Origin of the sequence: Cupriavidus sp. 2KB_3 (assembly GCF_052115685.1) — a bacterium.
GTDB classification, from domain to species: Bacteria; Pseudomonadota; Gammaproteobacteria; order Burkholderiales; family Burkholderiaceae; genus Cupriavidus; species Cupriavidus campinensis.
Window position 1 is genome coordinate 226,469 of sequence record NZ_JBFRHD010000002.1, and the last position, 54,627, is coordinate 281,095.

Annotated in this window: 56 protein-coding genes (1 of these 56 running past the window's edge); 15 read left to right on the forward strand and 41 right to left on the reverse strand. The window is 68.2% G+C overall.

Annotated elements, in window-relative coordinates; genetic code table 11:
- The first annotated feature begins 45 nt into the window (after window positions 1-45).
- From AB4120_RS02830 to AB4120_RS02845, 4 genes are all read left to right on the forward strand, one after another.
- On the forward strand, window positions 46-657 hold the full coding sequence (locus tag AB4120_RS02830) for a sigma-70 family RNA polymerase sigma factor (RefSeq protein WP_149137605.1): 612 nt from the start codon (window positions 46-48) through the stop codon (window positions 655-657).
- A 36-nt stretch (window positions 658-693) separates the two neighbouring features.
- The gene (locus AB4120_RS02835) at window positions 694-909 is read left to right on the forward strand and encodes a zf-HC2 domain-containing protein (RefSeq protein ID WP_149136901.1); all 216 of its coding nucleotides are present in this window, start codon (window positions 694-696) and stop codon (window positions 907-909) included.
- The gene (locus tag AB4120_RS02840; protein ID WP_149136902.1) at window positions 906-1,121 is read left to right on the forward strand and encodes a cysteine-rich CWC family protein; all 216 of its coding nucleotides are present in this window, start codon (window positions 906-908) and stop codon (window positions 1,119-1,121) included. The genes AB4120_RS02835 and AB4120_RS02840 overlap by 4 nt, the downstream gene beginning before the upstream one ends.
- Window positions 1,122-1,183: 62 nt before the next feature.
- A complete protein-coding gene (locus tag AB4120_RS02845) occupies window positions 1,184-2,122 on the forward strand; it encodes a LysR family transcriptional regulator (RefSeq protein WP_149136903.1) in 939 nt (312 codons plus the stop codon).
- A gap of 29 nt (window positions 2,123-2,151) precedes the next feature.
- On the opposite strand, the gene AB4120_RS02850 is transcribed toward AB4120_RS02845, so the two are convergent.
- Window positions 2,152-2,649: a copper chaperone PCu(A)C gene (locus AB4120_RS02850; RefSeq protein ID WP_149136904.1), complete on the reverse strand. Its 498-nt coding sequence runs from the start codon at window positions 2,647-2,649 to the stop codon at window positions 2,152-2,154.
- Window positions 2,650-2,934: 285 nt separating this feature from the next.
- Here AB4120_RS02850 and AB4120_RS02855 point away from each other — a divergent pair, with 285 nt between their 5' ends.
- A complete protein-coding gene (locus AB4120_RS02855; RefSeq protein ID WP_441641829.1) occupies window positions 2,935-4,263 on the forward strand; it encodes an ATP-binding protein in 1,329 nt (442 codons plus the stop codon).
- Window positions 4,263-4,856, forward strand: coding sequence for a response regulator transcription factor (locus tag AB4120_RS02860; protein ID WP_149136905.1), 594 nt, complete (start codon window positions 4,263-4,265; stop codon window positions 4,854-4,856). The genes AB4120_RS02855 and AB4120_RS02860 overlap by 1 nt, the downstream gene beginning before the upstream one ends.
- A gap of 34 nt (window positions 4,857-4,890) precedes the next feature.
- Here AB4120_RS02860 and AB4120_RS02865 read toward each other — a convergent pair whose 3' ends face one another.
- The 4 genes from AB4120_RS02865 to AB4120_RS02880 form a co-directional block, all read right to left on the reverse strand.
- On the reverse strand, window positions 4,891-5,262 hold the full coding sequence (locus AB4120_RS02865) for a hypothetical protein (RefSeq protein WP_149136906.1): 372 nt from the start codon (window positions 5,260-5,262) through the stop codon (window positions 4,891-4,893).
- Window positions 5,263-5,502: 240 nt separating this feature from the next.
- On the reverse strand, window positions 5,503-6,834 hold the full coding sequence (gene hslU / locus AB4120_RS02870) for an ATP-dependent protease ATPase subunit HslU (RefSeq protein WP_149136907.1): 1,332 nt from the start codon (window positions 6,832-6,834) through the stop codon (window positions 5,503-5,505).
- A gap of 49 nt (window positions 6,835-6,883) precedes the next feature.
- Window positions 6,884-7,420: an ATP-dependent protease subunit HslV gene (gene hslV, locus AB4120_RS02875; RefSeq protein WP_144199209.1), complete on the reverse strand. Its 537-nt coding sequence runs from the start codon at window positions 7,418-7,420 to the stop codon at window positions 6,884-6,886.
- A gap of 218 nt (window positions 7,421-7,638) precedes the next feature.
- Window positions 7,639-8,625, reverse strand: a complete 987-nt coding sequence (locus tag AB4120_RS02880) for a tripartite tricarboxylate transporter substrate-binding protein (RefSeq protein WP_149136908.1) — start codon at window positions 8,623-8,625, stop codon at window positions 7,639-7,641.
- 347 nt (window positions 8,626-8,972) lie between these two features.
- On the opposite strand from AB4120_RS02880, the gene AB4120_RS02885 reads away from it, so the two are divergent.
- From AB4120_RS02885 to AB4120_RS02910, 6 genes are all read left to right on the forward strand, one after another.
- Window positions 8,973-9,491, forward strand: coding sequence for a Fur family transcriptional regulator (locus tag AB4120_RS02885; protein WP_149136909.1), 519 nt, complete (start codon window positions 8,973-8,975; stop codon window positions 9,489-9,491).
- A gap of 31 nt (window positions 9,492-9,522) precedes the next feature.
- Window positions 9,523-10,611, forward strand: a complete 1,089-nt coding sequence (locus AB4120_RS02890) for a CobW family GTP-binding protein (RefSeq protein ID WP_149136910.1) — start codon at window positions 9,523-9,525, stop codon at window positions 10,609-10,611.
- Between the two features lie 348 nt (window positions 10,612-10,959).
- Window positions 10,960-11,649 (forward strand): RNA polymerase-binding protein DksA, encoded by a 690-nt coding sequence (gene dksA / locus AB4120_RS02895; RefSeq protein ID WP_250024998.1) that lies wholly within the window; start codon window positions 10,960-10,962, stop codon window positions 11,647-11,649.
- A gap of 270 nt (window positions 11,650-11,919) precedes the next feature.
- Window positions 11,920-13,116, forward strand: a complete 1,197-nt coding sequence (locus AB4120_RS02900; RefSeq protein WP_149136911.1) for a GTP-binding protein — start codon at window positions 11,920-11,922, stop codon at window positions 13,114-13,116.
- Window positions 13,067-13,543 (forward strand): hypothetical protein, encoded by a 477-nt coding sequence (locus AB4120_RS02905; protein ID WP_392388467.1) that lies wholly within the window; start codon window positions 13,067-13,069, stop codon window positions 13,541-13,543. The genes AB4120_RS02900 and AB4120_RS02905 overlap by 50 nt, the downstream gene beginning before the upstream one ends.
- 62 nt (window positions 13,544-13,605) lie before the next feature.
- The gene (locus tag AB4120_RS02910) at window positions 13,606-15,747 is read left to right on the forward strand and encodes a TonB-dependent receptor (protein ID WP_149136912.1); all 2,142 of its coding nucleotides are present in this window, start codon (window positions 13,606-13,608) and stop codon (window positions 15,745-15,747) included.
- A gap of 31 nt (window positions 15,748-15,778) precedes the next feature.
- Here AB4120_RS02910 and AB4120_RS02915 read toward each other — a convergent pair whose 3' ends face one another.
- The 24 genes from AB4120_RS02915 to AB4120_RS03030 form a co-directional block, all read right to left on the reverse strand.
- Complete coding sequence (locus AB4120_RS02915) at window positions 15,779-16,327, reverse strand: GNAT family N-acetyltransferase (RefSeq protein ID WP_149137608.1); 549 nt, start codon at window positions 16,325-16,327, stop codon at window positions 15,779-15,781.
- Window positions 16,328-16,342: 15 nt separating this feature from the next.
- Window positions 16,343-17,284, reverse strand: coding sequence for an MBL fold metallo-hydrolase (locus AB4120_RS02920; RefSeq protein ID WP_149136913.1), 942 nt, complete (start codon window positions 17,282-17,284; stop codon window positions 16,343-16,345).
- On the reverse strand, window positions 17,281-17,541 hold the full coding sequence (locus AB4120_RS02925) for a DUF1289 domain-containing protein (protein ID WP_149136914.1): 261 nt from the start codon (window positions 17,539-17,541) through the stop codon (window positions 17,281-17,283). The genes AB4120_RS02920 and AB4120_RS02925 overlap by 4 nt, the downstream gene beginning before the upstream one ends.
- An 8-nt stretch (window positions 17,542-17,549) precedes the next feature.
- Window positions 17,550-18,086, reverse strand: a complete 537-nt coding sequence (locus AB4120_RS02930) for a YbaK/EbsC family protein (protein ID WP_149136915.1) — start codon at window positions 18,084-18,086, stop codon at window positions 17,550-17,552.
- Between the two features lie 37 nt (window positions 18,087-18,123).
- Entirely contained in the window at window positions 18,124-19,056 is a 933-nt protein-coding gene (locus tag AB4120_RS02935) for a hydroxymethylglutaryl-CoA lyase (protein ID WP_149136916.1), read from the reverse strand.
- A gap of 40 nt (window positions 19,057-19,096) precedes the next feature.
- Entirely contained in the window at window positions 19,097-20,038 is a 942-nt protein-coding gene (locus AB4120_RS02940) for a 2-hydroxyacid dehydrogenase (RefSeq protein WP_149136917.1), read from the reverse strand.
- Between the two features lie 60 nt (window positions 20,039-20,098).
- Window positions 20,099-22,144 carry an acetyl/propionyl/methylcrotonyl-CoA carboxylase subunit alpha gene (locus AB4120_RS02945; protein WP_149136918.1) on the reverse strand — a complete coding sequence of 682 codons (2,046 nt, stop codon included), beginning with the start codon at window positions 22,142-22,144 and terminating at the stop codon, window positions 20,099-20,101.
- Window positions 22,145-22,209: 65 nt separating this feature from the next.
- Window positions 22,210-23,271 (reverse strand): biotin synthase BioB, encoded by a 1,062-nt coding sequence (bioB, locus tag AB4120_RS02950; RefSeq protein ID WP_149136919.1) that lies wholly within the window; start codon window positions 23,269-23,271, stop codon window positions 22,210-22,212.
- Window positions 23,272-23,302: 31 nt separating this feature from the next.
- A complete protein-coding gene (gene bioD / locus AB4120_RS02955) occupies window positions 23,303-24,088 on the reverse strand; it encodes a dethiobiotin synthase (protein WP_149136920.1) in 786 nt (261 codons plus the stop codon).
- The gene (gene bioF / locus AB4120_RS02960) at window positions 24,085-25,299 is read right to left on the reverse strand and encodes an 8-amino-7-oxononanoate synthase (RefSeq protein WP_149136921.1); all 1,215 of its coding nucleotides are present in this window, start codon (window positions 25,297-25,299) and stop codon (window positions 24,085-24,087) included. The genes bioD and bioF overlap by 4 nt, the downstream gene beginning before the upstream one ends.
- Window positions 25,289-26,677 (reverse strand): adenosylmethionine--8-amino-7-oxononanoate transaminase, encoded by a 1,389-nt coding sequence (bioA, locus tag AB4120_RS02965; RefSeq protein WP_392388468.1) that lies wholly within the window; start codon window positions 26,675-26,677, stop codon window positions 25,289-25,291. The genes bioF and bioA overlap by 11 nt, the downstream gene beginning before the upstream one ends.
- 287 nt (window positions 26,678-26,964) lie before the next feature.
- On the reverse strand, window positions 26,965-27,753 hold the full coding sequence (locus tag AB4120_RS02970; RefSeq protein ID WP_149136923.1) for an enoyl-CoA hydratase/isomerase family protein: 789 nt from the start codon (window positions 27,751-27,753) through the stop codon (window positions 26,965-26,967).
- A 27-nt stretch (window positions 27,754-27,780) separates the two neighbouring features.
- Entirely contained in the window at window positions 27,781-28,707 is a 927-nt protein-coding gene (locus tag AB4120_RS02975; protein WP_144199244.1) for a dienelactone hydrolase family protein, read from the reverse strand.
- A 61-nt stretch (window positions 28,708-28,768) separates the two neighbouring features.
- Complete coding sequence (locus AB4120_RS02980; RefSeq protein ID WP_149136924.1) at window positions 28,769-30,376, reverse strand: carboxyl transferase domain-containing protein; 1,608 nt, start codon at window positions 30,374-30,376, stop codon at window positions 28,769-28,771.
- A 44-nt stretch (window positions 30,377-30,420) separates the two neighbouring features.
- Complete coding sequence (locus AB4120_RS02985; RefSeq protein WP_149136925.1) at window positions 30,421-30,852, reverse strand: YchJ family metal-binding protein; 432 nt, start codon at window positions 30,850-30,852, stop codon at window positions 30,421-30,423.
- Complete coding sequence (locus AB4120_RS02990) at window positions 30,849-31,541, reverse strand: HAD family hydrolase (RefSeq protein WP_149136926.1); 693 nt, start codon at window positions 31,539-31,541, stop codon at window positions 30,849-30,851. Before AB4120_RS02990 ends, AB4120_RS02985 begins: the two co-directional genes overlap by 4 nt.
- Window positions 31,538-32,206, reverse strand: coding sequence for a 2-hydroxychromene-2-carboxylate isomerase (locus tag AB4120_RS02995; protein WP_149136927.1), 669 nt, complete (start codon window positions 32,204-32,206; stop codon window positions 31,538-31,540). The genes AB4120_RS02990 and AB4120_RS02995 overlap by 4 nt, the downstream gene beginning before the upstream one ends.
- A gap of 114 nt (window positions 32,207-32,320) precedes the next feature.
- Window positions 32,321-33,451 (reverse strand): acyl-CoA dehydrogenase family protein, encoded by a 1,131-nt coding sequence (locus tag AB4120_RS03000; RefSeq protein WP_149136928.1) that lies wholly within the window; start codon window positions 33,449-33,451, stop codon window positions 32,321-32,323.
- Window positions 33,452-33,481: 30 nt separating this feature from the next.
- Window positions 33,482-34,162, reverse strand: a complete 681-nt coding sequence (locus AB4120_RS03005; protein ID WP_149136929.1) for an SDR family oxidoreductase — start codon at window positions 34,160-34,162, stop codon at window positions 33,482-33,484.
- A gap of 40 nt (window positions 34,163-34,202) precedes the next feature.
- Window positions 34,203-35,384 carry an acetyl-CoA C-acetyltransferase gene (locus AB4120_RS03010; RefSeq protein WP_441641830.1) on the reverse strand — a complete coding sequence of 394 codons (1,182 nt, stop codon included), beginning with the start codon at window positions 35,382-35,384 and terminating at the stop codon, window positions 34,203-34,205.
- Between the two features lie 38 nt (window positions 35,385-35,422).
- Window positions 35,423-36,094 carry a carbonate dehydratase gene (can, locus tag AB4120_RS03015; protein WP_149136931.1) on the reverse strand — a complete coding sequence of 224 codons (672 nt, stop codon included), beginning with the start codon at window positions 36,092-36,094 and terminating at the stop codon, window positions 35,423-35,425.
- Window positions 36,091-37,914, reverse strand: a complete 1,824-nt coding sequence (aceK, locus tag AB4120_RS03020; RefSeq protein ID WP_441641831.1) for a bifunctional isocitrate dehydrogenase kinase/phosphatase — start codon at window positions 37,912-37,914, stop codon at window positions 36,091-36,093. Before aceK ends, can begins: the two co-directional genes overlap by 4 nt.
- A gap of 88 nt (window positions 37,915-38,002) precedes the next feature.
- A complete protein-coding gene (locus AB4120_RS03025; RefSeq protein WP_149136932.1) occupies window positions 38,003-39,184 on the reverse strand; it encodes an isovaleryl-CoA dehydrogenase in 1,182 nt (393 codons plus the stop codon).
- 101 nt (window positions 39,185-39,285) lie between these two features.
- Window positions 39,286-39,711 carry a MerR family transcriptional regulator gene (locus tag AB4120_RS03030; protein WP_149137609.1) on the reverse strand — a complete coding sequence of 142 codons (426 nt, stop codon included), beginning with the start codon at window positions 39,709-39,711 and terminating at the stop codon, window positions 39,286-39,288.
- Between the two features lie 193 nt (window positions 39,712-39,904).
- On the opposite strand from AB4120_RS03030, the gene AB4120_RS03035 reads away from it, so the two are divergent.
- Window positions 39,905-40,981, forward strand: coding sequence for an MBL fold metallo-hydrolase (locus AB4120_RS03035; protein WP_149136933.1), 1,077 nt, complete (start codon window positions 39,905-39,907; stop codon window positions 40,979-40,981).
- 12 nt (window positions 40,982-40,993) lie between these two features.
- On the opposite strand, the gene AB4120_RS03040 is transcribed toward AB4120_RS03035, so the two are convergent.
- The 5 genes from AB4120_RS03040 to argS form a co-directional block, all read right to left on the reverse strand.
- Window positions 40,994-41,827 carry a helical backbone metal receptor gene (locus AB4120_RS03040; protein ID WP_441641832.1) on the reverse strand — a complete coding sequence of 278 codons (834 nt, stop codon included), beginning with the start codon at window positions 41,825-41,827 and terminating at the stop codon, window positions 40,994-40,996.
- Complete coding sequence (locus tag AB4120_RS03045) at window positions 41,827-42,639, reverse strand: SDR family oxidoreductase (protein ID WP_441641833.1); 813 nt, start codon at window positions 42,637-42,639, stop codon at window positions 41,827-41,829. Before AB4120_RS03045 ends, AB4120_RS03040 begins: the two co-directional genes overlap by 1 nt.
- 102 nt (window positions 42,640-42,741) lie before the next feature.
- On the reverse strand, window positions 42,742-43,380 hold the full coding sequence (locus AB4120_RS03050) for a thiol:disulfide interchange protein DsbA/DsbL (protein WP_441641834.1): 639 nt from the start codon (window positions 43,378-43,380) through the stop codon (window positions 42,742-42,744).
- Between the two features lie 115 nt (window positions 43,381-43,495).
- Entirely contained in the window at window positions 43,496-44,245 is a 750-nt protein-coding gene (locus AB4120_RS03055) for an SPOR domain-containing protein (RefSeq protein ID WP_441641835.1), read from the reverse strand.
- 105 nt (window positions 44,246-44,350) lie between these two features.
- Window positions 44,351-46,159 carry an arginine--tRNA ligase gene (argS, locus tag AB4120_RS03060; protein WP_144199277.1) on the reverse strand — a complete coding sequence of 603 codons (1,809 nt, stop codon included), beginning with the start codon at window positions 46,157-46,159 and terminating at the stop codon, window positions 44,351-44,353.
- Between the two features lie 189 nt (window positions 46,160-46,348).
- Between argS and AB4120_RS03065 the strand changes: the two genes are divergently transcribed.
- On the forward strand, window positions 46,349-46,669 hold the full coding sequence (locus tag AB4120_RS03065) for a DUF1840 domain-containing protein (protein WP_149136935.1): 321 nt from the start codon (window positions 46,349-46,351) through the stop codon (window positions 46,667-46,669).
- A gap of 177 nt (window positions 46,670-46,846) precedes the next feature.
- On the opposite strand, the gene AB4120_RS03070 is transcribed toward AB4120_RS03065, so the two are convergent.
- A complete protein-coding gene (locus AB4120_RS03070; protein WP_149136936.1) occupies window positions 46,847-47,278 on the reverse strand; it encodes a DUF883 family protein in 432 nt (143 codons plus the stop codon).
- 83 nt (window positions 47,279-47,361) lie between these two features.
- Window positions 47,362-47,526: a DUF1328 domain-containing protein gene (locus tag AB4120_RS03075; RefSeq protein ID WP_092291307.1), complete on the reverse strand. Its 165-nt coding sequence runs from the start codon at window positions 47,524-47,526 to the stop codon at window positions 47,362-47,364.
- A gap of 281 nt (window positions 47,527-47,807) precedes the next feature.
- On the opposite strand from AB4120_RS03075, the gene AB4120_RS03080 reads away from it, so the two are divergent.
- Window positions 47,808-49,211: a CHASE3 domain-containing protein gene (locus AB4120_RS03080; protein ID WP_144202518.1), complete on the forward strand. Its 1,404-nt coding sequence runs from the start codon at window positions 47,808-47,810 to the stop codon at window positions 49,209-49,211.
- Between the two features lie 4 nt (window positions 49,212-49,215).
- Here AB4120_RS03080 and AB4120_RS03085 read toward each other — a convergent pair whose 3' ends face one another.
- From AB4120_RS03085 to AB4120_RS03105, 5 genes are all read right to left on the reverse strand, one after another.
- Window positions 49,216-49,620 carry a response regulator gene (locus AB4120_RS03085; protein WP_149136937.1) on the reverse strand — a complete coding sequence of 135 codons (405 nt, stop codon included), beginning with the start codon at window positions 49,618-49,620 and terminating at the stop codon, window positions 49,216-49,218.
- A 53-nt stretch (window positions 49,621-49,673) separates the two neighbouring features.
- Window positions 49,674-50,306: a response regulator gene (locus tag AB4120_RS03090; protein ID WP_061956399.1), complete on the reverse strand. Its 633-nt coding sequence runs from the start codon at window positions 50,304-50,306 to the stop codon at window positions 49,674-49,676.
- Window positions 50,307-50,607: 301 nt separating this feature from the next.
- Entirely contained in the window at window positions 50,608-51,012 is a 405-nt protein-coding gene (locus tag AB4120_RS03095) for a hypothetical protein (RefSeq protein WP_149136938.1), read from the reverse strand.
- 148 nt (window positions 51,013-51,160) lie between these two features.
- Window positions 51,161-53,908: a methionine synthase gene (metH, locus tag AB4120_RS03100; RefSeq protein WP_149136939.1), complete on the reverse strand. Its 2,748-nt coding sequence runs from the start codon at window positions 53,906-53,908 to the stop codon at window positions 51,161-51,163.
- 45 nt (window positions 53,909-53,953) lie between these two features.
- A protein-coding gene (locus AB4120_RS03105) for a homocysteine S-methyltransferase family protein (protein WP_149136940.1) crosses the window boundary here: on the reverse strand, window positions 53,954-54,627 show its 3' portion. 403 nt of this gene lie beyond the right edge of the window; 674 of the gene's 1,077 nt are visible here — the last part of the coding sequence; its start codon lies beyond the right edge, outside the window; its stop codon occupies window positions 53,954-53,956.

A 54,627-nucleotide genomic window follows, 5' to 3' on the forward strand; every position in this document is an offset into this window, starting at 1 on the left:
GACGACAAGAACCTCAGCCCCGGCATGCCCGATGCCGCCCCAGCAATGAGCCTCGATCCCGCCGAACTTCAGGCCGTGCGGCCCTATCTGCTGCGCTTTGCCCGGTTGCAGCTGCGCGACGAGGCGCTCGCCGAAGACGCCGTTTCCGAGACCCTGCTGGCCGCGCTGGAGCACCCGGAGCGCTTTGCGGGCCAGTCGGCGCTGCGCACGTGGCTGGTCGGCATCCTCAAGCACAAGATCGTCGATCTCCTGCGCAGCGGCAGGCGCGAAGTGCGTCTGGCGCTGGCCACCGGCGACGATGGCGAGCCGCAATCCGAGCAGGACGCCTTCGACGCGCTGTTCACGCGCAACGGCCACTACCAGCATCCGCCCTCCGACTGGGGCGATCCCGACCGCACTTTCGAGCGGCGCGAGTTCTTCGAAGTGCTGCAAACCTGCGTCGACCGCCTGCCCGCCAAGGCTGCGCGGATTTTCATGATGCGGGAATGGCTCGAACTGGAGACCGAAGAAATCTGTCAGGCCTTGCAGATCAGCGCGACCAACGCATGGGTGATGCTGTACCGCGCCCGCATGCGGCTGCGCGAATGCCTGGAAGTGAAATGGTTCGGCAACCGTGGTGCGAATACAACAATCGCCCCCGCCGCGCCGTCGCGCTGACCCAACCCGTCTATCTATATAGGCCGAATCCGTCTCATGTCCGAACCCCGCCGCCGCCTGCTGCCGAACTGCGAGGAAATCCATCACCTGACCATGAAGGGCATGGACCGGCCCCTGACGTGGGGGGAGCAGTTGCGCCTGCGCGGCCATCTGGCCATCTGCGCCACCTGCACCCACTTCAGCGGACAGATGCGGATGATGCGCGAGGCCATGCGCCGACTCGGGCAGGAAGACGACGGGCCCAGGCCATGACCGATCCATCCACCATCCAGACCGGCCAGCTGCGCCCCGTGGAACGGTGCAGCGGCTGCGGCGCGGCGTTCGTCTGCGGCTACGTGGCGGGCCTGCCCGAATGCTGGTGCGCCAGTCAGCCGCTGCTGCCGGCGCGCCAGATCGTCGCGGGCCAGCATTGCCTGTGTCCGGATTGCCTGAAGGCCCGGCGGGACGCCTCGCAAGACACCTAAAGCCCGAAAAATTCCGCTCGACGAATGGCATAACCGGAGACTTCCGGTTTAATATTCGCCACATGAATAGCCTACGCGGAATCGACCTCAATCTGCTCGTGGTGCTCGAGGCACTGTTTGCCGAGCGCCATATCTCGCGCGCCGCACTGCGGCTGCAACTGAGCCAGCCAGCGGTCAGCCATTCGCTGGCGCGGCTGCGCCAGTTGCTCGACGACCCCCTGCTCGTGCGCGGCCAGGGCGGGCTCGTGCTCACGCCCCGCGCGCATGAACTGACCGCCCCGCTGGCCGAAGCGCTGGCACAGGTGCGCATCCTGCTCGGCCCGGGCGGCTTCCAGCCGTCCATGGCGCGCCGCACCTTCCGGCTGGCGATGTCCGACTACGGCGCGCTGGTGGTGCTGCCCCGGCTGCTGCGCGCGGTGCGCAAGGCCGCGCCGAACATCGACCTGGTGGTCACGCAGGCCAGCCGCGAGACCATGACGGCGCAAGTGGCCGACGGCGAGCTCGACATGGCGCTGGGCGCCTTCACCTACCAGCCGGAAGGCGTGCGCACGGCGCTGCTGTTCGACGATGATTTTGCGTGTGCGGTGGATGCCGCCACGGTGCGTGACACCGGCCGGCTCGATCACGTGGCCTACCTGGCGCGCTCCCACGTGCTGGTGAGCGCGGCGAGCGAGCGCGGGGAGTTGATCGACGCCACCGTCGCGCGCCTGGGCGGTCGCCGCAAGATTGCGTGCACGGTACCGCACTGGAGCGTGGCGCCGGCGCTGATCGCCGGCACCAACATGGTCCTGACGGCGGCCCGGCGCACGCTGGAAGCGCTGGAAGACCCGCGCCTGACCATTTTCGAGGCGCCGTTCTCGATTCCCGGCTTCAGCTACAGCATGATCTGGCCCGAGCGGGCCGAGGCCGATCCGGGCCACACCTGGCTGCGTGAGCGGGCACTGCAGGCAGCGGCGGCGCCGGCATCGGAAGCGGAGGCGGCGATCAGCCTGCGCGGCTGACCTTCCGGAGGGATCGGGCGATCCCAGCCTTAGTGCTTGTGGTCGCCATGGCCGCCGGCGCCTGCCGGCGGCGCGCCGGCGGTCAGGTCACGCACCTGCGCCTTGACCTGCTGCTCGACGATCTTGCCGTTCTGCTCGATCTTCAGCGTCAGCGGCACGGTATCCCCGGCCTTGAGCTGGGACTTCAACCCCATCAGCATGATGTGATAGCCGCCCGGCTTGAGTTCCACATCCTGCATCTGCGGCAGGTCCAGCGACGGCAGCTGGCGCATGCGCATCACGTTGTTCTCCATCTTCATCTCATGCAGCTCGGCGGCAGCCACGGGCGACGACACGCCCACCAGCTTGGCCGATTCATGCGCATGCAGCGTCATGAACGCGCCGGAGGCCGACTGGGCCGGCACCGTGCCGCGCACCCAGGCATTGCTCACGTCCACCTGTGCCAGCGCGTGTGCGCTGCCCAGCAGGCCGGCCAGGGCCAGGGTGACGATCGAGGCGGCGCGCGGCGCGCGAAAACGGGCTTGCATCGGTAACATCTCCACGAAATCAACGGAATTCAGCGAAAGGCGGCTATTAGACCATGGCGCTCCCGAACCTGCCGGGCATGGCAACCGCGTAGTCTGGCAGCGCCGGGGGCCGGCCTGAATGCGGCACGGTGTCGCACGCCGGGCCGCCGCCGCCGCGCGGCATGGCGGCATTGCTACACTGCCGGCATGCCGCCCTCCACGTCTACCCCGCGCCTTACCGCAGCGCCCGCACCCCCTGCCCCGACTGCCCCGGCCCCCCCCTCCGCGCCGGCGCCCGCTCCGGCCATGCCGCGCGTGGCGCCCCAGCGCCACGGGTTGGTGAGCCTGCGCCGCCTGTGCTGGCTGCGCTGGGCGTTGCTGGCAGGACAGGCGCTGCTGCTGGTGTCGTGCGAATCGGTGGCCGGCATCCACCTGCCCTACAAGCCGCTGCTCTACCTGTTCGCCGCGCAGGCCATCTTCAATGTGATTACGGTGGTGCGGCTGCACTGGCACGGGCGGCACAACACCGTGCCGTCGGACGCCGAGCTGATGGCCCAGATGATCGTGGACCTGACCGCGCTGTCGGCCATCCTGTTCTACACCGGCGGCGCCACCAATCCCTTCGTCTCGTTCTACCTGCCGGGGCTGGCCATCGCATCGGCCATCCTGCCGTGGCGCTTCGTCTCGGCGCTCGCGCTTTACGCGCTGGCGTGCTATTCGCTGCTGCTGCTCGAATACGTGCCGCTGCACCTGCACAATCCGGACAACGCGGTGAACTACCACCTGGCCGGCATGTGGCTGAACTTCGTGGCCAGCGCGGTGATGATCGCCTTCTTCGTGGCGCGGCTCTCGGGCGTGCTGCGCCAGCGCGATGCCCAGCTGAACCTGGCCCGCGAGCAGTTGCTGCGGGAGTCGCGCGCCGAGGCGCTGAACGATCAGGCGGCGGCCGTCGCGCACGAGATCGGCACGCCGCTGGCCACGCTGGCGGTCATCGCTGGCGAACTGCGGGGCGATGCCTCCGACGCGGCGCGCGCGAACACGCCGGTCGCCGACTACCTCCCCGATTTCCGCACGATGGAGCAGCAGCTGGACCTGTGCCGCTCGATCCTGGCCCGGCTGCGCGCGGACCGCGAACCGCTGGCGCCGCAGCCACTCGACACCTGGCTCGCGCCGTTCGTCGAACGCTGGCAGTTGCGCCACCCGCAGGCCAGCCTGCAATCGACGCTGGCCCCGGACGCCGCCACGCAGCCCGTGGACGCCGCGCGCGTGAGCCAGATCCTGACCATCCTGCTGGACAACGCCGCACGCAGCCAGCAGGCCATGGGCCACGCGATGCGCCAGGCGCCGCCGCTACGGCTGGATATCACCGGCGATGGCCACGCGCTGCGCTTCGCCGTCACCGACCACGGCGGCGGCATCCCCCCGGCGCTGCGCGCGCAACTGGGCGAGGCCCCCGTGGCCAGCACGCATGGCGGCCAGGGCATCGGCCTCTATCTCGCACAGAGCGCCGCGCGCCAGCTTGGCGGCAGCCTCTCCTGGCAGGACCACCGCGCCGGCGGCACCGTGGCCCTGCTGCGCCTGCCGCTGGCCGGCGCGGCCCCGCTCAACCTGACTTCCCCCGACTTCCAACCGTGATGACAGACGCCCCCGCGCCCACCGACGCAACGCCCTTCCTGGTGATCGATGACGACGAGGTCTTCTCAGGCACGCTCGCGCGGGCGCTGACGCGGCGCGGCTATGCGGTGCAGGTGGCCCACCACGGCAGCGCGGCGCTGGCGCTGGCCGCGCGCACGCCGTTTGCCTACATCACGCTGGATCTGCATCTGGGGCCGCCCGCCGAGGCCAGCGGCACGGCGCAGGCGGAATCGGGCCTGCATCTGGTGGCGCCGCTGCGCGCCGCGCTGCCGGATGCGCGCATCCTCGTGCTGACCGGCTACGCCAGCATCGCCACGGCCGTGGCGGCGGTCAAGCAGGGGGCGGACGAATACCTGGCCAAGCCGGCCAATGTCGATTCGATCCTGACGGCGCTGATGGCGGGGATTTCGGAAGAGGCAGCCGAGGCAGCGCTGGAGGAGCCCACGCCGCTATCGGTGGCACGGCTCGAATGGGAGCATATCCAGCGCGTGCTCACCGAGCACGGCGGCAATATCTCGGCCACGGCGCGGGCGCTGAACATGCATCGGCGCACCTTGCAGCGCAAGCTCGGCAAGCGGCCGGTGTCGCGCTAGGTACGCCAGGCGCGCCAGGGCGGAGAGAAACGACTTACAGGCGCAGCTGGACGTAGTCCCAGCCCAGGTCATCGGCGGACGACTCATGCGCCACGCCGGCCATGCGCACGGCGTCACTGGCGTGGCGGTCGGCCAGCGTGACCAGCTCGCCCGAGGCGATGGCCAGCGCCGTGGCGGCGGCCTGGCCCTCGTGCGCGGCCTGCCGCTCGGGCTGGTCCGCATGGACCGAGGCCGAAGCCGGGATCGGCAGCGCGGCGGCGGCGGCCGGGGTCACGGCGGGCCGGACGCACAGGAAGATGGTGGCGGCGGTGATGCTCGCCACCACGCTCACGGTGGCGATGGCAACGCGGCGCTTGCGCACCTGGTTGCGTTTGAAAAAAAGCGTGCGCGAATCATGGCGCGACATAGGGACTCCCGGCAGGTGTTTGAAGTGAAGTGCGGTGGCTCCCGCTCCGGTCCATCGACCAGCAAGGTGCGCAAGGGTCGCATTTCGACGAGGTTCGGCGCCAGCATGCTTACCAATGCTTACGGTCGTTACCGGCGGGAGGCATCCGCGCAGGCGCCTGACACATTGCGGTCAAGACCCCAAAACAAAACGAGCCAGACTCGGTCTGGCTCGTTGTTCCTTCAAACCCGCCGGGGCGGCTTACAGCACGTAGCGCGACAGGTCCTCGTTGCCGGCCAGGTCGCCCAGGCGCTCATCGACATACTTGCCGTCGATGGTCACCGTCTCGCCCGAGGAGCGGGTGGCGTGGAACGACAGGTCTTCCAGCAGCCGCTCCATCACCGTGTACAGCCGGCGCGCGCCGATGTTCTCGACCTTCTCGTTCACCGAGAACGCGATCTCGGCCAGCCGGCGGATGCCGTCCTGCGCGAACTGCAGGTCCACCTCTTCCGTCTTCAGCAGCGCCTGGTACTGCTTGGTCAGGCTGGCGTCGGTCTGGGTGAGGATGGCCTCGAAGTCCTGCACGGACAGCGATTCCAGCTCCACGCGGATCGGGAAACGGCCCTGCAGCTCGGGAATCAGGTCGCTCGGCTTGCTCAGGTGGAACGCGCCCGAGGCGATGAACAGGATGTGGTCGGTCTTGATCATCCCGTACTTGGTGTTCACCGTGGTGCCTTCCACCAGCGGCAGCAGGTCGCGCTGCACACCCTGGCGCGACACCTCGCCCCCGCCCACATCGCTGCGGCTGGCAATCTTGTCGATCTCGTCCAGGAACACGATGCCGTTCTGCTCGACGTTGGCGATGGCCTTGTGCTTCAGCTCCTCCTCGTTGACGAGCTTGGCGGCCTCTTCGTCGATCAGCAGCTTGAACGCTTCCTTGACCTTCATCTTGCGGCGATGCTTCTTGCCCTGGCCCAGCCCGGCGAACATCGTGCGGATCTGCTCGGTCATGTCCTCCATGCCCGGCGGGCCCATGATGTCCATGCTCGGCAGGCCGGCGGCCACTTCCAGCTCGATATCCTTGTCATCGAGCTGGCCCTCGCGCAGCTTCTTGCGGAAGGCCTGGCGCGTGTTCGAGTCCTTGTCCTCGGTCTGGGCGAAGCCGATGTCGCGCGGCGGCGGCAGCAGCACGTCCAGCATGCGGTCCTCGGCCGCGTCCTCGGCCTTGGTGCGCACCTTCTTCATTTCCGATTCGCGCGTCTGCTTGATGGCCATCTCAGCCAGGTCGCGCACGATGGTGTCCACGTCGCGGCCGACGTAGCCCACTTCGGTGAACTTGGTGGCCTCGATCTTGATGAACGGCGCATCGGCCAGCTTGGCCAGCCGGCGCGCAATCTCGGTCTTGCCCACGCCGGTGGGCCCGATCATCAGGATGTTCTTCGGGGTGATTTCCTGGCGCAGCGGGTCTTCCACCTGCTGGCGGCGCCAGCGGTTGCGCAGCGCCACGGCCACGGCCTTCTTGGCCTTGTTCTGGCCGATGATGTGCTTGTCGAGTTCGGAAACGATTTCCGACGGGGTCATGGTTTGCGACATGGTATCCGGGGGGTTCAGTGCAGGGCGTTGCAGCGCCACGCGGCGACGTTTATTCCAGCGTCTCGATGACGAAGTTCGTGTTCGTGTAGATGCAGAGCTCGCCGGCGATGGTCAGCGCCTTCTCGACCACATCCTGGGGGGCCAGCTCGGTGTTCTCGACCAGCGCCTTGGCCGCCGACTGCGCGTACGCGCCGCCCGAGCCGATGGCCGCGATGCCGCCCTCGGGGTCCAGCACGTCGCCGTTGCCGGTAATGACCAGCGTGGTGTCGCGGTCGGCCGTGATCAGCATGGCCTCGAGCCGGCGCAGCGCGCGGTCCGAGCGCCAGTCCTTGGCCAGGTCCACCGCGGCGCGGGTCAGGTTGCCCTGGTACTTCTCCAGCTTGGCCTCGAAGCGGTCGAGCAGCGAGAAGGCATCGGCCGTGCTGCCGGCAAACCCGACCAGCACCTTGCCGTTGTAGATGCGGCGCACCTTGCGCGCCGTACCCTTCATCACGATATTGCCGAGAGTGACCTGGCCGTCACCGCCAAGCGCGACCTGGTTGCCGCGCCGGACGCTGACGATGGTAGTGCCGTGATACTGTTCCATGGTGCCTTCGTGGTCCTTCTGTGATCTGTGGAATGTGTCAGGGGGGTAGGTGGCGACACGCGGCGCGCTTTCAAGAGCCGCAGGCATCACAAGCGCCCGACACGGGCAATCCACACAATATAGAAGGTAGAGGCGCCCGGCTGGAGGCCAAAACAAAAAGGCCACGCATCGCTGCGTGGCCTTCTGCTTCCGGACTGACTCCGGGACTTAGTCCGCGCTTAGTCCGCGTACACCCCGGCCTTCTTGATCACCGGCGTCCACTTGTTGATTTCCGACGTCAGGAACGTGCGCAGCGAATCCGGCGTGGCGCGCTGGGCCGGCACGGCCTCGGCACCCAGCTCGGCCATCTTGGCGCGGAAGGTCGGGTCGGTCACCGCCTTCTGCAGCGCGGCGGAGAGCTTGTCGATCACCGGCTTCGGCGTGCCCTTCGGGGCGTACATGGCGTGCCAGATTTTCACTTCCACGCCCGGCAGGCCCTGCTCGGCCGCGGTCGGGATGTCCTTGAAGGCCTCCACGCGGCGCGACTGCATGGCCGCGTACGGCTTCAGCGCGCCCGCCTTCAGCTGGCCGGCGATGTTGGTGGTCTGGTCGCACATCAGGTTGACCTGGCCGCCCAGGATGTCCGTCAGCGCCGGCGCCGTACCCTTGTACGGCACGGTGGTCAGCTCGGTCTGGATCGCGCTCTGGAACAGCAGGCCGCACAGGTGCGAGGCCGAGCCGATACCGGCGTTGGCCAGCGACAGCTTGCTGGCATTGGCCTTGATGTACGGCACCAGGTCCTTGAAGGTGGCCGGCGGCAGCTGCTTGTTGCCCACCAGCACCATCGGCACGTCGGCCACTTCACCGACCATCTCGAAGTCCTTGAGCGGGTCGAAGCCGAGGTTCCGGTACAGCGCCGGGGCCGTGGACATGCCGATGTGATGGATCAGGATGGTGTAGCCGTCGTTCTTGGACTGGGCCACCTTCTTGGCCCCGATGGTGCCGCCGGCGCCGCCGAGGTTCTCGATCACGATGGTGGTGCCCAGGTGCTTGGACATGACCATGGTCAGCTCGCGCGCCACCTTGTCGGTCGGGCCGCCGGCCGCGAACGGCACCACGGCCTGGACGGGCTTGTTGCCCGGATATTCCTGAGCCTGGGTCCCCGTGGAAACGCCCACGCCGGCAACAGCCAGCGCGGCCGCGAAATGCATTGCAACTCGTTTCATTACTGTCTCTCCTGGATACCCTGCTTTTCCCGTTCTCACCGTCCGCCCTGCCTCCCTCGCTCTTCACGCTTGCCGCCGGCCGGGCCGCCTGGGAGGCGGCGCCGCCGGTCGCGGTCCATATCGGAAAACACGCGGTGACCATCGGCTCAATGTATGGGAAGCGAACAGCAACTGACTCCGCTGACAGGCGGAGCCGGAGGTGGATGTTAGCAACCTGAAAGATTGGCGAGGTATAGGGGCTAACCCGCGAGAAAGCGGCGTTTTCGGCGGATTTGCCACGCGCGTGCCGCGCAGCCGCTTACGCAACTGAATTGCATCGACCCGGGCGCTATGGTTAAATGGCCCGCATGACACGCACCACCCCGCATCCGGCCGCCCAGGCAGCCGGACCGCTCCCCGATGCCACGCTGGAAGCCGCGCAGGCGCGCCTGCGCCAGCTGGGCGCGCGTGTGACGCAGCCGCGCGTGGCCATCCTCGCCTGCCTGATTGACGCCGCAGACCCGCTTACGCACCAGGCCGTGATCGACCGCCTGCCGGCCGATGGCGACGTGGACCGCGTCACGGTCTACCGCGTGCTCGACTGGCTGGTCGAGCAGGGGCTGGCGCAGAAGCGCGCGGGCCATGACCGCGTGTTTCGCTTCACGCTGGTGGAGCACGAGGCCGCGCGCGCCGAGGTCCATCGCCAGCACAGCCATTTCCATTGCACCCGCTGCGACCGCACGTTCTGCCTCGAGGCGGCCGGCGTGCCCGCACCGTCGGTGGCGCCCAAGGTGCCGCGCGGCTTTGCCGTCGAGCACGTGGAGCTGACCGTCAACGGCGTGTGCGCCGAATGCGGCCGCACGCGCGGCGCCGGCGGCGCCCACTAGGCGCCGCAAACCTTTTCCGGAGTTCCAAGACATGTCCAAACTGATCCCGGTCACGATCCTGACGGGCTTCCTCGGCAGCGGCAAGACCACGCTGCTCAAGCGCATCCTCACCGAACAGCATGGCATGAAGATCGCCGTCATCGAGAACGAGTTCGGCGAGGAGAACATCGACAACGAGATCCTGGTGCAGGACGGCCGCGAGCAGATCGTGCAGATGAGCAACGGCTGCATCTGCTGCACCATCCGGGGCGACCTGGTGCAGGCGCTGTCCGACCTGATCACCCAGCGCGACGAAGGCAAGTTCGATTTCGACCGCGTGGTGATCGAGACCACCGGCGTGGCCAACCCGGGCCCGGTGGCGCAGACCTTCTTCATGGACGAGGAAATCGCCGCGCGCTACCTGCTGGACGCCGTGATTACGCTGGTGGACGCCAAGCACGGCAATCTCCAGCTGGACAAGCAGGAAGAAGCGCAGCGCCAGGTGGGCTTTGCCGACGCCATCTTCATCACCAAGTCCGACCTGGTTCCCGAGGCCGAGGTGGCCGACCTGCGCCACCGCCTGCTGCACATGAACCCGCGCGCGCCGATCCGCACCGCCAATTTCGGCGAGACCCCGATCGACACGATCTTCGACCTGCGCGGCTTCAACCTGAACGAGAAGCTCGAGATCGACCCCGATTTCCTGCGCGCCGAGGCCCACGAGCATGACCATGACCACGATCATGGCCACGTGCACGACGAGCACTGCGGCCACGACCACGGTCATGACGACCATGACCACGGTCATGGCCATGTGCACGATCATCACCACCATCACCACCACACGGACCATATCGCCTCGTTCGTCTTCCGCAGCGACAAGCCGTTCCACTACGGCAAGCTCGAGGAATTCCTGTCGGGCATCCTGTCGGTCTATGGCGAGAAGCTGCTGCGCTACAAGGGCGTGCTCTATATGGAAGGCGTGGACCGCAAGGTGGTGTTCCAGGGCGTGCACCAGCTGATGGGCAGCGACATCGGCGCCAAGTGGGAAGACGAGACCCCGGGCACCAAGATGGTCTTCATCGGCGTGGACCTGCCGCGCGATGCCATCCTCAAGGGACTGGCCGCCTGCCTGGCCTGAGCCCCCTCGGCTCTGATGTGAAGCAGCCGCCGCATCCTGTGGCGGTTGCCGCCGGACCGGTTTTCCACCCGCTCTGCCCCTCCTTTGGGCGGGGTACCGGGAAAACTCCTGTCTCTTGTCCGGCTTTCTCCCATATCTACGAAAAATTTGTTCAAGTACAATAGGCCGGATTTGATACGGGCGGCGCACGTTTTGGCGGCGCCGGTATTGGCAGGGCGGCGGTCGTCGTCAGCATGAGGCGGGCCGCCGGCAGGCGCGGTCGCAGTGCTTCATGCGGAGACCGCCCTCCGCTTGGGGTACCTTGGCAACAGCGCCGTCACTCGTCGACGCGTAGAGAGAGGTGTCCCCATGACAGCCGCAACCAAGACCAAAGAAAGCCGCAGCAAGACAGGCACCGCTGCGGCGGAGACGCCAGACGCGCAGCCAGCAGTGAAGGCAGCGCCAGCTCCCCGCGGCAGTACGGCGCACGCCGATGCGGGCGAGGCCAAGGGAGGCACGCGAAGCAGCAAGACTGCAGCCAGCCAGAGTGAACCGACCGCACCGCGCAAGCGGGCGGCCACTGCACCCGAGCGGACCAAGACGCCGCCGGTCGCATCAACAAGAGAATCAGCAGCAACCATGAGCAGCAACAAACTTCTGACTGAAGCTGAAATCCTGAAGATGAGCGACAAGGATTACATGAACGAGGCGCAACTGGCCTTCTTCAAGAATCGCCTTGAGCAGCTTCGCGACGAAATCCTCAAGAATGCGGACCAGACCACGGAACACCTGCGCGAGACGGTGATCGTGCCGGACCCGGCCGACCGCGCCACCATCGAGGAAGAACACGCGCTCGAACTGCGCACCCGCGACCGCGAGCGCAAGCTGCTGAAGAAGGTGGAGCAGTCGCTGCAGCGCATCGAGTCCGGCGACTACGGCTGGTGCGAGGAAACCGGCGAGCCGATCGGCGTACCGCGCCTGCTGGCCCGCCCCACGGCGACGCTGTCGCTGGAAGCGCAGCAGCGCCGCGAACTGCGCCAGAAGCTGTTCGGGGACTGATCTCCCGCTCCGCTCCGACAAACACGGCCCGGTCATCCGGGCCGTTTTGTTTGGGTGACGCGTTGGTGACACGTTGGTGACGCGTTTGGGTGACGCGTTGGTGACGAGGTTTGTCTCGCGCCGGCCACGGCACTACCATGGCAGGACGCCCGCCCTTTGTGGTGCCATGGCCGGGCTGTCGTCCGGGGCGGCTTTCTGCTACAGTCGCAACCTTGTTGCAATAACACCTTGCGCGCCGCTTTGGCGCCCATCGCCCAAATCACCCGTTCCATGGCTCCTCGTCTGCCCGTCACCGTGCTGTCCGGCTTCTCCGGCGCCGGCAAGACCACCGTGCTGCAACACCTGCTCGCGCAGGGCGGCGCGCGCGTGGCCGTGGCCGCGAGCCAGGGCGACCTGCTGGCCGAGGTGGACCGTCTGGCGCAGGCCGGCCAGCACGACTACGTGGTGGTGGAGGCCCAGGCCACCGAAGAGCCGCTCGGCATTGCCGAGCGCTTCGCCTTCGAAGACGCCCACGGCGACGCCCCGGCGGGCGTGGCGCACCTGGACACCCTGGTGACGGTAGTCGATGCCGAGCGCTTCCTGCGCGACTATCACGACGCCCATTTCCTGTCCGAGCGGGGCCTCGCCGCCCATGACGACGACGACCGTACTGTCGTGGACGTGCTGATCGACCAGATCGAAGTGGCGGACGTCATCGTCATCAACAAGATCGACCTGGTCGATGCCGGCCAGCTCGGCCGCCTGCACGCGGTGCTGCACGCGCTGAACCCGCGCGCGGACCTGGTCGATGCGAGCCACGGCAAGGTGCCAGCCGGGCGCGTGCTCGGCACGGGCCGCTTCGACCCGGACGCCACGCCGAATGCCGCCGGCTGGCAGGTGGCGCTGCAAGGCGAGCCGGTGCCGGCCGCCGCTGGCATGGGGACCCTGCTGTACCGCCGGCGCCGCCCGTTCCATCCGCAGCGTTTCGCCGACCTGATTCATACCGAATGGATGCGCGAGCATGGCGACGTGCTGCGCTCCCGGGGCATCTTCTGGCTGGCCAGCCGCATGGACATTGCCGGCGACTGGCATCAGGCGGGCGGCGTGTGCCGTCCCGGTGCCGCCGGCGCCTGGTGGGCCGCGATCGACGCCGAGGAATGGCCGGCTGACGCCGCCTCGCGCGCCGGCATCGAGGCCGACATGGTCGATGATGGCCTGCCCGCCGAATACGGCGACCGCCGCCAGGAACTCGTGCTGATCGGCGAGAACCTGGACGCCCCGGGCCTCGAAGCCCGGCTGGACGCCTGCCTGCTGACCGACGCCGAACTCGCGGCCGGCCCCGAAGCGTGGGCGGCCTACCCCGACCCGTTCCCCGACTGGGGCGATGCGTTCGCCGACGACCACGATCACGACCACGATCACGATCACGCGCACGACCATGACCACGATCATGGCGATGGCGCGTGCGATTGCGGCCATGCGCACTGACGCCACCTTTCTCGCTGACCGTATCAGCGGCCACATGGCCCGCTGGCGCGCGCGCGGCCCCGGCCTCTGGACGGCGCTGTGCCTCGTGCTGTGCCTGCTGCTGGCCCAGCACGCCGGTCTGGTCCACCGTGTGGTGCACGGCGGCCTGCCGGGCATGATGGCGCCTGTGACGGCCCCTGTGGCGGCTGAAGCCACCGACGCCACCGAAACCCATACCGATTCCTTCGCGCTCAAGCTCGGCCTGCACTCGTGCGTGCTGTTCGATGGTGCGACGCTGGCTGACAGCCACCACGGCAGCTTCGACCTGCCGGTGCTGGCTTTCGGCAAGCCGGTCAAGCCGGCCAGCCTGGCCTGGCGCTGGCCCGACCTGCCCGCCGCCCGGCCCTTCCACTCCCGCGCCCCACCTGCCTCGCCCGTCTTCGCCTGATCGCGCGGCTGCGGTGTGACCACCGCCGCCCGCGCTTCGTCATCGAATTCGAATCGCGAGCCATGTCCTCCCCTATTCATTTCTCCTCGGCGGTGCGCCGCACCCCGCTGGCAGCCGTTGCCGCCTTTCTCGTCACCGCCGGCTTCAGCGCCGGTGCCTCGGCTCAGGAAGCCGCGCCTCCGGCTGCCCCTCAGGCCGCCCCGCAAACCCTCAAGGAAGTGGTGGTCACCGCCAATCCGCTCGGCAGCGACCTCAACGACATGGTCGCGCCGGTCTCCACGCTCGGCGGCGACGCGCTGGCCGTGCGCCAGACCAGCTCGCTCGGCGAGACGCTGAACAGCCTGCCCGGCGTGACATCGACCTATTTCGGCCCGAACGCGAGCCGGCCGATCATCCGGGGGCTGGATGGCGACCGCATCAAGGTGCTCCAGAACGGCGGCTCCACGCTGGACGCCTCCACGCTGTCCTATGACCACGCGGTGCCCATCGACCCGCTGGTGGCCGAGAAGATCGAGGTGGTACGCGGCCCGGCCGCGCTGATGTACGGCGGCAGCGCCATCGGCGGCGTGGTGAATGTGATCGATAACCGCATCCCGCGCGACCCGATTACCGGCGTGAGCGGCGCGGCGGACGTGAGCGGCACCATCGGCGGCGACAAGGGCCGCAACGCCAGCGGCCTGATCGAGGCCGGCAACGGCCAGTTCGCCGTGCACGCCGATGCCTTCGTGCGCCAGACCAGCGACCTGAAGATCCCCGGCTACGCGCGCAGCGGCAACCTGCGCGCCACCCAGCCGCTGCCCGAGGGCGAGAGCGAGGCCTACGGCAAGATTCCGAACACCAACGCGCACCAGGAAGGCGGCGCGATGGGCGGCGCCTACACCTGGACCGATGGCTTCGTCGGCGCCAACTTCTCGACCTATCGCAACGACTACGGCACCCCGGCCGAAGCCGATGCGCGCATCAAGATGCGCCAGGACCGCTACGCGGTGGAGGGCGAGGCACGCAACCTGTCGAACAACACCGGCGGCTTTATCGAGGCGGTGAAGGGCAAGTTCAGCTACACCGACTACGAGCACCGCGAGATCGAGGACGGCGAGACCGGCACCATCTTCAAGAACCACGGCTGGGACGCCCGCCTGGAAGCCACGCACGGCAAGATCGGCAACATGACCGGGGTGATCGGCACGCAGTTCGGCCACACCAACTTCTCCGCGCTGGGCGAGGAGGCGTTCGTGCCGAGCACCGCCACGGACAACGCCGCCATCTTCGTGTTCGAGGAACTGCCGCTGGTGGCCTCGGGCGACCTGAAGCTGAACCTCGGCGGCCGGCTGGACCACAGCAGCGTCAAGGCGAGCGCCAACGGCAACGACCGCTTCAACGATGCCAACCGCAGCTTCAACGCGGGCAGCGCCTCGGCCGGGCTGCTGTGGAAGCTGGACCCGGTGTGGTCGGTGACCACGAACCTGTCCTACACCGAGCGCGCGCCCACGTTCTACGAGCTGTACGCCAACGGCCCCCACCTGGCCACCGGCTCGTACGAGGTGGGCGATCCCAACGCGAACAAGGAACGCGCCACCTCGCTGGACCTGGGCGTGCGCTTCAAGCAGGGCGCGCATAGCGGCTCGCTCTCGGGCTACTACAGCCGCTTCCAGAACTACCTGGCGCCGGTGAATTCGGGCAGCTTCCGCGACGCGGAAGGCAACGTGGTGACCGCCGGCAGCGACGGCGCGCTGCCGGAGCTGCAATACCTCGGCGTGCCGGCCACGCTGTACGGCTTCGAGGCCGAGGGCAAGACGCGGCTGCTGCAGAAGATGCTGACGACCAGCGACACGCTGGACTTCGAGGCCCGCGCCGACTACGTCCACGGCGAGAACCGCAACACCGGCGAAGCCCTGCCGCGCCTGTCCCCGCTACGGCTGGGCGGCGCGCTGGTGTACGGCGCCGGCCCCTGGGGCGCGCGCATGGATGTGAACTGGAACGCGCGCCAGAGCCGCGTGCCGAGCGGCGACACGCCAACCGCCGCCTACACCACGCTGGGCGTGGCGCTGACGTACAAGCTCAAGGTATCGGGCGTGCAGACGCTGTTCTACGTGCGCGGCGACAACCTCACCAACGAGGAAGCCCGCAGCGCCACGTCGATCCTGCGCGACATCGCCCCGCTGCCGGGCCGCAGCGTCAAGATCGGCATGCGGACGTCGTTCTGAGCGATCTGGGGATCGGGGTGAGTCGGGGGGGTCAGCCCCCCGAGAACCACTCCGGCACCAGCGAGTACACCGCCGCCGCCACCGGCCTGCCGCGCAGGATCAGCCGGTTGCGGGCGATGCATTCCAGCGTGGCGCCGATCTTCACCGCCACGGCGCGGCTCGCCACGTTGGCCTCGGCCGCCACGATCTCGATGCGGGTCAGGCCGAGCCCGTGGAAGCCATGGCAGGCCATCATCGTGGCCGCGCCGGCCGCCAGCCCCTGCCGCTGGCGGCTCTCCCGAATCCAGTAACCCAGGTTGCCGAGGTTGTCCTCCGGCCGGATCTGGTTGATCGCCACGCCGCCGTACAGCTCCCGGCCATCGGGCGAGAACACGCCGATGTCGAACGCCGAGCCATCCGCCATATTGGCGTCGCAGCGCGCGAACCACTCCTGGGCGTCCAGCGTGTTGTAGTCGTGCCGGGCCCACGGCATCCAGGCGCCGACGGTGCCCATCGACTCCCGCACGGCCGCCGCGAACGGCTGCACGTCGGCCGCACGGAAGGGCCGCAGCATGAAGTCCTTGCCCCGCAGCGGCGGCATCATGGCGCGGGGGCCTCAGTCGCGGTTGTGGACGGTCTCGCCGTCCAGCGCCAGCGCGCCCACTGCCGCCAGCCCGCGCAGCGTCTGGGCGAAGACCGTCTCGAACGGCGTCTCGGCCATGAAGCGCGCGTGGATGCGCTGCATCAGCGGCGTGCCGTGCATCCACGCCAGCAGCGCGGCGCGCGACATCGACTGCTGCTCCAGCAGCTTGAACTTCACCAGCACCTTCACCGCATGGCTGGCGTTGCGCAGCGGGTCGCTGCGCAGGTGGGCCAGCCGGCCCTGCGCCCGCGCCACCGCTTCCGGCACGTCGCCGAATACCCGGCCATGGCCGGGTATGACAATGCGGGCGTCGAGTTCGGCGATGCGCGCCAGCACGGCGGCCTGTTCCGCGAAGCCGCTTTCGCCGTCGAGCTCCGGAAAGATCACACCGAAGCCGTTTTCCCAGAGCGCGTCGCCGGAGATCAGGATGCGCGGCCCGGGGGCGAACAGCATGACCGCGTGGGCGTCGTGGCCCGGTGCCGCCACCACCTGCCAGTCCAGGCCGCCCAGGCGCAGGTGGTCGCCATCGTGCAGCAGCGCGTCGAAGGTGAAGCGCTGGCACTGCTGGCCGGTAGCCACGAAGCTCAGGGCGTCGTCGTCCCACGCGGACACCGCCGTCGCCTCGGCGGCCGGGATCGACGTGCGCGGCTGCCAGCGCGCCTGCAGCGTGGCGTTGCCGCCGCAATGATCGGAATGGAGATGGGTGTTGATGACCTGCCGCAGCGGCCGGCCATCGAGCGCCGCCGCGACCAGGGCCTCGGTCTGGGCGGCGTGGGTCAGGTAGCCGGTATCGACGAGCGCCGTGTCGCCGGTCTCGTCATCGACCAGCAGCACGTTGTTGGCCGACAGCCAGCCACGCTTGAATACGCGGACGGAGGATGGCAGCGTGGGGGGGAAAGTTAGCGGCGCGCTCATGCCCCGTCCCCGCCCAGCCACGCCACGCGCGCGGGCAGCAGCGCCCACACGCGCCGGCGCTCGGCATCATCGGCCCGGGACCAACCGGCGATTTCCTCGATGGTGCGCAGGCAGCCTTCGCAATAGCCCGTCACCGGGTCCATCTTGCAGACGTTGCGGCACGGGGACGCCACCGGCGATGCCTCCAGCGCGGCAGCGGCGCCGCGCGTGAGGTCGGCCTGCAGGCGGCGCGCGGCGGGCGGGAGCACGGCGGACATCGCGCGGGTCAGCTCGCCACCGGCGTCACCGGCGCCACCTGCGCCGCCACATCGGCGACTTCGGCGCCGGTCATGGCCTGGAGCTGGTGCGGCGTGAGGTTGAACACCGCGTGCGGATGGCCGGCGGCGGCCCACAGGCTCTCGTAGCGGAACAGGTCCTGGTCGAGCAGCATCACGGGCGGCACGGCGTGGCCGATGGGGCAGACGCCGCCAATCGCATAGCCGGTCTTCTCGCGCACGAATTTGGCGTCGGCCTTGCCCAGCGGGCCCACGCGGGCGGCCACCTTGGCTTCGTCCACGCGGTTGCTGCCGCTGGCGATGACCAGCACCGGGGCGTCATCCGCCACGCGGCGGAAAATGATCGACTTGGCGATCTCGGCCACGCTGCAACCGAGCCCGGCGGCGGCCTCGGCCGAGGTCTTGCCGGTGGCCGGCAGCATCACCACCGGGCGGTCATGGCCGATGCCGACCAGCAGGTCGGCCACGCGCTGCGCGGCTTCGGGAAGTTCGTTGGGTTCGATCGGGGACTCGGGGGACGCGCTCATTGGTGGATTCTCCTTATCTATCTATATAGGGGACGGCTCAGGTGCAGACCGCCGCGTCGTCCGCCGCCGCCCACTTGGTCAGCAGGGCGCGGCCCACGCGCGAGTTGTTGGGGCGGCCGATGGCCTGGGAGATGTAGTCGCCGGTGCGCACCACCGCTTCCAGGTCAATGCCGGTGTGCAGGCCCATGCCGTGGAGCATGTAGAGCACGTCCTCGGTGGCCACGTTGCCGGTGGCGCCCTTGGCGTACGGGCAGCCGCCCAGCCCCGCCACGGACGCATGGAAGATGCCGATGCCCACCTCCAGGCTGGCGAGGATGTTGGCCAGCGCCTGCCCGTAGGTATCGTGGAAGTGGCCCGAGAGCCGGTCGATCGCAAACTCCATCGACGCCGCGCGCATCACCTCCTGCACCCGGGTGGGCGTGCCCACGCCGATGGTATCGGCGATGTCGATCTCGTCGCAGCCCAGGTCGCGCATGCGGCGCACCACGTCCACCACGTCGTGGACGGACACCTCGCCCTGATACGGGCAGCCCAGCGTGCACGAGATGCTGCCGCGTAGCCGCACGCCGGCTTCCTTGGCGGCAGCCGCCACCGGCTCGAAGCGGGCAATGGACTCGGCGATCGAGCAGTTGATGTTCTTCTGCGAGAACGCCTCGCTGGCCGCGCCGAAGATCACCACCTCGTCGGCCCCGGCCGCCACGGCGCCCTCGAAGCCGCGCAAGTTAGGCGTCAGGGCCGAATACAACGTGCCGGGGCGGCGCTGGATGCGCGCCATGACCTCGGCGCCGTCCGCCATCTGCGGCACCCACTTGGGCGAGACGAACGACGCGGCCTCGATATTGACGAAGCCCGCGTCGGTGAGCTGGTTGATCAGCGTCACCTTGACGTCGGCGGGCACCATCGCTTTCTCGTTCTGGAGCCCGTCGCGCGGGCCCACTTCGACGATCTTCACGTACTGGGGCATGGTCATGGCTGTCTCCTCGCTTCCTTGTCTGTGCGTGCGGCGCGGCTCAGTAGCCGCGCTGCAGGTCCACCACGCCGGCAATCGGCTTGCCCTCGGCCAGCGCGCGGATCTTGCCGGCGATCTGGGCGATGCTGTCCTCGCGCAGCGTCAGCGCGGAGATATGCGGCGTGATGGTGATGCGCGGCTCCTGCCAGAACGGGTGGTCGGCCGGCAGCGGCTCGGTGCGGAACACGTCCAGCGTGGCGCCGGCGATCTGCCCTTCGCGCACGGCGGCCAGCAGGTCGTCTTCCACCAGGTGCGGGCCGCGCGCCACGTTGATCACATAGGCGCCCCGGGCCAGGCGGTAGAGCAGGCCGGTGTCGATGATGTCCTCGGTCTCGGCGGTCAGCGGCAGCACGTTCACCAGCACGTGCAGGCCGTCGAGAAAGGCGCGCTGGCCATCCTCGCCATGGAACGATTCCACGCCCTCCACGGCCTTGGCCGAGCGGCTCCAGCCGCGCACCGGGAAGCCGAAGCCCGCCAGCGTGCGGGCGATGTGGGCGCCCAGCGTGCCGATGCCCATCACGCCGATGGTGAAGTCGGCGCGGCGATGGGGCTTGAGGAATTTCCACGTGCCGGCGCGTTCCTGGGCGTCGTAGGCGTCGAGCTTGCGGAAGTAGCGCAGCACGGCGGCGGTGACGTATTCGGCCATCTGGGCGGCCATGCCGGCGTCATCAAGGCGCACGATGGGCACGCCGGCCGGCAGCGCGTCCGGGTCTTCGTCGCGCAGGCGCAGGATGCCATCCACGCCGGCACCGAGGTTGAACACCGCGCGCAGGTCCTGGCGGCCACGCAGCATGGCCACGGGCGGACGCCAGACCACGGCGTAGTCGGCGGCCTCGCCCTGGCTTTCCTCCCACTTCAGGCATTGCGCCTCGGGCAGCGCCTCGGCAAAGCCTTCGATCCAGGGTTCATAGCGGCCATCCGGCACGTACAACTGCAACTTCATCTCGACTCCAGTTCTTTTCGGGGGTGTGGGAGCATTTTGGCACGGGACGGCGCCCGCCGGTCAGGCGCCAGCCGCCTCCGCCACCGCCACCGCAAACGCAAACGCCAGCAGTTGCGCGCCTTCCGCCACCTGCTCGCCCACGCCGTAGAGCACCTCGCTGACCACGCCATCGGCCGGCGCGCTGATGGTGTGTTCCATCTTCATGGCTTCCATCACCAGCAACGGGGTGCCGCGCGTGACGGTGCTGCCGGGCTGGACCATCACCGCGATCACCTTGCCCGGCATCGGCGCGGTGAGCTTGCCACCCTCGCTCTCGGCCTCGCCGGCGTGGGCCAGCGGGTCCAGCCACGCCAGTTCCGTGTGCCGGCCGGCCGTGAAGACGTGGAACATGTCGCCCTCCACGTGTACCTGGCCGTGGGTGCGGCGGGTGCCCAGGTCCACGCGGATGTCATCCGCCTTGAACACATAGGCGAACGGCGCCGCCTGATCGGCATAGATCAGCGTGCTGCGGCGCGGGTCGGCGCGCAGCACCACTTCCACCTTGTTGCCACGGTGCGAGAAGTACAGCGTACGGGACTCCCGGCCGTTCAGGCGCCACGGGCCGGCGTGGGTCCACGGCGAATGGCGGTCGGCCTCGTCGATGCGGCGCGTGCGCGTCTCGCGCTCGAGCAGCGCGGCCACGGCCAGCGCAATGGCCTCCATGCCGGCCGCCTTGAGCGGCGGGAACAGCACGGCCTGGTTGCGTTCGATCAGCCCGGTGTCGAGATCTGCCGTGCGGAACGCCTCGGACTTGACCAGCCGCTGCAGGAAGGCGACGTTGGTCTGCAGGCCCACCACGTGGTAGCCGCCCAGCGCCTGCTCCATGCGCGCCAGCGCCGCATCGCGGTTAGGGCCCCAGACGATCAGCTTGGCGATCATCGGGTCATAGAACGGGCTGATGGTGTCGCCCTCGCGCACGCCGGCATCGATCCGCACGCCAGCCGGGCCGTGGGCGTCACCACCGCGCATGAACTGCACCGCCGGCGGCGTGCGCAGGAAGCGCAGCGTGCCCGTGGACGGCAGGAACTGGTTGTCGGGGTTTTCGGCGTAGATACGCGCTTCCAGCGCGTGGCCGTCGATGCGGAGCTGGTCCTGCGTCAGCGGCAGGGGCTCGCCGGCCGCCACGCGCAGCTGCCACTCCACCAGATCCTGGCCGGTAATCATCTCCGTGACCGGATGCTCCACCTGGAGGCGCGTGTTCATCTCCATGAAGTAGAAGGAGCCATCCTGATTGGCGATGAACTCGACCGTGCCGGCGCCGACGTAGCCGACGGCCTTGGCCGCCGCCACGGCCGCCTCGCCCATGGCGCGGCGCCGCTCCTCGGTCATGCCTGGGGCGGGGGCCTCCTCCAGCACCTTCTGGTGGCGCCGCTGCACCGAGCAGTCGCGCTCGAACAGGTAGACGCAGTTGCCGTGGGTGTCGGCAAAGACCTGGATCTCGATATGGCGCGGGCGGGTCAGGTACTTCTCCACCAGCACCTTGTCGTCGCCAAAGCTGGCCGATGCCTCGCGCTTGACCGACGCCAGCGCGGCCTCGAAGCCCTCGCCCGCCTCCACCACGCGCATGCCCTTGCCGCCGCCGCCCGCGCTGGCCTTGATCAGCACCGGGTAGCCGATGCGGTCGGCCTCGCGGCGCAGCAGCGCCGGGTTCTGATCCTCGCCGTGGTAGCCGGGCACCAGCGGCACGGACGCCTTTTCCATCAGCTGCTTGGCCGCGCTCTTGCTGCCCATGGCGTGGATGGCCGAGGCCGGCGGGCCGATGAAGACCAGCCCCTCGGCGGCGCACGCCTGCGCGAACGCCTCGTTCTCGGACAGGAAGCCGTAGCCCGGGTGGATGGCCTGGGCGCCGGTCTCCTTGGCCATCTCGATGATGTGGTCCGCGCGCAGGTAGCTGTCGCGCGCGGCCGGGCCGCCGATATGCACGGCCTCGTCGCAGAACGCCACATGGCGCGCGTTTGCGTCCGCATCGGAGTAGACGGCCACCGTGCGGATGCCCAGCCGGCGGCACGTGGCCGCCACACGGCAGGCAATCTCGCCACGGTTGGCGATCAGGATCTTGTTGAACATGGCTCCTCCTTTGTTTCCCTTGTTATCCGGGGGGCGGCCAGCTTGCTTACCTCACGGCAGGGCCGTCATCCCGCGTAGCCTTCCGCGCGGATGTCGAGCCGGGCCAGCAGCGCGCGGTCGCGCTCGGCCTGCGGGTTGCCGGTAGTCAGCAGCTTTTCGCCATAGAAAATCGAATTGGCGCCGGCCATGAAGCACAGCGCCTGCAACGCTTCGTCCATGGCCTCGCGGCCGGCGGACAGGCGCACCATCGCGCGCGGCATGGTGATGCGTGCCACGGCAATCGTGCGGACGAACTCGAACGGGTCCAGCGCTTCGGTGCCCGCCAGCGGCGTGCCCTCCACCTGCACCAGGTTGTTGATGGGAACCGACTCGGGGTACGGGTCCAGGTTGGCCAGCTGGGCGATCAGGCCGGCGCGTGCCTCGCGCGCCTCGCCCATGCCGACGATGCCGCCGCAGCAGACGTTGATGCCGGCGCCGCGCACGTGGCCGATGGTGTCCAGGCGGTCCTGGTAGGTCCGCGTGCCGATGATCTTGCCGTAGAACTCGGGCGAGGTATCGAGGTTGTGGTTGTAGTAGTCCAGGCCGGCGTCGGCCAGGCGCTGCGCCTGCTCCGCCTTGAGCATGCCCAGCGTCACGCAGGTCTCCAGGCCCATCGCCTTGACCTCGCGCACCATGTCGATCACCGGCTCCAGATGGCGGTCCTTCGGGCTGCGCCAGGCGGCGCCCATGCAGAAGCGCGTGGCGCCGTTGGCCTTGGCGTTGCGGGCGGCCTCCAGCACGGCGTCCAGTTCCATCAGCTTCTCGGCCTTCACGCCGGCGTCGTGGTGCGCGCTCTGCGGGCAGTAGCCGCAATCCTCCTCGCAGCCGCCGGTCTTGATCGACAGCAACGTGGAAAGCTGCACCGTGTTGGCGTCGAAGTGTTCCCGATGCACCTGCTGCGCGCGGAACAGCAGGTCGTTGAACGGCAGCGCGAACAGCGCGGCGACGTCATCGACACGCCATGCGGCGCTTTCATCACGCGCGGCAGCGGCTTGCAGGTTGCGGGCGGACTGGCGCAGGGCGTCAGCGGAAATCGTGGCTACGGTCTGGGCGGGGGTCTGTTGGGCTTGTTGCGATTGTTGCGTCATGATCTTTTTGCGGATTCTGTGTAGTCGGGGCTCAGTCAGCGTGCTGAGCGACGGCGGTATATCGGATATGCGGCGGCATGCTGGCCAGCAGCGGGGCGAGGTCGAGTTCGGTCGCCGCCACGGCGGGGGCCACCTGCCAGGGCAGCTCGCCCAGGCAAGGCGCGCCGAGCGCGTCGTGCAGCGTGGCGATGTTCTCGCACGGCAGCAGCATGTCGGGGTCGATGCGGTTGGCGATCCAGCCGGCCAGCGTGAGCCCGCGCGCGCGCACCGCATCGGCGGTCAGCATCGCGTGGTTCAGGCAGCCAAGCCGGACGCCCACCACCATCACCACCGGCAGGTTGAGCATTTCGGCCAGGTCGGCGGTGTTCCAGCGCACGGCGCCCACGTCGAGCGGCACCTGGAACCCGCCCACGCCCTCCACCACCACGGCTTCGGCGCGATGGCGCAGGGACTCGAACGCGGCCCGGATCGGCTCGCGCGTGATGCGCAGCCCCTCCATGGCCGCCGCCAGGTGCGGCGAGACCGGCGTGCGCATCAGGAACGGGCACATCTCCTCCTGCGGCACGATCACCGAACCTGCGGCGCGCAGCTGCTCCACGTCGTCGTTCTGCCAGCGCTCGTCCAGCCACTCGCCGCCACTCGCCACCGGCTTCATGCCGACGGTGGTGTAGCCCGCCGCGTGCAGCGCGTGCAGCAGCGTGGCCGTGGCGTGGGTCTTGCCAACGCCGGTATCGGTGCCGGTCACGAAGCAGGCCACGCGGCCCGGCCGGTTGTCCTCGCCTTGGTCCTTGTCGATGGATTTGTCGATGTCCGTCATGCGGCCTCCCGGTGCGGGATGGCCCGCGCGATGGCATCGAGCAGCCGTTGCACATCCTGCGCGGTGTGCGAGGCGGACAGCGTGATGCGCAGCCGCGCGGTGCCGGCCGGCACGGTCGGCGGCCGGATCGCGCCCACGCGGATGCCCTCGGCCTCCAACGCGGCGGACAGCGCCAGCGCGGCGGCGTTGTCGCCCACGATCAGCGGCTGGATTGCCGTGTCGCTCTCGCCCAGCGTCCAGCCCGCCTGGGCGGCCAGCCGTCCGAGCCCGTCGCGCAGCGTGGCAATCAGGCCGCCCAGCTGCGCGCGGCGCTGGCGCCCTTCCTCGCCGGCGATGATCGTCAGGCTGGTCAGCAGCGCGTGCGCCACGGCCGGCGGCGCCGCCGTCGTATAGATATAGGGGCGCGCGGTGTTCACCAGATGCTCGATGATGGTGGCGTGCGCCGCCACGAACGCCCCGGCCACGCCGGCGGCCTTGCCCAGCGTGCCGATATAGATCAGCCGCTCCGAGCGCAGACCCAGGTGCTCCAGCACGCCCCGCCCGTTCTCGCCCAGCGCGCCGAAGCCGTGGGCATCGTCCACGACGATCCACGCATCGTGGCGCTCGGCCAGCGCCAGCAGGCCAGCCAGCGGCGCGATATCGCCATCCATGCTGAACACGCTGTCGGTCACGATCAGCTTCAGGCCGCCGGTGTGGGCGGCGAGCTGGGCGTCCAGCGCGGCGAGATCGCCATGCGGATAACGCTGCACATCGGCGCGGGCCAGCCGGGCGCCGTCGATCAGCGAGGCGTGGTTCAGCGTCTCGCAGAACAGCGTCGCGCCGGCGGTGCCGAGCGAGGTCAGCACGGCGAGGTTCGCCATATAGCCGGTGCAGAAGTACAGCGCCTGCGCCTGCGGGATATGCGGCGCCAGCCACCGCGCCAGTTCCTGTTCGAGCTGGGCGTGCGCAATCGAGTGGCCGCTGACGAGGTGGGAGGCCCCGCTGCCGGCCCCATAGCGGCGCGCGCCATCGGCCAGCGCCTCGGCAATCGCCGGATGGTTGGCCAGCCCGAGGTAGTCGTTGCTGCTGAAGGTCAGCAGCGGCACCGGCCTGGCGTCGATGGCGCCCACCGACTGGTGCGGCGCGCAGGCCGTGTGGGCGATGCGGCGCCGGCGCGTCAGCGCCTGGGCTTCGCGGTCGGCGGCGGCGCGGGTCAGTTGCTCAAGCAGCATGGCGCACCTCCGGCATCGGTCCCGCCACGGCGTGCAGCGTGGCCAGCAGCTGCTCGCCCAGCCATTCAGCGAGTGTCTGGTCGAACACGTACGGCGGCATCACATAGATGGTGTGGCCCATGGGGCGCGCCAGCACGCCCTGCTGGCGCGCGGCCAGATGGAAGCGCGACGCAAAATCGGCGCCGGCGGCATCCGGGTGCACATCGGCGGCCCAGATCAGGCCGCGCTGGCGCACGTTGACGAGGCGCGGGTCGGCGGCCAGCGGCGCCATGGCGTCGGCCAGCCAGCGGGCGCGCTCGCGGTTGCGGGCGATCACGTCTTCCGCATCGAACAGGTCGAGCGTGGCCAGCGCGGCGCGGCAGGCCAGCGGGTTGCCGGTGTACGAGTGCGAATGGAGGAAGCTGCGCGCGATGTCGTCGGCAACGAAGGCGCGCTGGATCTCCGGGCGCGACAGCACCAGCGAGAGCGGCAGGTAGCCGCCGCTGATGCCCTTCGACAGGCACAGGAAATCCGGCCACGCGTGGGCGGGCAAGGCTTCCCCCTCGTGACGCTCGCGCGCCTGCTCCCAGGCGAAGAAGGTGCCGGTGCGGCCGCAGCCCACGGCGATCTCGTCGGCGATCAGGTGCACGCGATAGCGGTCGCACAGGGCCCGGGCGCCTTCCAGATAGGACGGGTCGTACATCGCCATGCCGGCGGCGCCCTGCACCAGCGGCTCGACGATCAGCGCGGCGATCTGGCCGGCGCGCTCGCGCAGCAGCGCTTCCAGGTCAGCCAGCGCGCGGGTGGCGACATCGGCGGCGCTCTCGCCGGGATTCGCCTGGCGGGCGTCCGGCGACATCACCACATGGGCGCGGCGCGTGAGCGGGGCGTAGGCGTCGCGGAAGATCGCCACGTCGGTCACGGCCAGCGCGCCCACCGTCTCGCCGTGGTAGCTGTGGCGCAGGCACACGAACTCGCGCTTGGCGGGCAGGCCGGTGTTGTGCCAGTAGTGGAAGCTCATCTTGAGCGCGATCTCCACCGCCGACGCGCCATCGGACGCATAGAACGTATTGCCGAGCGCGCCGCCGGTCAGCGCGGACAGCCGCTCGGCCAGTTCCACGGCCGGCGCGTGCGTGCAGCCGGCCAGCATCACGTGTTCGAGCGTCTGCATCTGGTCCGCCAGCGCGGCGTTGATGACCGGGTTGGCGTGGCCGAACAGGTTGACCCACCACGAACTGATGGCGTCGAAGTAGCGGCGGCCGTCGGTGTCGATCAGCCACGGGCCCTCGCCGCGCGCGATGGCCAGCGGCGGCTCGTTGGCGCCCGCGTCGGGCCGCAGGCGCGTGCACGGGTGCCACACGGCACGCCGGCTGCGCGTGGCGAGTGATCCGTCAGTCACCAGGGGGGAAAGGTGTTCCGGATGTTCCAAGGGAAGCCTCCTTTGTTGTCCGTCCACGCCGGCGCCACGCCGGACGAGGCCGGAGCGCGCTGGCAAGCAGGACGGAATGGGGAGGCTCATGGTAGGAAGGTCCTTGGGGACTTGGCAAACCGGGCTGTCCCGGTACGTTAGCGGCTATTTGGCCGATGTTGCGCGATGTTGGCGGATGCGGTGGCGCACGCGTCGCGCCAATCCGGCTTCCGGCGGCTAACGTCCGGCAACGTCCCGAAACAAACCGGCAAAAAAAATCATTGCGGGCGCCATGCCGGCGCGCGTTTTTCGAGGAAGGACCGCACGCCCTCGCGCCCTTCCTCGGATGCGCGGATCGCCGCGATCCGGTTTGCGGTGTCTGCCAGCAGGTCGTTGTCGATGGCCCGACCGGCCACGTCCTGCACCAGCCGCTTGCTCTCGCGCACGGCGTTGGGGCTGTTGGCGACCAGCGCGGCGGCCACCTCGGCCACCTTGGTGTCCAGTTGTGCCGCCGGCACCACAGCGTGGACGAAGCCGAGCCGGAGCGCCTCGGCGGCATCGAACCGTTCCGCCGTGATGAAGTAGCGGCGCGCCGCCTGCTCGCCCATCGCCCGGATCACATAGGGGCTGATGGTGGCCGGCAGCAGGCCGAGCCTGGCCTCGGACAGGCAGAAGTTGGCCGGCTCGGCGGCCACGGCGATGTCGCACGCGGCCACCAGGCCCACGCCGCCCGCGTAGGTGTCGCCGTGGATACGGGCGATGACGGGCTTCGGGCAGGCCCAGATGGTGTGGAGCATCTGGGCCAGCGTCAGCGCATCGGCACGGTTCTCGTCGTCCGTGTAGCCGGCCATCTTCTTCATCCAGTTCAGGTCCGCGCCGGCGCAGAAGGCCGGGCCGTTGCCGGCCAGCACGATGGCGCGCACCTCGGGGGTATCGCCCAGCGCGCGGAAGGCGCCGGTCACCTCGGCAATCACGGTTTCGTTGAACGCGTTGCGCACGTCCGGGCGGTTCAGCGTGACCGTGGCAACGTGGTGCGCGGCGGTCACGTTCAGCGTGGTGAAGTGCATGGTCTGTCTCCGTTGCATCGATGGGGGTCAGGAGGCGCGTTCTGTGGCGCCGGCTGGCTTGGGCGGGTCTTCCGGCGCGTCGTCGTCGAACGGCATGCCGATATGGTGGAAGAAGGCGTCGACCTCGGGCAGCCACAGCGCAATGCCATGGCGGCTGCTGAACAGCCGGTGCGAGTCGCCATCGAACTCGCCCACGTTGACGAAGCGCGCGTCGGCGGCCGGGCCGCTCGCGGTCGCCTTATAGTTGTTGTACAGCCGCTCGGGCAGCGGCCAGGGCCAGAAGCTGTCGTTGTCGCCGTAGAACCAGAGCGACGGGTAGCGCGCCGTGCGGCCGTAGTCGCCGAACGCATCGATCAGGTTGTTCTCCCAGCCGGCGCACGCGGCATTGCGCAGCCCGCCGGCAAAGTTGACCACGCCGCGCACGCCCGGATAGCCGATGGCGGACAGCGCCATGGTCGAGAGCCCGCCATGCGACTGGCCGATCACCACGATGCGGGTCGGGTCCACATAGGGCTGCTGCACGAGGTAGTCGAGCGCGGCGATCACGTCCTCGGCCTGCGCCATGCCGTTGGCGCTGATGTTGCAGCTGCCGCCCACGTAGGCGCCGCCGGACTTCGAGAAGCCCTGCCGCATCGGCAGCGCCACCACGTAGCCGCGCCGCACGAACTCGGCGCTCTGGGCGGCAAAGCGCGCGCGGCCCTGGTAGGCGGGCTTGCCGGGCGCCTTGCCGTGGTTGATCACCACCAGCGGGTAGCGGCCATCGGCGGCGGGCCGGAAGATGGTGGTCTCCAGGTCCACGTTGGCGTCCGCGCCGGCCTTGGGCACCATCACCACGCGCTCGATCGTGCGCGGCGGCAGCGCGGCCTGGGCCGACTGGGCGAGAGCCGCCCCGCACAGCGTGACGCAGGCCAGCGCGACGGCAACGCCGCGAACGAGGGGGGCAAGGCGCAACATGGTCAAACCAGAAAAAATATGGTGATCGAAAGGTCGAAACGGCAACGGCGCAAGCGCGGGCCTACATCCGGAACACGCCGAACTTCATGTCGCCGATGGGCGCGTTGAGGCTGGCGGACAAGCCGAGGCCGAGCACGGTACGTGTCTGCGCCGGGTCGATCACCCCATCGTCCCAGAGCCGCGCGCTGGCGTAATACGGATGGCCCTGATGCTCGTACTGGTCGCGGATCGGCTGCTTGAACGCCTCCTCTTCCTCGGCGCTCCACTGGCCGCCGCGCCCCTCGATGCCGTCGCGCCGCACCGTGGCCAGCACGCTGGCCGCCTGCTCGCCGCCCATCACCGAGATCCGCGCGTTCGGCCACATCCACAGGAAGCGCGGCGAGTAGGCGCGGCCGCACATGCCGTAGTTGCCGGCGCCGAACGAGCCGCCGATGATGACCGTGAACTTCGGCACCTGCGCCGTGGCCACGGCGGTCACCATCTTGGCGCCGTTGCGGGCGATGCCTTCGTTCTCGTACTTGCGGCCCACCATGAAGCCGGTGATGTTCTGCAGGAACACCAGCGGGATCTTGCGCTGGCAGCACAGCTCGATGAAGTGCGCGCCCTTGAGCGCCGATTCCGAGAACAGGATGCCGTTGTTGGCGATGATGCCCACCGGGTAGCCCCAGATCCGCGCGAAGCCGCAGACCAGCGTGGTGCCGTAGCGCGCCTTGAATTCATCGAATTCCGAGCCATCGACGAGGCGGGCGATGACCTCGCGCACGTCGTAGGGCTTGCGCGTGTCGGTGGGGATCACGCCGTACAGTTCCTCGGTGGGATACAGCGGCGGCGCCGGCTCGTGCAGGCGGATCTGGTCCGGCTTGCGCCGGTTCAGGTGCTGGACGATGTTGCGCGCCAGGGACAGCGCGTGGTGGTCGTTCTGGGCGAAGTAGTCCGCCACGCCGGACAGCCGCGTGTGGACGTCCGCGCCACCCAGGTCCTCGGCGCTGACTTCCTCGCCGGTGGCGGCCTTCACCAGCGGCGGGCCGCCCAGGAAGATCGTGCCCTGGTCCTTGACGATGATCGATTCGTCGCTCATCGCCGGCACGTAGGCGCCGCCGGCCGTGCAGGAGCCCATCACCACGGCGATCTGCGGGATGCCCTTGGCGGACAGGTTGGCCTGGTTGTAGAAGATGCGGCCGAAGTGGTCGCGGTCCGGGAAGACATCGTCCTGATTGGGCAGGTTGGCGCCACCCGAATCGACCAGATAGATGCACGGCAGGTTGTTCTCTTCGGCAATCTCCTGCGCGCGCACGTGCTTCTTGACCGTGATCGGGTAGTAGGTGCCGCCCTTGACCGTGGCGTCGTTGCAGACGATCACGCACTCCTGCCCAGCCACCCGGCCGATGCCGGTGATGATGCCGGCGCCCGGCGCGGCGTTGTCGTACATCTCGTACGCGGCCAGTTGCGACAGCTCCAGGAACGGCGTACCCGGATCGAGCAATTGCTGCACGCGGTCGCGCGGCAGCAGCTTGCCGCGCCCCAGGTGCTTGGCGCGGGCTTCCTCGCCGCCGCCTTCGGCCAGTTTGGCGATGCGGGCCTTGAGGTCCGCCACCAGTGCCTGCATGGCCTCGGCGTTGGCCTTGAAGGCTTCCGAGCGTGCGTTCAGTTTGGTTTCCAGCGTGGGCATGTCTCGTCCTGTTCTTTGTCTCGTTCCCGCTTCCCTGCCAATCCCTACCCTTGGTCCTGCCCCAGCATCTCGCCATCGACATAGAGCCAGCGCGGCGTCTCCCCGGCCGCGCGCGGCTCGAACACGAAGCGGCTGCGCTCATGCAGCCGCCACGCGCGGCCGCCCACCTTGTAGCGGGCGACGAATTCGACGATGGCGTGGGTGTCGTCCTGCTGGGCGTGGGCCTTGACCGTCAGCCCGAGCCAGCGCGTCTCGCGCTCCGGGGCCAGGTCGTCCGGGCAGGTGGTGGCGTGCCAGGTCTGGCGCAGCCAGTCCACCAGCCCCTTCACATAGGCGCTGTAGCGCGAGCGCATCAGCGCCTCGGCGTTGGGCGGCAGCGCCTCGCCGCGATGAAAGCGCCCGCAGCACGCGGCGTACTCGGCGTGGCCGCACGGGCAAGGCTCGGGACCGGCGCGCATGGGGCGGCTTCGGCTCATCCGATCAGCTCCGGCAACTGGCGCATGTCCGTGAAGATGGTGTGCGCGCCGGCCTGGCGCAGCTCGCGGGCGTCGTTCAGCGCGGCGTAGCCGAGCACGGTCATGCCCGCCGCCACGCCGGCCGTCACGCCGGTGGGGCTGTCTTCCACCACCACGCAGCGCGACGGATCGACATCCATCGTGCGCGCGGCCAGCAGGTAGACGTCCGGCGCCGGCTTGCTGCGATCGACTTCGGTGGAGGAGAAGATGTGCTCGCGCGCGTCCTGCTGGAACAGCTCCACCAGGCCGGTGCGCGTCAGTTGCAGCTTCACCTTGATGCGGTCCGCGCCGGAGGCCACGCACACCGGCAGGCCCCGCGCGGTGATCGCCTCGATGGCCTCGCGGACGTGCGGCACGGCCACCACCTCGGCCTCCAGCACCTGGTTGCGGCGCGCGAGCCACGTCGACAGCCAGTTATGGGGCAGCGGCTTGCCCAGCCGGCGTTCGATATTGCCCAGCTCGTCGCGCACGGCGCGGCCGAGGAACCAGCGCTTCGACTCCTCCAGCGAGATGGCGATGCCCAGCTCGTTGAGCATCTCGTTGAGCACGCGGTGGACGATCGGCTCGCTGTCGACGAGCACGCCGTCACAGTCGAAGATCACGCAATCGAAGGCGGGGGGCTGCACGGGGGCCTGGGTTGCTGCGGTCATGCGGGTTTCTTTTCCTTGGTGATGTCATGGCCGCCGACGGCGCGCAGCGGCGTCTGCGCCGTCTGCCGCCGGCTCTTGAGGTGCTGCTCCACCTGCTCGAAGCGGTCGAAGCCCCAGAACGGCTCCCCGTCGATGATCACAAACGGTGAGCCGAACACGCCCTTGGCCATCGCCACCTCGATCTCGGCCTTGAGCTGGTCCTTGATCTGGTAGCTGGTGGCGCCCTCGTTCATGGCGATGGGGTCGATGCCCAGCGGCTCGGCCAGCTTGGCCAGCTCCGCCGGCTCGGCGATATTGAGGTCATCGACGAACAGCGCCCGATACACGGCCTTGGCGAACGCCGTGGCCACATCGGCGCCATGGTGGTTCTGCAGCCACAGCACCGCGCGCGCGGCGTGCTGGGTGGGCAGCGGGAAGTGGGTCGGGCGCTTGTAGTTGATGTGGTGGAATTCGGCGGTGCGCTCGAAGTCGCGCCAGCAGTACTCGCCCTTGAGCGGGATGCTCGGCAGCGGCGAGGAGCCCGTCGTCTTGAACACCACGCCCAGCAGGATCGGATGCCACGCCACGTAGCGGCCGTACTTCTGCGCGATCTCGTCGATGCGGGTGCTGGCGAAGTAGCCGTAGGGCGAGGAAAAATCGAAGTAGAAGTCGATCGGTGCGGTCATGGCGAAGGGGGCTCCAGGTCAGATTCGCTTGCGTTGGGGTCAGGAACTGCGACGGGGACTGCCTAATGCGATTGCCGATATTACGATTGCCGATATTACGCTTCCCGCCCGCGCTCAGCCGAGCGCACGGGCGATGAGGATCTTCTGGATGTCGCTCGTGCCTTCGTAGATCTGGCACACGCGCACGTCCCGGTAGATGCGCTCCACCGGGAAATCGGTCACATAGCCGTAGCCGCCGAAGACCTGGATGGCGTCCGAGCAGACCGCCTCGGCCATCTCGCTGGCGAACAGCTTGGCCATGGCGGCCTCCTTCAGGCACGGCCGGCCGGCATCCTTGAGCGCCGCCGCGTGCCAGACCATCTGGCGCGCCACGTCGATGCGGGTGGCCATGTCGGCCAGGCGGAACTGCACGGCCTGGTGCTGGAACAGCGGCTGGCCGAAGCTCTCGCGCTCCTTGGCGTAGGCCAGCGCGGCGTCGAACGCGGCGCGGGCCATGCCGATGCTCTGCGAGGCAATGCCGATGCGACCGCCCTCGAGCCCGGAGAGTGCCATCTTGTAGCCAGCGCCCTCCTCGCCCAGCAGGTTCGCCGCCGGGATGCGGCAGTCCTCGAACACGATCTGGGCGGTATCGGACGAATGCTGGCCGAGCTTGTCCTCGATGCGCGCCACGACATAGCCGGGCGTGGACGTGGGCACCAGGAAGGCGCTGATGCCGCGCTTGCCGGCGGACTTGTCGGTCACGGCCATGACGATGGCCACGTCGGCGTGCTTGCCGCTGGTGATGAACTGCTTCACGCCGTTGAGCACGTAGTGGTCGCCATCGCGCCGGGCGGTGGTGCGCAGCGCCGCGGCGTCCGAGCCGACGTGCGGCTCGGTCAGGCAGAACGCGCCCAGCATCTCGCCGCGCGCCAGCGGCGCCAGCCACTGCTGCTTCTGGGCGTCGTTGGCGAAGGCCATCAGCATGCTGCACACCGGGCAGTTGTTCACGCTGATGACGGTGGAGGTGCCGCCGTCACCGGCGGCAATCTCCTCGAGGATCAGCGCCAGCGACAGGTAGTCGAGCCCGGCCCCGCCCAGCTCTTCCGGCATGGCCACGCCATAGCAACCCAGCGCGGCCAGTTCCTTGTGCACGGCCTTCGGGAAGGTCTTGTCGCGGTCCCACTGCGCCGCCTGCGGGGCGATAACGTCCTGCGCGAACTGCCGCACGGCATCGCGGATCATTTCCTGTTCGGGAGTCAGCAGCATGGTGTCCGGTGGTCCTTTGTCTCCCTCCCCTTACCAGGGGAGCGGGGTGCCGTCGTAGTTGTGGAAGCTGCCGTTGTCGCGCTGGGTCAGGCCGGCCAGCGTGCGGCGCATGCCGGTCACGCTCTGCTGCGGCGTGAGGTCGGCCTTGGGGCCGCCCATGTCGGTCTGCACCCAGCCCGGGTGCAGCGCCACGCAGATGGCATGGCGCGCGTCCAGCGAGACGGCCTTCATGGCGGCATTGGCGCCGGCCTTGCTGACGCGGTAGAGCCAGCTGCGGTTGCTGTCCATCGCGCCGATGCTGCCCATGCGCGACGACAGCACGGCCAGCACGCCGCCGCGCCCATGGTTGCCCGTCTCGACGAACGGCAGGAGCAGCGGCAGGGCCATCATCGGCCCGAGCACGTTGGTGTGCATCACGGCATCGAAGTCTTCCCGTATGACCGGTTGCGCGCCTTCGCTGCGCGGGCCGATCACGCCGGCGTTGTAGATCGCCACGTCGAACGACTCGCCATCGAGCTTCCAGCCCAGCCCGGCCAGCGCGCCGGCGTCGGTCAGATCCAGCTGGTGGGCCTCGGCGCCGAGCGCCTTGAGCGCCGCCACGCCCTCATCGCTGCGCGCGGCGGCGATGACGCGCCAGCCGTCGGCACGGTACTGGCGGACAAACTCGAGACCGAGACCGCGCGAGGCGCCAAGGACGAGGGCTGTGGGCATGGGAGAACTCCTGTCGTAAGGTTGGGTGGGGTTGGTAGGATCAGACGATTTCGATGCCGACCGCCGTGGCCTCGCCGCCGCCGATGCAGAGGCTGGCCACGCCGCGCTTGCCGCCGGTCTTGCGCAGCGCGCCGATCAGCGTGGTCATGATGCGCGCGCCCGAGGCGCCGATCGGATGGCCCAGCGCGCAGGCGCCGCCGTGAATGTTGACCTTGTCGCGCGGAATCTTGAGGTCATGCATGGCCGCCATCGGCACCACGGCGAAGGCCTCGTTGATCTCGAACAGGTCCACGCTGTCGGTGGTCCAGTCCAGCTTGCGGTAGAGCTTGGCGATGGCTTCCACCGGCGCCGTGGTGAACCAGCCCGGCGCCTGTGCATGCGAGGTATGGCCGAGCATGCGCGCCAGCGGCTGCAGCCCAAGCGACTTCGCCGTCGATGCGCGCATCATCACCAGCGCGGCGGCGCCGTCGTTGATCGACGAGGACGAGGCTGCGGTGATCGTGCCGTCCTTGGCGAAGGCCGGCTTCAGCGACGGGATCTTGTCCACCTTGATGCGGCGCGGGCCTTCGTCGGTGTCGATCACCGTGTCGCCGCCCTTGCCGGACACCGTGACCGGTGTGATCTCCCAGCGGAAGGCGCCGCTCTCGGTGGCCTGCTGGGCGCGCCGCACAGACTCCATCGCGAATTCGTCCTGCTGCGCGCGCGTGAAGGCATACTTGGCGGCGCAGTCCTCGCCGAAGGTGCCCATCGCGCGGCCCTTGTCATACGCGTCTTCCAGGCCATCGAGCATCATGTGGTCGTAGATCATGCCGTGACCGATGCGGTAGCCGCCGCGCCCCTTCGGAATCAGGTACGGCGCGTTGGTCATGCTTTCCATGCCGCCCGCGATGGCGATCTCGAACGAACCGGCCAGCAGGCCGTCGAAGACCGTCATCGCCGCGCGCATGCCCGATCCGCACATCTTGTTGACCGTGGTGCAGGCCACGTCCAGCGGCAGCCCGGCGCCGAGCGCCGCCTGGCGCGCGGGCGCCTGCCCCTGGCCGGCCGGCAGCACGCAGCCGAATACCACTTCCTGCACCTGCTCCGGCTTCAGGCCGGCGCGCTCCACGGCGGTGCGGATGGCCGCGGCGCCGAGTTGCGGCGCCGTGAGGCTGCTCAACTCGCTCTGGAACGCGCCCATGGGCGTGCGGGCGGCGGATACGATGACGATCGGGTCTTGCATGGTTGTCTCCTGAATACCGGTTCGTACTGTCTTGAAAATCAGCGGATCGAGGCCTGCGGGGGGTCGCCGTACTGGCGATAGGCCGCGGCCAGTTGCTCCTGCAGTTCCTCGTTGTTGCTGGCGGCCATGCCGAGGTCGCGCAGCAGGCCATCGGACACGCCGTAGACCCAGCCATGCACCGTCACGGCCTGGCCACGGTCCCAGGCGTCCTGGAGCACCGTGGTCTGGCAGACGTTGTTGACCTGCTCGATCACGTTCAGCTCGCACAGCCGCGTGTGGGCATCATCCTCGCGCAGCACCGTGCCAAGGTAGGCGGCGTGCTTGTCGGCCACGTCCTGCACGTGGCGCAGCCAGTTGTCGGCCAGGCCCACGCGCTCGCGCTTGAGCGCCACCTTGACGCCGCCGCAGCCGTAGTGGCCCACTACGGTGATGTGGCGCACCTTGAGCACGTCCACGGCGAACTGGAGCACGGACAGCGCGTTCAGGTCGCTGTGCGAGATCACATTGGCGATATTGCGATGGACGAACACCTCGCCCGGCGCCAGTCCGAGGATCTGGTTGGCCGGCACGCGCGAATCGGAACAGCCGATCCACAGGTACTCGGGCGCCTGCTGGTTGGCCAGGCGCGTGAAGAAGGTCGGGTCTTCCGCGTTGACGCGGTCCACCCAGTCGCGGTTGTTCTTGAACAGTTGCGCGATGGCGTCAGTCATGCCGCCCTCCTTGGAAGATCTGCGTGGTGGTCGTCGGCGCCGGGGCCGTAGCGGTGGATGAAGCGGTCTTTACTCTGATAGGCAAAAAAGTCATGGACGTGTCCGGCCATCAGCCGGTCCTTGTGGTGCTGCCACATGGCAGCATCGAAAAAATCCTCGTGATGCCGCAGGAAGGCGGCGCGCACGCGTGGGTCGCCGAGCAGGAACGTGCGGAACGTTTCCGGAAAGATGTCGTGCGGACGTACGGTGTACCACACCTCGCCCGACATTTCCTCTTCCTCGTTGCGCGGCTCGGGCACGCGGCGGATGTTGCAATCGGTCAGGTATTCGATCTCGTCATAGTCGTAGAACACCACGCGTCCGTGGCGCGTGACGCCGAAGTTCTTGTAGAGCATGTCCCCCGGGAAGATATTGGCGGCGATCAGTTCCTTGACCGCGTTGCCGTACTCGACGATGCCGTGCTCGACCTGCTCGTCGGTACCCTCCTGGAGCCAGAGGTTGAGCGGCGTCATGCGGCGCTCGATATAGACGTGCCGCACCACGATCTCCTGCCCGCCGTCGCGGCCGCGCTGGTACTCGATCATCGACGGCGCGTGGGCTTCCAGCTCCCGCACCAGCGATTCGTCGAAGCGCGACAGCGGGAAGGCCACGTCCGAATACTCCAGCGTATCGGCCATGCGCCCCACCCGGTCGTGCTGCTTCACAAGCTGATATTTCGATTCCACCAGCGCGCGCGTGGTTTCCTTCGGCGGGGCGAAGACATCACGGATGACCTTGAACACGTAGGGGAACGACGGCAGCGTGAACACCAGCATCACCAGCCCCCGGATGCCGGGCGCGACCACGAACTTGTCCGACGAATGCTGAAGATGGTGGAGGAAGTCGCGGTAGAACAGGTTCTTGCCCTGCTTCTGCAAACCCAGCGCGGTGTAGATTTCCCCGCGCGGCTTGCGCGGCAGGATGTCGCGCAGAAAGGTCACGTAGGCCGACGGAATCTCCATGTCGACCATGAAATAGGCGTGCGAGAACGAGAACAGGATCAGCAGCTGTTCCGGGCGCAGCAGCACGGTGTCCAGCACCAGCTGGCCGGTCGGGCCGTGGATGATCGGGATCGCCAGCGGGTAGGTCTGGTCGCCGTTCAGCACCCGGCCGACGATGACGGCGGCCTTGTTACGGAAGAACAGCGACGATAGCGCGTGTATCTGGAAGTTCGGCGCAATCCGCGCCTCGCCCAGGTGCTCGGTGAAGGCGCGCACCACGTAGCCGATGTCCCGCGCCAGATCCTCGAAGGGCCGCTCCAGCTGATAGTTGTGCACCATCCGCTCGAAACAGGCGGCCATCCCCTCGCGGCTGCCCGGGTAGTAGGCGCGGTAGGTGGGTCGCATCGGCGATTCCTCGTTCTCGATGTATTCGGTCGAGATGGCGGGTCGCACGAAGATGAAGTCGTTGTTGAAGTAGGAGCGGTGCAGGATCCGGGTGCAGACCGAGTTGAAGAAGGTCTCGGCCAGCTCGGGCTGGTGGTGCTTGGTCAGCAGGCCAATGTAGTGCAGCTTGACCTGCTGCCAGATGCCGTCCTCGATCCGCGCGGCGTCGTATTCGTCCTCCAGGACCACAGTGGTCTCGCGCACGCGCTCGTTGTAGAACGCGATGCGGTCGCGCTGGAGCTGCTGCAACCCGTGCCAATCCCCTGCCTCGAAGCGCAGCTTGGCCGCGTGGCTGACCTCGCGGAACAGCCGGTAGTGCTTGTCAAAGCCGTCCAGCATGGTCCGCGCCACATCGTAGGCAATCTGCGACGAGAGCAGCTTGGGAAAGTGCGACATGGTCGAGGGCGGCGGCTGCGGTAAGGGGTCAGGGAATTGTAAAGGGCGTTCACCAGGTCCGGTTGCACGATACAAAGATCACATTCGATCACATCGTCTCGGCAAACAGCTCCCGGCCGATCAGCATCCGGCGGATCTCCGACGTACCCGCGCCAATCTCGTACAGCTTGGCATCGCGCCACAGCCGGCCGGTGGGGTAGTCGTTGATGTAGCCGTTGCCGCCCAGGATCTGCACCGACTCCCCAGCCATCCACGTGGCCTTTTCCGCCGTGTAGAGAATCACCGCGGCGCAGTCCTTGCGGACCTGGCGCACATGCCCGCTGCCCAGCGAATCCAGGTTCTTGCCTACGGTATACAAATAGCTGCGCGCGGCCTGGAGCGTGGTGTACATGTCCGCCACCTTGCCCTGGATCAGCTGGAACTCGCCGATGCTCTGGCCGAACTGCTTGCGGTCGTGGATGTACGGCGTCACCACGTCCATGCACGCCTGCATGATGCCGACCGGGCCGCCGGACAGCACCGCGCGCTCGTAGTCGAGCCCGCTCATCAGCACCTTGGCGCCGCCGTTCTCGGCGCCGAGGATGTTCTCCACCGGCACTTCCACGTCCTCGAACACCAGTTCGCCCGTGTGGGAGCCGCGCATGCCCAGCTTGTCCAGCTTCTGCGCCACCGAGAAGCCCTTCATGCCTTTCTCGACGATGAAGGCGGTCATGCCGCGCGCGCCCAGGTCCGGCTCGGTCTTGGCGTAGACCACCAGCACGTCGCAATCCGGCCCGTTGGTGATCCACATCTTGGTGCCGTTCAGGACGTAGCGGTCGCCCTTGAAATCGGCGCGCAGCTTCATGCTGACCACGTCGGAGCCCGCGTTCGGCTCGCTCATCGCCAGCGCGCCGATCCAGTCGCCCGATACCAGCTTGGGCAGGTACGTCGCCTTCTGGGCGGCCGAGCCGTTGCGGTGGATCTGGTTCACACACAGGTTCGAGTGCGCGCCGTAGGACAGGCCGACCGACGCCGACGCGCGGCTGATCTCCTCCATCGCGATCATATGGGCGAGGTAGCCCATGTTCGCGCCGCCGTACTCCTCGGCCACGGTGATGCCCAGCACGCCGAGGTCGCCCATCTTCTTCCAGGCATCCATCGGGAACTGGTCCGACCGGTCGATCTCGGCCGCGCGCGGCGCCAGTTCGGCCTGCGCCCAGCTGCGCACGGACTCGCGCAGCATCTCGATGTCCTCGCCCAGATCGAATCTCAGGCCTGGCAGTTCGGTCATGTCGGTCTCCTGTCTGTTCGTGTCGGTGTTGTGGGGCGTATTTTATTGACGTTTACGTAAACGTCAATTCCATCCGAAGGCGGATGGCTAAAAGTGCGGCATCAGGCGGTTCTGGTCTTGGGGGCCTCGCCATGTGTCGCCAGCAGCGCCCGACAATGGCGCTCGTGCTGGTCGATCTCGGCAAGCTGGGCCTGGAGGTCTTCCATTTGGCGCTCCAGAACCTCCCGGTGTTGCGACAGCGCGCCCAGGAAGCGCTCCAACTGCGGCGCGGTATCGCGTGGCGACTCGTAGAGATCCAGAATTTCGCGGATTTCGTTGAGAGTAAGCCCTAACCTTTTGCCGCGCAGCGTGAGCTTGAGGCGGGTACGCTCGCGTCCGTTATAGACGCGCTTGCGGCCGCCCGGGCCCTCGCGGTCGGGCGAGAGCAGGCCCTGATCCTCGTAAAACCGGATCGCGCGCGGGGTGACGTCGAACTCGCGCGCGAGGTCGGTAATGGTGTAGGTGGCGGTGGATGGCTGTGCCGGCATGATGCGCCCAGGAAAGTGAACGGTCGTTCGTTGTGCGGTCAAGTTTTGGTCTAAGATGACGAGCAGGCCGCGACGATTGACGTTAACGTTAGCGTCAAGTGCCGCCGCTGACAATGACTGGACAACTTGACCCCAAAGAGCGCCCGGTGCCCCGCTGCACCCGAAGGCGCCGGATTCGACCGAGACACGCCCCATGAACGCACTCGAAAGCCAGCTCCAATACCCGTTTGACGAGACCATGCCGGCGCCCGGCACGCGCCAGGAAGTGGCGCCCGGCGTCTACTGGCTGCGCATGCCGCTGCCGTTCGCGCTCGACCACATCAACCTGTGGCTCCTGCGCGACCGCCTGGACGGGCGGGACGGCTGGACCATCGTCGACTGCGGCATCACCAACGACATCATCAAGGGGCATTGGGAGACCATCTTCGCCAAGGAGCTGGATGGCCTGCCCGTGCTGCGCGTGCTGGTGACCCATTGCCACCCGGACCACGTGGGCCTGGCGCACTGGCTCTGCAAGCACTGGGATGTGCGGCTCTGGATGAGCCTGGGCGACTACATGACCGCGCGCGTGATGTCCGGCGGCAGCGGCGTTGGCTCGAACGCCGGCGGCGACTTCGCGGCGAGCCACTTCGCCCGCCACGGCCTGACGGACCCGGACAACCTGGAAAAGCTGCGCGCCCGCAAGGCCTACTACCCGTCGATGGTGCCCGAGGTGCCGACGCAGTACCGCCGCCTGATGGACGGCGACACGGTGGCCATCGGCGCCGATCCGGCCACGGCGGGCTGGCGCGTGATCACCGGCTTCGGCCACGCCCCCGAGCACGTGGCGCTCTACAACGCCGCCACCAACGTGCTGATCTCGGGCGACATGGTGCTGCCGCGCATCTCGACCAACGTCAGCGTGTTCGACATGGAGCCGGAGGCCAATCCGCTCCAGCTCTACCTCGACTCATTGGACAAGTACGAAGACCTGCCCGCCGACGTGCTGATCCTGCCGTCGCACGGCCGCCCGTTCCGCAACCTGCACACTCGCATCCGCCAGTTGCAGGAGCACCATGTGGACCGCCTGGCCGAGACGCTGGCCGCCTGTGCCGAGAAGCCGTGCCATGCGCACGACATCGTTGGCGTGATCTTCCGGCGCCAGTTCGACATCCACCAGCTGACCTTCGCGATGGGCGAGGCGCTGGCGCACCTGCACGCGCTCTGGCATCGCGGCCAGCTCGTGCGCGAATGCGGCGACGACGGCATCGTCCGCTTCCGGGCGGCCTGACGCTCAAACGTCTCAGAATGACTCGGCGAGGGTCCTGAGGTAGCGCACGCCGGCCACGGCGCGGCTGCCGTACCAGGACAGCATCTCGCCATCCACCAGCATTACCGGCCTGCCGATCTGGCGCTCGAGCGCATCGGCATGGTCCTCGGTGAAGCGGTACGGCTCGGTCGAGAGCAGCACGGCGTCCAGCTCGCGCACCAGCGCGTCGCTCCAGCGGAAGGTGGGATAGCGCTCGCCAGGCGCGTTTGGCCGGCTGCAATCCCCATCGACGCAGGCCGCGAGGTCCGCGCCGTCATCGGGCCAGGTGGCCCAGTTCACCAGCGCGAGCATCCGGCTGATATAGGTGGCGCGCGACACCGTCATCCACGGGTCCTGCCAGATCGCGTACAGCACCTTGCGCGCCGGCCAACGCCGGGCGCGGATCGCATCGAGTTCGGCCTGGAGCGCCTGCGCCAGCCCCTCCGCCTGTTGCACTTTGTTGAAAATGCCGCCGAGCAGCCGGTACAGCGCAAAGTTGTCCTCGGGCGCGCACGGGTGGGTGACGATCACGTGCGGCACGAAGGTGCGGATCTCGTCCACGGTGTCGCGCCGGTTCTCGTCGATATTGACCACCACGTGGGTCGGCGCCAGCGCCCGCAGCTTGTCCAGCTTGACGTCCTTGGTCCCCCCAACCTTCTCCACCGCCCGCACCGCCGGCTCGGGATGGATGCAGAAGCCGGTACGGGCCACCATTCGGTCAGCCAGGCCGAGATCGAACAGCAACTCGGTCACGGACGGCACCAGCGAGGCGATGCGGACCTCGCCACTGGCCGGGCCGTGGGCCTGCCCGAGGGCGTCGGCCCACATCAGGCGTCTCCCCCGCCGGCGCGGTCTGCCTTGCGTGGCTTGCGCGGCGCGCGGGCGAACAGCTTGTCATAGAGCCACAGCGGCATCACGTGCAGGATCGACGCCACCACCCCCATCTGCCACGGAATCACCTTGTAGCGCGTGCCGGCGGCAATCCGGCGGATGGCCTTGCGCGCAAACACGTCGGCATCCATCAGGAACGGCATGCGGTACGGGTTGTGCGCCGTCATCGGCGTGCGGATATAGCCTGGGGCGATGGTCACCACGCGGATGCGGTGCCGCGCCTGCTCCAGCCGCAGGCTTTCCAGCAGCTTGACCACGGCGGACTTCGAGGCGCTGTAGGCCCCGCCGCCGGGTAGCCCCCGCACGCCGGCCACGCTGGCAATGCCGACCAGCGTGCCGCGCCAGCCGCCGGCGCCGGGCGCGCGCTCGCGCATCGGGTGCAGGAAGGGCTGGAAGGTGGTCAGGGTGCCGAACCAGTTGGTGTCCATGACCAGCCGGAAGTCGTCCAGATCCTCGCGCTCGCTGGCCACGGTGCCCACGGAGATCCCCGCGTTGGCAATCACCACGTCCGGGCAGCCAAAATGGACGAGAAAGTCCGTGGCGGCGGCATGCATGGCATCCGCATCCCGCACATCGGCCGCATAGATGCGTACCGCATTGGGGTTGGGCAGGGAGGCGGCGAAGTCGCGTAGGGCGGCCTCGCGCCGGCCCACCAGCCCAAGCACGGCGCCCTGCGCCGCGTAGGCGCGCGCCAACGCCTGGCCAATGCCGCTTGATGCGCCGGTAAGGAAGACTTTCAGGGGTCGCATCGGATCAATATAGTGAATGCGGAGGGATGGAACAGCCCGGACCATGCAAAACGGCCCGGCACGCGTCTCGCGCACCGGGCCGTCTGGGTCATGCCGCGTGGATCAGAGCTTCTTCGCGCGCACGCCCGTGACCAGGAAATCCATGGCCTGGATGGCAGCCGGCTTGGTCCCGGCGATGCTCGGCGAAGTCTCGTACTTGCCCTGCACCACCACGGTCGGCACACCCTCGATCTTGTACGAATCGGCGATCTTGTTGGCGCGCTGGGCGTTCGTGGTCACCGTGAACGAGTTGTAGGTATCGAGCCACTGCTTGCGGTCGATGCCATTCTTGGCCATGAAATCGGCGATCTCGTCGGTGCTCAGCATGCGCTTGCGGTCCTTGTGGATCGCCTCGAACACCTTGCCGTGCAGCGCGTCCAGCTTGCCCAGCGACTCCAGCGCATAGAAGATCTTGGTGTGCGGCAGCAGGTCCTCGCGGAAGGCCACCGGCACGCGCTTGAACACCACGTCCTTACCCTGCTTGCTGACCCAGGCTTCCAGCTCCGGCTCGAAGTCGTAGCAGTGCGGGCAGCCGTACCAGAAGAACTCCGTCACTTCGATCTTGCCCGCCGGCACCGACTGGGGCGACTTCAGCACCGTGTAGTCCTTGCCCTCGGTCGGTGCGGCCATGGCTGCGGGCGCAGTCATCAGCAGACCGCCCACGGCGGCGACGGTGGCGAGGAAAGCGGCGATTTTCTTCATCTTCGAAGGGCCTTCTGATAGGTCAGAGAGATCAGGGGGATGGCCCGCACGCGGCGGGCCGACCGGTAAGACAAGTGCGGCGGCGCCCGGTTCCTCCGCGGCGCCGCCCGCCATGTTACTGCTTTGTAAAGCGGATCACCGAAGCTTCGAAACCGTTCGATTGCAGGCGGTCGCGCGCCCGGTTCATGTCCTCGATACGGTTGAACGGCCCCAGACGAACGCGGTACATCTTTACCCCGTTGACATCGCGCTCGGTCACCTTGGCCTCGAAGCCCTGCATGGCCAGGTTGGCCTTCTGGCGGTCCGCGTCGTCCTGCGAGCGGAAGGCGCCCACCTGGAGCAGATACCCCACCTTGTTGGCGTCAGCCTGGGCGATCTCGGCGATCGGGTCGGCCACCGGCTTCTCGGCCGGGCGCGTGGCGGGCTTTTCGGCCGGACGCGAGGCGTCGGCCGGCTTGGCGGCGCCATTGGCGGCGGCGGGCTGGTCGGCCGGGCGTGTCGTCGCCACCGGCGGCTGGGCCGGGGTGGACGGCTGCGCATCGGGCTGCCCCACGGGCTTGGCCGGCGTCTTGCTCCACAGCGGCCGGTTCGGGTCGCTCGGGCCTTCGGCCTGCTGCTGCGGTTGCGTCGGCGCCGGCAGCGGCGTGGCCACGTTGCCGGGCTCGCTCGGCGGGCGCTGCTGGGCACTGCCGTTGGCGCCCTTCTGCTGGAACGGCGCGGGCGACTTGGTGATATACAGGGCCACCACCACGGCGATGGCCAGGCCGACGATCAGCCCGAGCACCAGGCCCAGGAACGTACCACCGCGCTGCATCCGGACATGGGTACGGGTTCGGCGCGCGGCGCGCTTGCGTTGCTGTTGCATGAAGTCCTCTTCGGTGTTGCCGGGGATTATAGGGCCTGTCCCGGCAGGCACGATTGAGACCACTCTGAAAAGTGGCCCAACCATCCGTCACAGGCGCGTGGCGGCTCAGTTTGGAGCGGCCTCGCGGTCCATCCGTTGCGGCGCCGAGACGCCGATCACCGCCAGGCCGTTCTTGAGCACCTGGCGCGTGGCGGCCAGCAGCGCCAGCCGGGCGCGCTTGACCGCCTCGTCGTCCACCAGCACGCGGTCGGCGTTGTAGAAGGCGTGGAAGTCGCCGGCCAGGTCGCGCAGGTAGAACGCCACCGCATGGGGCGCCAGCTCGCCGGCGGCGGCGGCCAGCATGTCCGGGAACTCGGCCAGGCGGCGGCCCAGCGCGATGGCCTGGGCACTCACGTCCGCGCCGGTCACGGCGGCCAGGTCGGCCCCGGCCAGTTCCGGCAGGCGGGCTTCCCAGCCGGCGCCGCCCCAGGCCTCGAAGATCGAGCAGATCCGGGCGTGGGCGTACTGGACGTAATACACCGGATTTTCGTCGTTCTGCTTCAGGGCGAGGTCCACGTCGAACACGAATTCGGTGTCCGCCTTGCGGGACAGCAGGAAAAACCGCACGGCGTCGCGGCCGCGCGTGAAGTGGGCCGGCCAGTCCGCCACGCCGGCATCCAGCAGGCCGCGGATAGTCTCGTCGCCGCCATTGCTCCACTCGATCAGGTCGCGCACGGTCACGTACGAGCCGGCGCGCTTGGAGATCTTCACCTCCTCGCCGTTCTTCATCACCGTGACCATCTTGTGGAGCACGTAGTCGGGGTAGCCCTTGGGAATGCCCATGTCCAGCCCTTGCAGGCCGGCGCGCACGCGGGCGATGGTGCCGTGGTGGTCGCTGCCCTGCACGTTGATGACCTTGGCAAAGCCGCGCTCCCACTTGGTGGTGTGGTACGCCACGTCCGGCACGAAGTACGTGTAGGTGCCGTCCGTCTTCTTCATGACGCGATCCTTGTCATCGCCGTCGTCGGTGGTGCGCAGCCACAGCGCGCCTTCGCTCTCGTAGGTCTTGCCCTTGCCCACCAGCGACTGCACGGCGCCTTCCACGCGGCCATCGCTGTACAGCGACGACTCCAGGTAGTAGCGGTCGAACTTCACGCCGAAGGCCTGGAGGTCGATGTCCTGCTCGTTGCGCAGGTAGGTCACCGCGAACTTGCGGATCGACTCGATATCCTCGATGTTGCCCGAGGCGGTCACCGGCTCGCCGTCGCTGGCGGCCACCGTCTTGCCGGCCAGGAAATCGGCGGCGATGTCGGCGATGTAGTCGCCGTTGTAGGCGGACTCGGGCCAGCCGGCCTCGCCCGGCTTCAGGCCGCGCGCGCGGGCCTGGACCGAGATGGCCAGCGTCTGGATCTGCACTCCGGCGTCGTTGTAATAGAACTCGCGGTGCACCGCCCAGCCGTTCCAGGCCAGCAGATTGGCCAGCGCGTCGCCCAGGGCGGCCTGGCGGCCGTGGCCGACGTGGAGCGGCCCGGTCGGGTTGGCGGAGACAAACTCCACCAGCACCTGGCCATGCTCGCCGGCCGGCCGGGCGCCGAATCGATCACCTTCGGCCAGCACGGCGCGCAGTACGTCGGCGCGGGCGGCAGGGGTCAGGCGCAGGTTGATGAAGCCGGGGCCGGCGATCTCGGCCTGGGCGACGATCGCCGTGGCGCGCGGGTCGGCCTGCACGGCAGCGACGATCTTCTGGGCCAGTTCGCGCGGATTGCTCTTGAGCGCCTTGGCCACCTGCATGGCGATATTGCACGCCAGATCGCCGTGGGCGGCCACCTTGGGGCGCTCGAAGGTGACGGCGGGCAGGGCGGCGTCGGCCGGGGCGAGCGCGCGCACGGCGTCAGTGAACGCGGCGGCAAGATTGGAGGTCTGAACAGGCAGCATGGATGTCTTTGCCCTGAAGGCGCTAAAGAGAGCGATGACCGGACCGGGGCGGTGCGGCAAGTGCGCCGCGCGTCGCGTGACCGGCAACGGAAATCGGGAAACGCGGAATTTTATCAGGTGCTATGCTGACATCATGCGACCGTGCCGCGCGGCTTGTGCGGAACTTCGTCACTCGTGAAAGGAAACATCATGCTGATCACCTTCAAATCCCACGCGGCGCAGGACCTGATCATGATGAAGGATCTTGCCATCACGCTGCTTGGCATCATCGGCAAGCATATGGGCGAGCGGGGGGTGATCATGTCCGAGGAACTGCCGCACGCCATCAAGAAACTCGAAGCGGCCGTCCAGGATGCGAAGAAGGTACACCCGGCCGATGCCTCCGTCCACGCCGACAGCCGCGACGAGGACGAGGAGGAACCCCTCCACCTGGGCCAGCGCGCCTACCCGTTCCTGGACATGCTGCGCGCGTCCGAGAAGGAAGGCGCCAACGTGATGTGGGGCGTCTGACCCCGGCAGGCAGCAGGAAAAACAGGCAAAAAAATGCCCGGCCACCATGGAGGTGCCGGGCGTCCCGGATCAGGGATATATCCGGAAAGGGGGTTTTGCTGCAGGGGTAAATCGGTGCCGGCCCGGGCGACCCGGGCCGTGAAACGCAGTTACACGTAGGCGATGACTCGCCCGCGGTTATTCGTCACTGCGGCGGCCCGCCAGCAGCAGCCCGATACAGGCGCCCACCAGCGCGGCAATCCCAACCGCCTTGAGCGGGCTTTCCGCCACGCGGGCACGGCCGTGGTCCACGGCTTCGTCCATATGTTCCCGGGCCCAGTGCATGCCATCGGTACCCCGGGCGCGAATCCGCTCTGCCATCTCGTTGGCGCGCATGCGCAGCCGGCGGCCGGCCGCCAGGCCTTCCTCCGAACCCTCGTGCGTGAGCACGTCGATGGTCTGCTGGAGTTGGGCGATCAGGGCCTTGACCTCGCCAGACACGGGCACGGCCGCGTCGCGCGCGGCGTCGCGGGTGTCACGGGCGGCGTGCTTCAACTGGCGCACGGCAGCGTCGGCGCTGTCATGCAAGTGATTGATTTCCTTCCTTACTTTGGGGTTCTGCGTGAGCATAGGGACTCCTCATTGCGGTTCGGGGTACTGAGCACCGCCCCCGCCGCCAATCCGGCGATGGGCACGTGCCGCGTGGGTGCCCCTTACCTTCTGCGGATCAGGCCCATCACAAAGGTGACAAGCGCCACGACCAGGAAGATGAAGAACAGGATCTTGGCAATTTCGACGGCACCGGCGGCAATGCCACCAAAGCCGAAGATCGCCGCGATCAGCGCGACAACGAAGAAAACGAGTGCGTAATGCAGCATGGCCAGTCTCCCGAGGTTAGCGGGCGCACCCCCGTAGTGCGGTGCGTCCGGCTTGCGCCACGGTGCGCAAGCTCATAGCCTCATCGTAGGGTCATGCCCCGGCCCCAGACACCGACACCCGACCGATTCCCGTGTCAGCCAAGTCCTACAATGCACACCGCGCGGCACCGGGTGCGCCGCCCGGGCGCCCTCTGTACGATTGACCCTGCCATGTCGATGTGATTCCATGGCCGCACGTGCGCCCGCGCGTCCGCCCAAACCGGTATTTCCTGGTATTCGTGATGGCCAAGCACTCCCTACTTCTCAGAAATACCCTGCTGCTCGCCGGCGGCATCGTGCTGACCCTGGCCGTCCTGATTGCCTCGGAGACGGGCAACCTGCGCCTGCGCGAGGGCTATACCGAAGCCATCCGCTCCCAGCAGCTGCAGAGTGACCTGGGCGCGCTGATGGGCGAACTCGTCAACGCCGAGGCGGGCCAGCGCGGTTTCCTGCTGACCGGCCAGGACAGCTATCTGGAGCCGTACTACAAGGCGCTGCCGCAGATCAACGCACTGATGGCCCGCATCCGCCAGCACTACGCCAACGACGCCGAGGGCCTGCGCCAGTTTGGCGAGGCGTCCCAGTTCGTCACCCGCAAGCTCAACGAGATGGCCCTGACGCTGGTCTACGGCAAACGCGACGTGGACGTGGCGATGGACCTGATCCGCACCGATTTCGGCCGCCAGACCATGGAAGCCGCCCGGCGCGGGCTGGAGCAGCTGCAGGCGCGCGAGTCCGGCACCGTGACGCACAACCTGGAGGCGGCCGAGCATGACCTGCAGCTCTCGCGCTACGGCATCGGCCTGTTGACGGCGATCAACATCCTGCTGCTGGTCACGGTCGGGCTCGGCCACTCGCGCCGGATGTCGATGGCCGAGGCGGCCCGCATCCAGCTGGAGGAGGAAAGCGCCCGGCTCGACCGCAAGGTGCGCGCGCGCACGCGGCAGCTGTCCGCGCTGGCGGCCCACTTGCAGCGCGTGACCGAGGACGAGAAGACCCGGCTGGCCCGGGAACTCCACGACGAACTGGGCGCCATCCTGACGGCCATCAAGCTCGACCTGCACTGGGTGCGCATGCGCGTGCAGGAGACCCACCCCGAGGCGCGCGACAAGCTGACCCGCGTGATGCTGCACGTGGACCAGGGCATCCAGATCAAGCGGCAACTGATCGAGGACCTGCGCCCGACCGTGCTGCTGAACCTGGGCCTGCGCGAGGCCATCATCCAGTCCGTGGAGGACGGCGGCGCGCGCAACCAGTGGGAAACCGATGTGGATCTGCCCGACTCCCTGCCGCCGCTGCGCGACAGCGCGGCCATCGCGCTATACCGGATCGTGCAGGAATCGCTGACCAATGCCAGCAAGTACGCCGAGGCGCGCCACGTCTCCGTGGCGCTGGCCTGCACCGACGACCATCTCACCCTGACCATCCGCGATGACGGCAAGGGTCTGCCGCCGGACTTCGACGCCGGCAGCACGGCCGGCCACCACGGCCTGCTGGGGATGGAGCAGCGCGTGCTGGCGCTGGGCGGGACGATGCAGATCGATTCCGCGCCCGGCCAGGGCGTGAGCGTGCGCATCGAGGTGCCGCTCACCACATCGGTGCTGGCGCCGCCGGAGGAAACGGAAAAGGCAGCCGAGCAGCTGTAGGCCGTCAGGCCGAGGTCGCATATTCCTCGATCACGCGGAACACCTGCTCCAGTTCCAGCGACTTGTCGAAGAAATAGTCGGCCCCGGCCTCCGCGCACTGGCGGCGGTACATCGAGACCTGCGCGTGATTGGTGTAGACGATGCGGATGCCGGAGAGCCCGGCGCGCTGCATCTCGCGCAGCACATTGATGCCGTTGCCCTGCTTGAGTTGCAGGTCGACGATCACCACGTCATAGTGCCCGCCCCCGGCCAGCCGGATGGCCATGGCCTCGGTATCGGCCCAATCCACGGATTCGACGAACGGGAAGGCCGTCAGGTATTCCAGCAGCATGCCTCGCAGGACCGCGGAATCCTCGATCAGGAGGACACGCAGCGATCGGTTCGAGGAGGCCGTGGCTTGCTCCGGCATGGCGAGATAGGGGGCGGCGAAAAGGTCTGTTTGCTAACGGATACGACGGGACGCTACTCCACCAGGCCGTTCTTGATGGCGTAGTACGTCAGGTCGGCGTTGGTCTTCATGCCCATTTTTTCCAAAATGCGCGAGCGATAGGTGCTCACGGTCTTCACGCTCAGGAACAGCTCGTCGGCGATGACCGAGACCGACTGCCCGCGCGACAGCTTGCAGAAGATCTGGAACTCGCGCTCGGAAAGGGTCTGGTGCACCGGCTGCTCGGTCGGCTTGTCCAGCCCGCCGATCAGCAGGTCTGCCACGGTCGGGCTGACGTAGCGGCGGCCCTGGGCCACCGTGCGGATGGCCTTGACCAGGTCGTCCGGCGCGGACTCCTTAGTCAGGTAGCCGGACGCCCCGGCACGGATCAGGTTGATCGCGTACTGGTCTTCCGGATAGGTGGACAGAATCAGCACCGGCAGGTTAGGCAGGCGCTGCCGGATGAGTTTGAGTACGTCGATGCCGTTCCGGTCCGGCATGGAAATATCGAGTACGAGGACATCGAACTCGCTGTCGCGCAACTGCGCCATCACTTCGTCGCCGCTGGCGGCTTCGCCCGTCACCTTGATGTCGGGTTCCTCTGAAATGAACTGGCGCAGACCGGCGCGAACGATCTCATGATCGTCGGCGATCAAGACGCGGATCATCGGTGTCTCCACGGTGAGGGGGCAGCGCGGCTGCCGAAGCACGGCCCGCGCCGGTTTCTGCATTGTAGTGCCGGCGCCGCAGCAAATATGTCAGTGTCAGGCTGACACCGATGCCCACGGCACGGGGCCTGCTGCGCTGCGCCAAATCGGGCACCCGGCACGCCCTCAGCACGCCAGAACGCCAGAACGGGCGCCGAAGCGCCCGTTCTGGTGATGCATCCCGCGTCCTGCGCCCCGCCTGGGTTGAGGCGGCCTGGAGGGTACCGCCCCGGTCCCGGCCGGGTGCCAGACGACGCTTCGACTACTGGATCTTGGTACCGGCGTCCGCCCCCGCCCCGGCATTGGCGCCGAGCGGCGTCACGCCGTCCTTCGACTCGCCCTTCTTGCTCTTGGCCTTGGCGTGGCTGCCCTGCTTGCTCTTCGAGTGGGTCTCGGCCTTGGTGCCGGCTGAGGTGTCTGCCTTCGCACCGGCCTTGGCACCGATGTCGGCCTTGCTGTCGGCGGCCGTCGGCGCGGTGGTCGTGGCGGCGCCACCTTGCGTGCTCAGGCCGCCCGATGCGTTGGCGCCCGCGCTCACACCCGGCGCGTTCACCGAGGCGCCCAGTCCGTTTTGCGCACCGGCGGTGACGCCGGTACCTTGGGCCATCGCCACGGAGGAAGCGGCAGCAATCGACAGGGCGGACAGGGAGATCAGCAGCTTGTTCATGGAAGAGACTCCTATTCTGGAATGCCCCGCGACGAAACATTCGTCGCGGCATGCACGCGGTGTCACGTGAACTGAGGCTCAGTCTAAGGAGTCTTTCCGGCGCGGTCTGTGAGGACTTGTAATGCCCTGTAAGCAGTGGTGAGGCCCGTTACAGGTTCGGCGCCAGGGCGCGTTCCAGCGTGGCACGGTCTTCGCCACGGCGCGCCACCATGTCGTCGAGCTGGTCCTGGCCGATCTTGCCGACGCTGAAGTACGTGGCGTCCGGATGCGCGAGATAGAAGCCGCTCACCGAGGCGGCCGGCGTCATCGCCAGCGACTCGGTGATGCCCATGCCGATCTCGCCGGCGTCGAGGAATTCGAACATCGGGCCCTTGACCGTGTGCTCCGGGCAGGCCGGATAGCCGGGCGCCGGGCGGATGCCGCGATACGACTCGGCGATCAGCTCGTCGTTGCTCAGCGTCTCGCCGGCGTTGTAGCCCCACAGGTCCGTCCGTACGCGGGCATGCAGGCATTCGGCGAAGGCTTCGGCCAGACGGTCGGCCAGCGCCTTGAGCATGATCGCGCTGTAGTCGTCGTGGTCGGCCTCGAACTGGGCTTCCTTCTTGTCCACGCCAATGCCGGCCGTGACCGCGAACAGGCCGATGTAATCGGCCACGCCGCTGTCCTTCGGGGCGATGAAATCCGCCAGGCTGCGGTTGGGGCGGCGCACGCCGTCCACCACCGGGCGCTCGCTCTGCTGGCGCAGGTTGTGCCAGGTCAGCGCCACCTTGCTGCGGGTCTCGTCGGTATAGATCTCGATGTCGTCGTCGTTGACCGTGTTGGCCGGCAGCAGCGCCATCACGCCGTTGGCGGTCAGCCAGCGGCCCTGGATCAGCCGGGCCAGCATGCTCTTGCCGTCCGAGAACACGCGGCGGGCGGACTCGCCCACGATCTCGTCGTTGAGGATGTCCGGGAATTTGCCGGCCAGGTCCCAGGTCTGGAAGAACGGGCCCCAGTCAATGTAGTTGGCCAGTTCGGCGAGGTCGTAGTTGCGGAACACGCGGCGGCCGATGAATTTCGGCTTCGGCGCCACGTAGCCGCTCCAGTCCACCGGCGTCTTGTTGGCGCGTGCCTGGGCCAGCGTCACCATCGGCGTGGCCTTCTTGCTGGCGTGCTGGGTGCGGATGCGGTCGTAGTCGACGCGCAGTTCGTCCAGGTACTTCTTGGCGCCTTCGTCCGAGAGCAGGCTGGAGGCCACGCTGACCGAGCGCGAGGCATCGGGCACGTAGACCACCGGGCCCTCGTAGTGCGGGGCGATCTTGACCGCCGTGTGCACGCGCGAGGTAGTGGCGCCGCCAATCAGCAGCGGAATCTTCTTCACGCGGAAGTAGTCGTCACGCTGCATCTCGGAGGCCACGTAGGCCATTTCCTCGAGCGACGGGGTGATCAGGCCGGACAGGCCCACGATGTCCGCGCCCTCGACCTTGGCCCGCGCCAGGATCTCGTTGCAGGGCACCATCACGCCCATGTTCACGACTTCGAAGTTGTTGCACTGAAGCACCACCGACACGATGTTCTTGCCGATGTCGTGCACATCGCCCTTCACCGTGGCGATGACGATCTTGCCGCGCGCGCGCACGTCGCCGCCGGCCTCGGCCAGCAGGCGCTTCTCTTCCTCGATGAACGGCAGCAGGTGCGCCACGGCCTGTTTCATCACCCGCGCGCTCTTGACCACCTGCGGCAGGAACATCTTGCCGGCGCCGAACAGGTCGCCGACCACGTTCATGCCGTCCATCAGCGGCCCTTCGATCACCTCGATGGGACGGCCGCCGCGCGCGAAGATCTCCTGGCGCGCTTCCTCGGTATCCTCGACGATGAACGTGGTGATGCCGTGCACCAGCGCGTGGGCGAGGCGTGCGGCCACCGTCACCGGCTGCTCGGGCGTGCCGCGCCAGGCCAGGTTCTCTTCCCGCTTGGCGCCGCCGCCCTTGAAGCGGTCGGCAATCTCCAGCAGGCGGTCCGTGGAATCGTCGCGGCGGTTCAGCACCACGTCTTCCACGCGCTCGCGCAGTTCCGGGTCGAGCTGGTCGTACACGCCCAGCTGGCCGGCGTTGACGATGCCCATGTCCATGCCCGCCGCGATGGCGTGGTACAGGAACACGGTGTGGATGGCCTCGCGCACCACATCGTTGCCGCGGAACGAGAACGACACGTTCGAGACACCGCCGCTCACCTTCGCGTACGGCAGGTTCTGCTTGATCCAGCGCGTGGCCTCGATGAAGTCCACCGCGTAGTTGTTGTGCTCCTCGATGCCCGTGGCTACCGCGAAGATGTTCGGGTCGAAGATGATGTCCTCGGGCGGGAAGCCCAGCTCGTTCACCAGCAGGTCGTAGCTGCGCTTGCAGATCTCGGTCTTGCGCGCGAAGGTGTCGGCCTGGCCCTTCTCGTCGAACGCCATCACCACGGTGGCAGCGCCGTAGCGGCGGATCAGCGCGGCCTGGTGGCGGAACTGCTCCTCGCCCTCCTTGAGCGAGATCGAGTTCACCACCGGCTTGCCCTGCACGCATTGCAGCCCGGCCTCGATCACCTCCCACTTGGACGAGTCGATCATGATCGGCACCCGCGCGATGTCCGGCTCGGAGGCAATCAGGTTCATGAAGCGCACCATCGCCGCCTTCGAATCCAGCATGGCCTCGTCCATGTTGATGTCGATGATCTGCGCGCCGTTCTCCACCTGCTGGCGGGCCACGGCCAGCGCCTCGTCGAACTGGCCGTTCAGGATCATGCGCGCGAACGCCTTGGAGCCGGTGACGTTGGTACGCTCGCCCACGTTGACGAACAGCGTGTCGTCGTCGATGGTGAACGGCTCCAGGCCGGAGAGGCGCATCGGACGCGGGGGCAGGTTTTGCTGGCTCATGGGAAGGCTATGTCTCGCTATGTCTGGTGTGGGGCGGGCGATGGATCAGGCGGCGGCAGTGGCGGCCACGGCGGTGTCGTCGCGGTACTGGCCGGGCCAGGTGCGCGGCGCCTTGTTGGCCACGCGCTGGGCGATGGCCGCGATGTGCTCGGGCGTGGTGCCGCAGCAGCCGCCCACCAGGTTCACCAGCCCGGACGCGGCGAATTCCTCCACCAGCGACGAGGTGACCTCGGGCGTTTCGTCGAAGCCGGTGTCGCTCATCGGGTTGGGCAGGCCGGCGTTGGGGTAGCAGGACACGGCGGCGTCGCACACCTTGGCCAGTTCGGCGATGTACGGGCGCATCAGCGTGGCGCCAAGCGCGCAGTTCAGGCCGAAGGTGATCGGCCGGGCATGGCGCAGGCTGTTCCAGAACGCCTCGACGGTCTGGCCGGACAGGATGCGTCCCGAGGCGTCGGTCACGGTGCCGGAGATCATCACCGGCACGCGCTCGCCCGTGTCCTCGAACAGCTGGTCGATGGCGAACAGGGCGGCCTTGGCGTTCAGCGTGTCGAAGATCGTCTCGACCAGGAACACGTCGGCGCCGCCCTCGAGCAGACCCTTGCCCTGCTCGTAGTAGGACTCGCGCAGTTCCTCGAACGTGACGTTGCGCGCGCCGGGGTCGTTCACGTCCGGGCTGATGCTGGCGGTCTTCGGCGTGGGGCCGAAGGCGCCGGCCACGA

Excerpts from the sequence above, each read along its gene's own strand:
- AB4120_RS02990 (WP_149136926.1), bottom strand. The coding sequence starts at position 31,541 with ATGACCGCAGCAACCCAGGCCCCCGTGCAGCCCCCCGCCTTCGATTGC.
- AB4120_RS02900 (WP_149136911.1), top strand. The coding sequence starts at position 11,920 with ATGGCTCCTCGTCTGCCCGTCACCGTGCTGTCCGGCTTCTCCGGCGCC.
- AB4120_RS03035 (WP_149136933.1), top strand. The coding sequence starts at position 39,905 with ATGAACGCACTCGAAAGCCAGCTCCAATACCCGTTTGACGAGACCATG.
- hslU (WP_149136907.1), bottom strand. The coding sequence starts at position 6,834 with ATGTCGCAAACCATGACCCCGTCGGAAATCGTTTCCGAACTCGACAAG.
- AB4120_RS03005 (WP_149136929.1), bottom strand. The coding sequence starts at position 34,162 with ATGCCCACAGCCCTCGTCCTTGGCGCCTCGCGCGGTCTCGGTCTCGAG.
- argS (WP_144199277.1), bottom strand. The coding sequence starts at position 46,159 with ATGCTGCCTGTTCAGACCTCCAATCTTGCCGCCGCGTTCACTGACGCC.
- AB4120_RS02940 (WP_149136917.1), bottom strand. The coding sequence starts at position 20,038 with ATGAAGTTGCAGTTGTACGTGCCGGATGGCCGCTATGAACCCTGGATC.
- bioF (WP_149136921.1), bottom strand. The coding sequence starts at position 25,299 with ATGCTGCTTGAGCAACTGACCCGCGCCGCCGCCGACCGCGAAGCCCAG.
- AB4120_RS03045 (WP_441641833.1), bottom strand. The coding sequence starts at position 42,639 with ATGCGACCCCTGAAAGTCTTCCTTACCGGCGCATCAAGCGGCATTGGC.
- AB4120_RS02995 (WP_149136927.1), bottom strand. The coding sequence starts at position 32,206 with ATGACCGCACCGATCGACTTCTACTTCGATTTTTCCTCGCCCTACGGC.
- AB4120_RS03010 (WP_441641830.1), bottom strand. The coding sequence starts at position 35,384 with ATGCAAGACCCGATCGTCATCGTATCCGCCGCCCGCACGCCCATGGGC.
- AB4120_RS02840 (WP_149136902.1), top strand. The coding sequence starts at position 906 with ATGACCGATCCATCCACCATCCAGACCGGCCAGCTGCGCCCCGTGGAA.
- AB4120_RS03095 (WP_149136938.1), bottom strand. The coding sequence starts at position 51,012 with ATGAACAAGCTGCTGATCTCCCTGTCCGCCCTGTCGATTGCTGCCGCT.
- AB4120_RS02915 (WP_149137608.1), bottom strand. The coding sequence starts at position 16,327 with ATGCCGCCGCTGCGGGGCAAGGACTTCATGCTGCGGCCCTTCCGTGCG.
- AB4120_RS03065 (WP_149136935.1), top strand. The coding sequence starts at position 46,349 with ATGCTGATCACCTTCAAATCCCACGCGGCGCAGGACCTGATCATGATG.
- hslV (WP_144199209.1), bottom strand. The coding sequence starts at position 7,420 with ATGGAACAGTATCACGGCACTACCATCGTCAGCGTCCGGCGCGGCAAC.
- AB4120_RS02945 (WP_149136918.1), bottom strand. The coding sequence starts at position 22,144 with ATGTTCAACAAGATCCTGATCGCCAACCGTGGCGAGATTGCCTGCCGT.
- bioD (WP_149136920.1), bottom strand. The coding sequence starts at position 24,088 with ATGACGGACATCGACAAATCCATCGACAAGGACCAAGGCGAGGACAAC.
- AB4120_RS03040 (WP_441641832.1), bottom strand. The coding sequence starts at position 41,827 with ATGTGGGCCGACGCCCTCGGGCAGGCCCACGGCCCGGCCAGTGGCGAG.
- AB4120_RS02920 (WP_149136913.1), bottom strand. The coding sequence starts at position 17,284 with ATGAGCGCGCCGCTAACTTTCCCCCCCACGCTGCCATCCTCCGTCCGC.
- AB4120_RS02935 (WP_149136916.1), bottom strand. The coding sequence starts at position 19,056 with ATGACCATGCCCCAGTACGTGAAGATCGTCGAAGTGGGCCCGCGCGAC.
- AB4120_RS02830 (WP_149137605.1), top strand. The coding sequence starts at position 46 with ATGAGCCTCGATCCCGCCGAACTTCAGGCCGTGCGGCCCTATCTGCTG.
- AB4120_RS02980 (WP_149136924.1), bottom strand. The coding sequence starts at position 30,376 with ATGCCCACGCTGGAAACCAAACTGAACGCACGCTCGGAAGCCTTCAAG.
- AB4120_RS02975 (WP_144199244.1), bottom strand. The coding sequence starts at position 28,707 with ATGTTGCGCCTTGCCCCCCTCGTTCGCGGCGTTGCCGTCGCGCTGGCC.
- AB4120_RS02850 (WP_149136904.1), bottom strand. The coding sequence starts at position 2,649 with ATGCAAGCCCGTTTTCGCGCGCCGCGCGCCGCCTCGATCGTCACCCTG.
- aceK (WP_441641831.1), bottom strand. The coding sequence starts at position 37,914 with ATGTCGCACTTTCCCAAGCTGCTCTCGTCGCAGATTGCCTACGATGTG.
- AB4120_RS03055 (WP_441641835.1), bottom strand. The coding sequence starts at position 44,245 with ATGCAACAGCAACGCAAGCGCGCCGCGCGCCGAACCCGTACCCATGTC.
- AB4120_RS03025 (WP_149136932.1), bottom strand. The coding sequence starts at position 39,184 with ATGACCGAACTGCCAGGCCTGAGATTCGATCTGGGCGAGGACATCGAG.
- AB4120_RS02860 (WP_149136905.1), top strand. The coding sequence starts at position 4,263 with ATGACAGACGCCCCCGCGCCCACCGACGCAACGCCCTTCCTGGTGATC.
- AB4120_RS03075 (WP_092291307.1), bottom strand. The coding sequence starts at position 47,526 with ATGCTGCATTACGCACTCGTTTTCTTCGTTGTCGCGCTGATCGCGGCG.
- AB4120_RS03085 (WP_149136937.1), bottom strand. The coding sequence starts at position 49,620 with ATGCCGGAGCAAGCCACGGCCTCCTCGAACCGATCGCTGCGTGTCCTC.
- AB4120_RS03070 (WP_149136936.1), bottom strand. The coding sequence starts at position 47,278 with ATGCTCACGCAGAACCCCAAAGTAAGGAAGGAAATCAATCACTTGCAT.
- AB4120_RS02890 (WP_149136910.1), top strand. The coding sequence starts at position 9,523 with ATGTCCAAACTGATCCCGGTCACGATCCTGACGGGCTTCCTCGGCAGC.
- AB4120_RS02845 (WP_149136903.1), top strand. The coding sequence starts at position 1,184 with ATGAATAGCCTACGCGGAATCGACCTCAATCTGCTCGTGGTGCTCGAG.
- dksA (WP_250024998.1), top strand. The coding sequence starts at position 10,960 with ATGACAGCCGCAACCAAGACCAAAGAAAGCCGCAGCAAGACAGGCACC.
- AB4120_RS02910 (WP_149136912.1), top strand. The coding sequence starts at position 13,606 with ATGTCCTCCCCTATTCATTTCTCCTCGGCGGTGCGCCGCACCCCGCTG.
- AB4120_RS02880 (WP_149136908.1), bottom strand. The coding sequence starts at position 8,625 with ATGAAACGAGTTGCAATGCATTTCGCGGCCGCGCTGGCTGTTGCCGGC.
- AB4120_RS03000 (WP_149136928.1), bottom strand. The coding sequence starts at position 33,451 with ATGCTGCTGACTCCCGAACAGGAAATGATCCGCGATGCCGTGCGGCAG.
- AB4120_RS02865 (WP_149136906.1), bottom strand. The coding sequence starts at position 5,262 with ATGTCGCGCCATGATTCGCGCACGCTTTTTTTCAAACGCAACCAGGTG.
- AB4120_RS02925 (WP_149136914.1), bottom strand. The coding sequence starts at position 17,541 with ATGTCCGCCGTGCTCCCGCCCGCCGCGCGCCGCCTGCAGGCCGACCTC.
- AB4120_RS03090 (WP_061956399.1), bottom strand. The coding sequence starts at position 50,306 with ATGATCCGCGTCTTGATCGCCGACGATCATGAGATCGTTCGCGCCGGT.
- metH (WP_149136939.1), bottom strand. The coding sequence starts at position 53,908 with ATGAGCCAGCAAAACCTGCCCCCGCGTCCGATGCGCCTCTCCGGCCTG.
- AB4120_RS02930 (WP_149136915.1), bottom strand. The coding sequence starts at position 18,086 with ATGAGCGCGTCCCCCGAGTCCCCGATCGAACCCAACGAACTTCCCGAA.
- AB4120_RS02855 (WP_441641829.1), top strand. The coding sequence starts at position 2,935 with ATGCCGCGCGTGGCGCCCCAGCGCCACGGGTTGGTGAGCCTGCGCCGC.
- bioB (WP_149136919.1), bottom strand. The coding sequence starts at position 23,271 with ATGACGCAACAATCGCAACAAGCCCAACAGACCCCCGCCCAGACCGTA.
- AB4120_RS03050 (WP_441641834.1), bottom strand. The coding sequence starts at position 43,380 with ATGAAGAAAATCGCCGCTTTCCTCGCCACCGTCGCCGCCGTGGGCGGT.
- AB4120_RS03030 (WP_149137609.1), bottom strand. The coding sequence starts at position 39,711 with ATGCCGGCACAGCCATCCACCGCCACCTACACCATTACCGACCTCGCG.
- AB4120_RS02905 (WP_392388467.1), top strand. The coding sequence starts at position 13,067 with ATGACCACGATCATGGCGATGGCGCGTGCGATTGCGGCCATGCGCACT.
- can (WP_149136931.1), bottom strand. The coding sequence starts at position 36,094 with ATGACTGACGCCATCGCGCAACTGTTCAAGAACAACCGCGACTGGGTG.
- AB4120_RS02985 (WP_149136925.1), bottom strand. The coding sequence starts at position 30,852 with ATGAGCCGAAGCCGCCCCATGCGCGCCGGTCCCGAGCCTTGCCCGTGC.
- AB4120_RS02835 (WP_149136901.1), top strand. The coding sequence starts at position 694 with ATGTCCGAACCCCGCCGCCGCCTGCTGCCGAACTGCGAGGAAATCCAT.
- AB4120_RS02970 (WP_149136923.1), bottom strand. The coding sequence starts at position 27,753 with ATGCACTTCACCACGCTGAACGTGACCGCCGCGCACCACGTTGCCACG.
- AB4120_RS02885 (WP_149136909.1), top strand. The coding sequence starts at position 8,973 with ATGACACGCACCACCCCGCATCCGGCCGCCCAGGCAGCCGGACCGCTC.
- AB4120_RS03080 (WP_144202518.1), top strand. The coding sequence starts at position 47,808 with ATGGCCAAGCACTCCCTACTTCTCAGAAATACCCTGCTGCTCGCCGGC.